48 protein-coding genes, 1 tRNA gene and 1 pseudogene (2 of these 50 only partly in view) are annotated in these 56,837 nt (G+C 71.2%); 36 read left to right on the top strand and 14 right to left on the bottom strand.

What is annotated here, in order from left to right; genetic code table 11:
• On the bottom strand, positions 1-816 hold the 5' portion of the coding sequence (locus LRS07_RS12095) for a UDP-2,3-diacylglucosamine diphosphatase (RefSeq protein WP_260498286.1). 105 nt of this gene lie to the left of the window's left edge; only the first 816 of its 921 coding nucleotides appear in the window; its start codon is at positions 814-816; the stop codon falls past the left edge of the window.
• A gap of 229 nt (positions 817-1,045) precedes the next feature.
• On the opposite strand from LRS07_RS12095, the gene LRS07_RS12090 reads away from it, so the two are divergent.
• The 4 genes from LRS07_RS12090 (at position 1,046) to LRS07_RS12075 (ending at position 5,230) form a co-directional block, all read left to right on the top strand.
• Positions 1,046-2,242, top strand: coding sequence for an acyl-CoA dehydrogenase family protein (locus tag LRS07_RS12090; RefSeq protein ID WP_260498285.1), 1,197 nt, complete (start codon positions 1,046-1,048; stop codon positions 2,240-2,242).
• A gap of 131 nt (positions 2,243-2,373) precedes the next feature.
• Positions 2,374-3,495, top strand: a complete 1,122-nt coding sequence (locus tag LRS07_RS12085; protein ID WP_260498284.1) for an acyl-CoA dehydrogenase family protein — start codon at positions 2,374-2,376, stop codon at positions 3,493-3,495.
• 39 nt (positions 3,496-3,534) lie between these two features.
• The gene (locus LRS07_RS12080; protein WP_260498283.1) at positions 3,535-4,248 is read left to right on the top strand and encodes a 16S rRNA pseudouridine(516) synthase; all 714 of its coding nucleotides are present in this window, start codon (positions 3,535-3,537) and stop codon (positions 4,246-4,248) included.
• Positions 4,249-4,258: 10 nt separating this feature from the next.
• Positions 4,259-5,230, top strand: a complete 972-nt coding sequence (locus LRS07_RS12075) for a bifunctional riboflavin kinase/FAD synthetase (RefSeq protein ID WP_260498282.1) — start codon at positions 4,259-4,261, stop codon at positions 5,228-5,230.
• On the opposite strand, the gene LRS07_RS12070 is transcribed toward LRS07_RS12075, so the two are convergent.
• Entirely contained in the window at positions 5,220-5,642 is a 423-nt protein-coding gene (locus LRS07_RS12070; RefSeq protein WP_260498281.1) for a hypothetical protein, read from the bottom strand. The genes LRS07_RS12075 and LRS07_RS12070 overlap by 11 nt on opposite strands.
• A 227-nt stretch (positions 5,643-5,869) precedes the next feature.
• Between LRS07_RS12070 and ileS the strand changes: the two genes are divergently transcribed.
• On the top strand, positions 5,870-8,689 hold the full coding sequence (gene ileS / locus LRS07_RS12065; RefSeq protein WP_260502106.1) for an isoleucine--tRNA ligase: 2,820 nt from the start codon (positions 5,870-5,872) through the stop codon (positions 8,687-8,689).
• Positions 8,689-9,180 (top strand): signal peptidase II, encoded by a 492-nt coding sequence (gene lspA / locus LRS07_RS12060; RefSeq protein WP_260498280.1) that lies wholly within the window; start codon positions 8,689-8,691, stop codon positions 9,178-9,180. Before ileS ends, lspA begins: the two co-directional genes overlap by 1 nt.
• Positions 9,181-9,243: 63 nt before the next feature.
• Here lspA and LRS07_RS12055 read toward each other — a convergent pair whose 3' ends face one another.
• The 3 genes from LRS07_RS12055 to orn all read right to left on the bottom strand — a co-directional run bounded on the left by LRS07_RS12055 (position 9,244) and on the right by orn (position 12,437).
• Positions 9,244-10,728, bottom strand: a complete 1,485-nt coding sequence (locus LRS07_RS12055) for a DEAD/DEAH box helicase (protein ID WP_260498279.1) — start codon at positions 10,726-10,728, stop codon at positions 9,244-9,246.
• A gap of 356 nt (positions 10,729-11,084) precedes the next feature.
• Complete coding sequence (locus LRS07_RS12050; protein WP_260498278.1) at positions 11,085-11,819, bottom strand: PEP-CTERM sorting domain-containing protein; 735 nt, start codon at positions 11,817-11,819, stop codon at positions 11,085-11,087.
• 60 nt (positions 11,820-11,879) lie between these two features.
• Entirely contained in the window at positions 11,880-12,437 is a 558-nt protein-coding gene (gene orn, locus LRS07_RS12045) for an oligoribonuclease (RefSeq protein WP_260498277.1), read from the bottom strand.
• Between the two features lie 50 nt (positions 12,438-12,487).
• On the opposite strand from orn, the gene LRS07_RS12040 reads away from it, so the two are divergent.
• The 4 genes from LRS07_RS12040 (at position 12,488) to LRS07_RS12025 (ending at position 16,072) form a co-directional block, all read left to right on the top strand.
• Entirely contained in the window at positions 12,488-13,771 is a 1,284-nt protein-coding gene (locus LRS07_RS12040) for a M48 family metallopeptidase (protein ID WP_260498276.1), read from the top strand.
• Between the two features lie 14 nt (positions 13,772-13,785).
• On the top strand, positions 13,786-14,124 hold the full coding sequence (locus LRS07_RS12035) for a 4a-hydroxytetrahydrobiopterin dehydratase (protein WP_260498275.1): 339 nt from the start codon (positions 13,786-13,788) through the stop codon (positions 14,122-14,124).
• Complete coding sequence (gene rsgA / locus LRS07_RS12030; RefSeq protein ID WP_260498274.1) at positions 14,121-15,026, top strand: ribosome small subunit-dependent GTPase A; 906 nt, start codon at positions 14,121-14,123, stop codon at positions 15,024-15,026. Before LRS07_RS12035 ends, rsgA begins: the two co-directional genes overlap by 4 nt.
• A 122-nt stretch (positions 15,027-15,148) precedes the next feature.
• Positions 15,149-16,072, top strand: coding sequence for an alpha/beta fold hydrolase (locus tag LRS07_RS12025; protein ID WP_260498273.1), 924 nt, complete (start codon positions 15,149-15,151; stop codon positions 16,070-16,072).
• Positions 16,073-16,087: 15 nt separating this feature from the next.
• On the opposite strand, the gene LRS07_RS12020 is transcribed toward LRS07_RS12025, so the two are convergent.
• The gene (locus LRS07_RS12020) at positions 16,088-18,166 is read right to left on the bottom strand and encodes a VC_2705 family sodium/solute symporter (protein WP_260498272.1); all 2,079 of its coding nucleotides are present in this window, start codon (positions 18,164-18,166) and stop codon (positions 16,088-16,090) included.
• A gap of 132 nt (positions 18,167-18,298) precedes the next feature.
• Between LRS07_RS12020 and prfB the strand changes: the two genes are divergently transcribed.
• Positions 18,299-19,404 (top strand): peptide chain release factor 2 gene (gene prfB, locus LRS07_RS12015; protein ID WP_260498271.1). Its coding sequence is split into 2 segments (ribosomal slippage): positions 18,299-18,370 and positions 18,373-19,404, totalling 1,104 coding nucleotides; the frame shifts between segments, so codons are not numbered across the junction.
• Between the two features lie 7 nt (positions 19,405-19,411).
• Positions 19,412-19,795, top strand: a complete 384-nt coding sequence (locus LRS07_RS12010; RefSeq protein WP_260498270.1) for a hypothetical protein — start codon at positions 19,412-19,414, stop codon at positions 19,793-19,795.
• Positions 19,796-19,851: 56 nt separating this feature from the next.
• On the opposite strand, the gene LRS07_RS12005 is transcribed toward LRS07_RS12010, so the two are convergent.
• The 4 genes from LRS07_RS12005 to LRS07_RS11990 are packed head-to-tail and all read right to left on the bottom strand — an operon-like array spanning position 19,852 to position 23,149.
• Positions 19,852-21,987, bottom strand: coding sequence for a sodium:solute symporter family protein (locus LRS07_RS12005; RefSeq protein ID WP_260498269.1), 2,136 nt, complete (start codon positions 21,985-21,987; stop codon positions 19,852-19,854).
• Between the two features lies 1 nt (position 21,988).
• On the bottom strand, positions 21,989-22,246 hold the full coding sequence (locus LRS07_RS12000; RefSeq protein ID WP_260498268.1) for a DUF4212 domain-containing protein: 258 nt from the start codon (positions 22,244-22,246) through the stop codon (positions 21,989-21,991).
• A gap of 43 nt (positions 22,247-22,289) precedes the next feature.
• Positions 22,290-22,856 carry a tetratricopeptide repeat protein gene (locus LRS07_RS11995; RefSeq protein ID WP_260498267.1) on the bottom strand — a complete coding sequence of 189 codons (567 nt, stop codon included), beginning with the start codon at positions 22,854-22,856 and terminating at the stop codon, positions 22,290-22,292.
• The gene (locus tag LRS07_RS11990; protein ID WP_260498266.1) at positions 22,853-23,149 is read right to left on the bottom strand and encodes a hypothetical protein; all 297 of its coding nucleotides are present in this window, start codon (positions 23,147-23,149) and stop codon (positions 22,853-22,855) included. Before LRS07_RS11990 ends, LRS07_RS11995 begins: the two co-directional genes overlap by 4 nt.
• Before the next feature lie 215 nt (positions 23,150-23,364).
• Between LRS07_RS11990 and pepN the strand changes: the two genes are divergently transcribed.
• The 19 genes from pepN (at position 23,365) to LRS07_RS11890 (ending at position 48,530) form a co-directional block, all read left to right on the top strand.
• Positions 23,365-26,058 (top strand): aminopeptidase N, encoded by a 2,694-nt coding sequence (gene pepN / locus LRS07_RS11985; protein ID WP_260498265.1) that lies wholly within the window; start codon positions 23,365-23,367, stop codon positions 26,056-26,058.
• 41 nt (positions 26,059-26,099) lie between these two features.
• On the top strand, positions 26,100-27,137 hold the full coding sequence (locus LRS07_RS11980; protein WP_260498264.1) for a class 1 fructose-bisphosphatase: 1,038 nt from the start codon (positions 26,100-26,102) through the stop codon (positions 27,135-27,137).
• A 268-nt stretch (positions 27,138-27,405) separates the two neighbouring features.
• A complete protein-coding gene (locus LRS07_RS11975) occupies positions 27,406-28,149 on the top strand; it encodes an FxDxF family PEP-CTERM protein (protein WP_260498263.1) in 744 nt (247 codons plus the stop codon).
• A 605-nt stretch (positions 28,150-28,754) separates the two neighbouring features.
• The gene (locus LRS07_RS11970; RefSeq protein WP_260498262.1) at positions 28,755-29,627 is read left to right on the top strand and encodes an N-acyl amino acid synthase FeeM domain-containing protein; all 873 of its coding nucleotides are present in this window, start codon (positions 28,755-28,757) and stop codon (positions 29,625-29,627) included.
• Between the two features lie 68 nt (positions 29,628-29,695).
• The gene (locus LRS07_RS11965) at positions 29,696-30,646 is read left to right on the top strand and encodes a ThiF family adenylyltransferase (protein WP_260498261.1); all 951 of its coding nucleotides are present in this window, start codon (positions 29,696-29,698) and stop codon (positions 30,644-30,646) included.
• Between the two features lie 5 nt (positions 30,647-30,651).
• Entirely contained in the window at positions 30,652-31,743 is a 1,092-nt protein-coding gene (locus tag LRS07_RS11960; protein WP_260498260.1) for a hypothetical protein, read from the top strand.
• Positions 31,744-31,792: 49 nt separating this feature from the next.
• Positions 31,793-31,868: transfer RNA gene (locus LRS07_RS11955), tRNA-Thr, on the top strand.
• A gap of 274 nt (positions 31,869-32,142) precedes the next feature.
• Positions 32,143-33,927, top strand: coding sequence for an autotransporter assembly complex protein TamA (locus LRS07_RS11950; RefSeq protein WP_260498259.1), 1,785 nt, complete (start codon positions 32,143-32,145; stop codon positions 33,925-33,927).
• 67 nt (positions 33,928-33,994) lie between these two features.
• The gene (locus tag LRS07_RS22020) at positions 33,995-37,993 is read left to right on the top strand and encodes a translocation/assembly module TamB domain-containing protein (RefSeq protein ID WP_312028294.1); all 3,999 of its coding nucleotides are present in this window, start codon (positions 33,995-33,997) and stop codon (positions 37,991-37,993) included.
• A 310-nt stretch (positions 37,994-38,303) separates the two neighbouring features.
• A complete protein-coding gene (locus LRS07_RS11935) occupies positions 38,304-39,332 on the top strand; it encodes a porin (RefSeq protein WP_260498258.1) in 1,029 nt (342 codons plus the stop codon).
• A 50-nt stretch (positions 39,333-39,382) separates the two neighbouring features.
• Positions 39,383-40,768 carry an ABC transporter substrate-binding protein gene (locus LRS07_RS11930; RefSeq protein ID WP_260498257.1) on the top strand — a complete coding sequence of 462 codons (1,386 nt, stop codon included), beginning with the start codon at positions 39,383-39,385 and terminating at the stop codon, positions 40,766-40,768.
• 13 nt (positions 40,769-40,781) lie between these two features.
• The gene (locus LRS07_RS11925; protein WP_260498256.1) at positions 40,782-41,513 is read left to right on the top strand and encodes an ABC transporter ATP-binding protein; all 732 of its coding nucleotides are present in this window, start codon (positions 40,782-40,784) and stop codon (positions 41,511-41,513) included.
• On the top strand, positions 41,500-42,213 hold the full coding sequence (locus LRS07_RS11920) for an ABC transporter ATP-binding protein (RefSeq protein ID WP_260498255.1): 714 nt from the start codon (positions 41,500-41,502) through the stop codon (positions 42,211-42,213). Before LRS07_RS11925 ends, LRS07_RS11920 begins: the two co-directional genes overlap by 14 nt.
• Positions 42,214-42,252: 39 nt before the next feature.
• Complete coding sequence (locus tag LRS07_RS11915; protein WP_260498254.1) at positions 42,253-43,071, top strand: branched-chain amino acid ABC transporter permease; 819 nt, start codon at positions 42,253-42,255, stop codon at positions 43,069-43,071.
• Between the two features lie 20 nt (positions 43,072-43,091).
• On the top strand, positions 43,092-44,072 hold the full coding sequence (locus LRS07_RS11910; protein WP_260498253.1) for a branched-chain amino acid ABC transporter permease: 981 nt from the start codon (positions 43,092-43,094) through the stop codon (positions 44,070-44,072).
• Complete coding sequence (locus LRS07_RS11905; protein WP_260498252.1) at positions 44,069-44,869, top strand: SDR family NAD(P)-dependent oxidoreductase; 801 nt, start codon at positions 44,069-44,071, stop codon at positions 44,867-44,869. Before LRS07_RS11910 ends, LRS07_RS11905 begins: the two co-directional genes overlap by 4 nt.
• A gap of 92 nt (positions 44,870-44,961) precedes the next feature.
• The gene (locus LRS07_RS11900) at positions 44,962-46,440 is read left to right on the top strand and encodes an aldehyde dehydrogenase family protein (protein WP_260498251.1); all 1,479 of its coding nucleotides are present in this window, start codon (positions 44,962-44,964) and stop codon (positions 46,438-46,440) included.
• Positions 46,437-48,077 (top strand): GMC family oxidoreductase, encoded by a 1,641-nt coding sequence (locus tag LRS07_RS11895; RefSeq protein ID WP_260502104.1) that lies wholly within the window; start codon positions 46,437-46,439, stop codon positions 48,075-48,077. Before LRS07_RS11900 ends, LRS07_RS11895 begins: the two co-directional genes overlap by 4 nt.
• Positions 48,078-48,086: 9 nt before the next feature.
• Positions 48,087-48,530 carry a hypothetical protein gene (locus LRS07_RS11890; RefSeq protein ID WP_260498250.1) on the top strand — a complete coding sequence of 148 codons (444 nt, stop codon included), beginning with the start codon at positions 48,087-48,089 and terminating at the stop codon, positions 48,528-48,530.
• Between the two features lie 15 nt (positions 48,531-48,545).
• Here LRS07_RS11890 and LRS07_RS11885 read toward each other — a convergent pair whose 3' ends face one another.
• A complete protein-coding gene (locus LRS07_RS11885; protein WP_260498249.1) occupies positions 48,546-49,514 on the bottom strand; it encodes a helix-turn-helix domain-containing protein in 969 nt (322 codons plus the stop codon).
• A 198-nt stretch (positions 49,515-49,712) separates the two neighbouring features.
• On the opposite strand from LRS07_RS11885, the gene LRS07_RS11880 reads away from it, so the two are divergent.
• Positions 49,713-50,417, top strand: a complete 705-nt coding sequence (locus LRS07_RS11880; protein ID WP_260498248.1) for a YbhB/YbcL family Raf kinase inhibitor-like protein — start codon at positions 49,713-49,715, stop codon at positions 50,415-50,417.
• A 6-nt stretch (positions 50,418-50,423) separates the two neighbouring features.
• Positions 50,424-51,263, top strand: coding sequence for a helix-turn-helix transcriptional regulator (locus LRS07_RS11875; protein WP_260498247.1), 840 nt, complete (start codon positions 50,424-50,426; stop codon positions 51,261-51,263).
• Positions 51,264-51,297: 34 nt separating this feature from the next.
• Here LRS07_RS11875 and LRS07_RS11870 read toward each other — a convergent pair whose 3' ends face one another.
• Positions 51,298-52,488, bottom strand: coding sequence for a CaiB/BaiF CoA transferase family protein (locus LRS07_RS11870; RefSeq protein ID WP_260498246.1), 1,191 nt, complete (start codon positions 52,486-52,488; stop codon positions 51,298-51,300).
• An 8-nt stretch (positions 52,489-52,496) separates the two neighbouring features.
• Entirely contained in the window at positions 52,497-53,690 is a 1,194-nt protein-coding gene (locus LRS07_RS11865; protein WP_260498245.1) for an acyl-CoA dehydrogenase, read from the bottom strand.
• Positions 53,691-53,845: 155 nt separating this feature from the next.
• Between LRS07_RS11865 and LRS07_RS11860 the strand changes: the two are divergent.
• The 3 genes and pseudogenes from LRS07_RS11860 to LRS07_RS11850 form a co-directional block, all read left to right on the top strand.
• Positions 53,846-54,655: pseudogene (locus LRS07_RS11860) on the top strand (LysR substrate-binding domain-containing protein); the annotation flags it as partial.
• A gap of 355 nt (positions 54,656-55,010) precedes the next feature.
• On the top strand, positions 55,011-55,748 hold the full coding sequence (locus tag LRS07_RS11855) for an FxDxF family PEP-CTERM protein (protein WP_260498244.1): 738 nt from the start codon (positions 55,011-55,013) through the stop codon (positions 55,746-55,748).
• A gap of 146 nt (positions 55,749-55,894) precedes the next feature.
• Positions 55,895-56,767 carry a DUF4394 domain-containing protein gene (locus tag LRS07_RS11850; RefSeq protein WP_260498243.1) on the top strand — a complete coding sequence of 291 codons (873 nt, stop codon included), beginning with the start codon at positions 55,895-55,897 and terminating at the stop codon, positions 56,765-56,767.
• Between the two features lie 51 nt (positions 56,768-56,818).
• Here LRS07_RS11850 and LRS07_RS11845 read toward each other — a convergent pair whose 3' ends face one another.
• Positions 56,819-56,837 carry the 3' portion of a hypothetical protein gene (locus tag LRS07_RS11845; RefSeq protein WP_260498242.1) on the bottom strand. It continues 233 nt past the right edge of the window, so the window shows 19 of its 252 coding nt (coding positions 234-252); the start codon falls outside the window, past its right edge; its stop codon occupies positions 56,819-56,821.

Here is a 56,837-nt window from a genome sequence, read left to right as displayed (position 1 = left end):
CTCCAGCCGGCCGTCGGCGTGCTCGACCAGCGCGGTCAGGCTCTCGACCCAGTCGCCGTCGTTGGCGTAGAGCACGCCGTCGACCTCGCGCAGCTCGGCATGGTGGATGTGGCCGCAGACGACGCCATGCGCTCCGCGTTCGCGGGCCGCCCGGGCCAGCGCGGCTTCGAAGTCGCCGACGTAGCTCACCGCCCGCTTGACCTTGAGCTTGAGGTACTTGGACAGGCTCCAGTACGGCAGCCCGAGCCGCGCACGCAGCGAGTTGAGGTGGCGGTTGAGCTTGAGCGTGAGCTCGTAAGCTTGGTCGCCGACATGCGCCAGCCAGCGCGCGCACTGGACGACGCCGTCGTACAGGTCGCCGTGGGTCACCCAGAGGACGCGGCCGTCCGCCGTGCGGTGCAGCCATTCCTCCACCACCTCGATGCCGCCGAAGTCGTGGCCCAGGTAGCGGCGAGCGAACTCGTCGTGGTTGCCCGGCACGAACAGCACGCGGGTGCCCTTGCGGGCCTTGCGCAGCAGCTTCTGCACGACGTCGTTGTGCGCCTGCGGCCAGTACCACTGGCGCTGGAGCTGCCAGCCGTCGACGATGTCGCCGACGAGGAAGAGCGTCTCGCTCTCGGTGCAGCGCAGGAAGTCGAGCAGCGCGGCGGCCTGGCAGCCCGGGGTGCCCAGGTGCAGGTCCGAGATCCAGATCGTCCGGTAACGCTGCTGGCCTTCGGCGGGCGCGGGGTCGGGGACGCCGTCGCGGTGGGCGCCGGCCGCCGCCAGGGTGGCGCTGTTCCAGGCGCTGCGGTAGGCGGTCGAGTCGCGCTGCATGGGCCGGCAGCATCGTCCGACAGCGATGACGCCGCGGTGAAGGCGCCGTGAAGCTTGCAAGACGACCGGAAGGCGACGTGCGAGCGGCCGACGTCGCCGCTGCCGTGCTGCACAGCGGAACGGCCGACCGTTTGTCGCAGCCATGACAGCCGGCCACGCCGCGAAGGTGCTACAACGTTCCACATTCGCAACGGCGCGGCCGCCCGGTGCCGTCGCCAGAGGAGACAGCATGGACCTTCAATTCACGGCGGAGCAGCAGGCGTTCCGCGAGGAGATCCGCCAGTGGGTGCGCCAGCACCTGCCGGCCGACATCAGCCACAAGGTCCACCACGCCCTGCGCCTGACCAAGGACGACATGCAGCGCTGGGCCGGGATCCTGGGCCAGAAGGGCTGGCACGGCTACGGCTGGCCCAAGGCCTTCGGCGGCCCGGGCTGGGACGCCATCCAGCGCCACCTGTTCGAAGAGGAATGCGCGCTGGCCGGGGCACCGCGCATCGCGCCCTTCGGCCCGGTCATGGTGGCGCCGGTGATCATGGCCTTCGGCAGCCCCGAGCAGCAGCGGCGCCACCTGCCCGGCATCATGAGCGGCGAGGTGTGGTGGAGCCAGGGCTACAGCGAGCCGGGTGCCGGCTCCGACCTGGCGGGCCTGAAGACCCGCGCCGAGCGCGTGGGCGACAAGTACATCGTCAACGGCCAGAAGACCTGGACCACGCTGGGCCAGTACGGCGACTGGATCTTCTGCCTCGTGCGCACCGACCCGCAGGCGCGCAAGCAGGAGGGCATCAGTTTCCTGCTCGTCGACATGAAGAGCCCGGGCATCACCGTGCGGCCGATCATCACCATCGACGGCGAGCACGAGGTCAACGAGGTGTTCTTCGACAACGTCGAGGTGCCGGCGGAGAACCTGGTCGGCGAGGAGAACAAGGGCTGGACGTACGCCAAGTACCTGCTCGCGCACGAACGGACCAACATCGCCGGCGTCAACGCCGCCAAGCGCGAACTGGAGCGGCTCAAGCGCATCGCCATGGCCGAGGGTGTCTACGACGACGCGCGCTTCCGCGACCAGATCGCGCTGCTGGAAGTGGACATCGTGGCGCTGGAGATGATGGTGCTGCGCGTGCTGTCCGAGGAGGCCAAGGCCGAGCACGGCAGCAGCGGCAAGAAGGCGCTCGACGTGGCCGGCCTGCTGAAGATCCGCGGCAGCGAGATCCAGCAGCGCTACACCGAGCTGATGATGCTGGCCGGCGGTCCCTGGACCACCGCCTACGTCGCCGAGGCGATGGAGGCCGGCTGGCAGGGCGACCAGGTGGTGCCGCCGCTGCTGGCGCCGCTGGCCGGCCAGTACTTCAACTACCGCAAGACGACGATCTACGGTGGATCGAACGAAGTGCAACGCAACATCGTCGCGCAGACGGTCCTCGGCTAAAGCCGATGCCCGTCTGCGCTTTGCGCAGTCACCACGGCTCCCCCGAGCCCCCCTCCAAGCGGGGGCTCCAGTCATGCAGACGGCTCCCCCAGCCCCCTCCGGGAGGGGGCTCCAGTGAGAAGGTGGATGAGATGGACTTCGACTTTTCGGACGATCAGGAACAGCTGCGCGACGCGGTGCGGCGCTGGGTGTCGCAGGAGTACGGCTTCGAGCAGCGCATGGCCATCGTCAAGGCCGGCGGCTTCGACCGCCGGCGCTACGCCCAACTGGCCGAGCTCGGCCTGACGGCGCTGCAGGTGCCGCAAGCGCATGGCGGCCTGGCCATGGGCCCGGTGGAGGCGATGGTGGTGATGGAGGAACTGGGGCGCGGCCTGGTGCTGGAGCCGCTGGCCGCCACCGCCCTCGTCGCGCCCACGGTGCTGACGCAGGCCGGCGACGCCGTGCAGGAGGCCTGGCTGCCGCGCATCGCCGACGGTTCGGCGCTCGTCGTGCTGGCCCACCAGGAGCGCGCCGCCCGCTACCGCCTCGACCGCGTCGAGGCCCGCGCGGAGCCGCGCAACGGCGGCTGGACGGTCAGCGGCGAGAAGGGGCTGGTGCCGGTGGGCGACCAGGCCGACGCCTTCATCGTGCCGGCAGGCACCGCGGAGGGGCTGGCGCTGTTCCTCGTCGAGCGGCAGGCGGCGGGCGTGACCGCCCGTGGCCACGCGCTGCACGACGGCGGCCGCGCGGCCGGCGTGCGCTTTGACGGCGCCGCCGCGACGCTGCTGGTGCCGGGCGCGCAGGGCCTGGCGGTGCTGGAGCAGGCGGTGGACGTCGGCATCGCCGCGCTGGCCGCCGAGGCCGTCGGCGCGATGGACGCGCTGATGGCGCTCACCGTCGAGTACCTCAACACCCGCAAGCAGTTCAACGTGCCCATCGCCAGCTTCCAGGCGCTGCGCCACCGGGTGGCCGACTGCAAGATGCAGCAGGAGCTGGCGCGCTCGATGAGCTACTACGCCACGCTGAAGCTGGGCGAGCCGGCCGACGTCCGGCGGCGTGCGCTGTCGCAGGCCAAGGTGCAGCTGGGGCAGTCGATGCGCTTCGTCGGCCAGCAGTCGATCCAGCTGCACGGCGGCATCGGCGTGACCATGGAGTACGCCGCCGGCCACTACTTCAAGCGCCTCACCTGCATGGAGATGACCTTCGGCGACACGATGCACCACCTCGGCGAGGTCTCGGCGCGCATGCAAGAGACGGCCGGCGTCTTCGCCTGACCTGACGGTAAACGACGGGCCGCGACAATGCGGCCCGCCATGCAGCTCGCCGCCCTGCTCTTCTCCCAAGGCTTCGGCACCCGCCGCGAGTGCGCGGCGCTGGTGCGGGCCGGCGAGGTGCGCGTCGGTGGCGTGGTGGTCGACGAGCCCTGGGCGGAGGTCGAACCGACCGGGCTGGTCGTCGAGGTCGGCGGCGTGGCCTGGCCCTACCACCCCCGCGCGCTGGTCCTGCTGCACAAGCCGCCGGGGTACGAGTGTTCGCAGAAGCCGGGCGCCTGGCCCAGCGTGATGACGCTGCTGCCGCCGCCGCTGCGCCGGCGCGGCGTGCAGCCGGTGGGCCGGCTCGACCAGGACACCACCGGCCTGCTGCTGCTGACGGACGATGGCGGTCTCCTCCACCGGCTGACGCACCCCAAGCGCCACGTGGCCAAGGTCTACCAGGCCACCTGCGCCGACCCGGTGACCGAGGACCAGCTCACGCGGCTGCGCGAGGGGGTGGTGCTGCACGACGACCCCGCGCCGGCGCGTGCCGCGTCGGCCGCCACCACCGGCCCGCACGCGCTGGAGCTGACGCTCACCGAAGGCCGCTACCACCAGGTCAAGCGCATGGTGGCGGCGGTGGGCAACCGGGTGGTGGCGCTGCACCGCAGCCGCTTCGGCCCGCTGGCGCTGCCGGACGACCTGCCGCCGGGACGGTGGCGCTGGCTGGACGCGGGCATGCGCTTCGATGCGGCGCAGGACGCGCCGGGATAATCACCGCACGATGCGAGTCTTCCGCGGCCTGAACCATGACGGCCTGGCCCCGGCCAGCGCGGTCACCCTGGGCAACTTCGACGGCGTGCACCGCGGGCACCAGGCGATGCTGGCCCTGCTGAAAAGCGAGGCCGTGCACCGCCACGCCCTGAGCTGCGTGCTGACCTTCGAGCCGCACCCGCGCGACTTCTTCGCCGAACGCTCGGGCCGGCCGGAGCAGGCGCCGGCGCGCATCTCCACCCTGCGCGACAAGCTCGACGAGCTGGACCGCTGCGGCGTCGACCAGGTGGTGGTGCTTCGCTTCGACGAGCGGCTGGCGCGCCAGAGCCCTCAGGCCTTCGTCGACGACGTGCTGGTGCGCGGCCTGCGCGCGCGCTACGTGCTGGTCGGCGACGACTTCCGCTTCGGCGCCAAGCGCGCCGGCGACTACGCGCTGCTGGACGCCGAGGGCACCGCCAAGGGCTTCGACGTGGCCCGCATGAACAGCTACGAGGTGCACGGCCTGCGCGTGTCCAGCTCGGCGGTGCGCGAGGCGCTGGCCACCGGCGAGATGGAACGCGCGGCGGTGCTGCTCGGCCGGCCCTACAGCATCTCGGGCCATGTGCTGCACGGCCGCAAGCTGGGCCGCGAGCTGGGCTTCCGCACCTTGAACCTGCGCTTCCCGCACGCCAAGCCGGCGGCGCACGGCATCTTCGTCGTGCAGGTGCATGGCCTGGCGGACTCGCCGCTGCCCGGCGTGGCCAGCCTGGGCGTGCGACCGACGGTGGAGGACGCCGGCCGGGTGCTGCTGGAAACGCACTGCCTGCGGTGGCCGGAGGCGCTCGGCCCCGAGGCGGCCTACGGCCGGCGCGTCCGCGTCGAGCTGCTGCACCGGTTGCACGAGGAGCGGCGCTACCCCTCGCTGCACGCGCTGCGGGCGGGGATCGCCGAGGACGTCGAACAGGCGCGGGCCTGGTTCGCCCTCCACCCGATCAACGGTTGAGCAGGGGCGGCTCCACGCTGAACATGGCGCGGGCGGTGCGGCACTGGCCGCCGTCCCAGTCGCGCTCGCAGGCCTGGCGCACGGTGCCGCACATGGCGTCGCCGCTGGCGCGCAGCTGCTCGTAGACCTGGCCGTCGACCGGCCCGACGCCGGCGATGAACACCACCGACGCGCCGGCGGCCGGGGCGCCGGTCATCACCCGGCAGTTGTTCTGCAGCATGGCCTGGCTGCAGGCCGCCTGCAGGCGCTGCAGCGCGGCGTCGCGGCCGGGTGGGGCCGAGGCCGGCGCGGCCCAGGGCCGGGCCCAGGCGGCCCAGGCGGCGGCCGCCACCAGGGCCAGCACCGGCAGGCCGATGGCGACCCGGCGGCGCCAGCCGCGGGCGGGCGCAGGGGCGAAGGCGGAGGCGGACATCGGCGACATGCCGCGATTAGACCCCGCGGCCCCTGCGGCCGATGGCCTGAAAAGCGGCCGGCCTGCGTCCAAGTGGCCGCCCCTACAATTTCGGCCCCCATGCAGCGCGCCCAGGTTTTCTCCGGCGACCCGCGGCGCGGCGCTCGCCAGGACACCACGTGAACGACAAGACCCAAGGCGCCACCGACCTCCGCGCCACGCTCAACCTGCCCGACACGCCCTTCCCCATGCGCGGCGACCTCGCCAAGCGCGAGCCGGGCTGGGTGCAGCAGTGGGAGGACCAGGGCACCTACCAGCGCCTGCGCGACGCCCGCTGCGGCGCACCGAAGTTCGTGCTGCACGACGGCCCGCCGTACGCCAACGGCCAGATCCACATGGGCCATGCGGTCAACAAGATCCTCAAGGACATGATCGTCAAGGCCCGCCAGCTGGCCGGCTACGACGCGCAGTACGTGCCGGGCTGGGACTGCCATGGCCTGCCGATCGAGAACCAGATCGAGAAGACCTTCGGCCGCAACCTGCCGCGCGAAGAGGTGCAGGCCAAGAGCCGGGCCTACGCGGCCGAGCAGATCGGCCAGCAGATGGCCGACTTCAAGCGCCTGGGCGTGCTGGGCGACTGGGACCGGCCCTACCGGACCATGGACTTCGGCAACGAGGCCGGCGAGATCCGGGTGTTGAAGCGCCTGCTGGAGCGCGGCTTCGTCTACCGCGGCCTGAAGCCGGTGTACTGGTGCTTCGACTGCGGCTCGTCGCTGGCGGAGTTCGAGATCGAGTACGCCGACAAGACCTCGCCGACGGTGGACGTGGCCTTCCTCTGCGCCGAGCCGCAGAAGCTGGCCGCCGCCTTCGGCCTGCCCGCGCTGGACGCCGAGGCCTTCGCCGTCATCTGGACCACCACGCCGTGGACGCTGCCGGCCAACCAGGCGCTGAACGTCAACCCCGAGCTGGTCTACGCGCTGGTGAAGACCGAACGCGGCGTGATGCTGGTGGCCGAGGCGCTGGTCGGGAAGTGCCTGGAGCGCTGGCAGTTGCAAGGCCAGGTGATCGCCACCACCGAGGGCCGCCGGCTGGACGGCCTGAACTTCCACCACCCGCTGGCGCAGGTCGACGCCGGCTACGCCCGCCTGGCCCCGGTGCTGCTGGCCGACTACGCGACGGCCGAGGACGGCACCGGCATCGTCCACGCGGCGCCGGCCTATGGCGTGGAGGACTTCAACTCCTGCACCAGCCACGGCTTCGGCCACGACGCCATCCTCAACCCGGTGCAGGGCAACGGCGTCTACGACCCGGCGCTGCCGCTGTTCGGCGGCCAGTTCATCTGGAAGGCGAACGCGAAGGTGATCGACGCGCTGCTGGGGGCCGGCCGGCTGCTGGCCTCGTCGACCATCCGCCACAGCTACCCGCACTGCTGGCGCCACAAGTCGCCGGTGATCTACCGCGCGGCGGCGCAGTGGTTCGTGCGCATGGACGAGGGCGAGGGCGTGTGCACCGTCGACAAGGCGCCCGAGACGCTGCGCGCCACCGCGCTCAAGGCCATCGACGCCACCGCCTTCTACCCCGAGAACGGCCGCGCCCGGCTGCGCGACATGATCGCCAACCGGCCCGACTGGTGCATCAGCCGGCAGCGCAACTGGGGCGTGCCGCTGCCTTTCTTCCTGCACAAGGACAGCGACGAACTGCACCCCGAGACGCTGCGCCTGATCGACAAGGCCGCCGACCTGGTGGCCGAGGGCGGCGTCGAGGCGTGGTCGCAGCTCGACCCGGCCGACTGGCTGGGCGCCGAGGGGCCGCACTCGGCGGCGAACTACCGCAAGAGCACCGACATCCTCGACGTCTGGTTCGACTCGGGCTCCACCTTCTCGCACGTGCTCAAGGGCAGCCACGCCGGCGCCGGGCACGACGAGGGCCCGGAGGCCGACCTCTACCTGGAAGGCCACGACCAGCACCGCGGCTGGTTCCATTCGTCGCTGCTCATCTCCTGCGCGCTGCAGGGCCGCGCCCCCTACAAGGGCCTGCTCACCCACGGCTTCACGGTGGACAGCCAGGGTCGCAAGATGAGCAAGAGCCTGGGCAACGGCATCGACCCGCAGGCGGTGAGCGGCAAGCTGGGCGCCGAGATCATCCGGCTGTGGGTGGCCGCCAGCGACTACTCCGGCGACATCGCCGGCGACGACAAGATCCTGGCGCGGGTGGTCGACGCCTACCGCCGCATCCGCAACACGCTGCGCTTCCTGCTCGCCAACACCAGCGACTTCGACGCGCAGGCCGATGCGGTGCCGCTGGCCGAACTGCTGGAGATCGACCGCCATGCGCTGGCGCGCGCGGCCGAGTTCCAGGCCGAGGTGCTGGGGGCGAAGGACGGCGACGGCCTCTTCGAGGGCGGCCACTTCGGCCGCTACGAGTTCCACCCGGTGGTGGCCAAGCTGCAGGTCTACTGCTCGGAGGAACTCGGCGCCTTCTACCTCGACGTGCTGAAGGACCGGCTGTACACCACCGCGCCGAAGTCGCTGGCACGGCGCTCGGCGCAGACCGCGCTGTGGCACATCACCCAGGCCATGCTGCGCTGGATGGCGCCCTTCCTCAGCTTCACGGCGGAGGAGGCGTGGGCGGTGTTCGGCGGCAAGCCGGGCCAGTCGATCTTCGTCGAGACCTACTGGACGCTGCCCGAGGCCGATGCCGGGTTGCTGGCCAAGTGGGCGCGCATCCGCGCGGTGCGCGAGGCGGTGAACAAGGCCATCGAGGAAGTGCGCAGCGCCGGCGCCGTCGGCTCGTCGCTGCAGGCCGAGGTGCGGGTGACCGCGCCGCCCGAGGACGCCGCGCTGCTGGCCGGACTCGGCGACGACCTCAAGTTCGTGCTCATCACCTCGGCGGCGCAGGTGGCACCCGGCGACACCTTGCAGGTGCAGGTCACGCCGTCGTCGAACCCCAAGTGCGAGCGCTGCTGGCACTGGCGCGCCGACGTGGGCGCCGACGCCCGCCATCCGGCCCTGTGCGGCCGCTGCGTGAGCAACCTCTACGGCCCGGGCGAAGGCCGGCACTTCGCCTGATGGCCGGCCGCAAGTTCTCCGGCGCCAGCCTCTGGCCCTGGCTGGCGCTGGCCGGGGTGGTGATCGTGCTCGACCAGCTCACCAAGGTGCTGGTGGTGCAGCAGATGCGGCTGGGCGACAGCCACTACGTGCTGCCCTTCTTCAACTGGGTGCGGGCCCACAACACCGGCGCGGCGTTCTCCTTCCTCGCCGGCGCGTCGGGCTGGCAGCGCTGGTTCTTCACCGGCGTGGGCGTGGTGGCCACCGTGGTCATCGTCTGGCTGCTGAGGCGGCACGCCGGCCAGCGGCTGTTCAGCCTGGCGCTGGCGCTCATCCTCGGCGGGGCGGTGGGCAACGTGGTCGACCGGCTGATCCACGGCTACGTGGTCGACTTCGTGCAATTGCACTGGGGCGGCTGGTACTTCCCGGCCTTCAACATCGCCGACAGCGCCATCACCGTCGGCGCGGCCTGCCTCATCCTCGACGAGCTGCGGCGGGTGCGGCGCGGCTGAGCAGGCGCAGCAAAAGAAAAGGGCAGCCCATCGGCTGCCCTTTTTCATGGACGGTCGAACCGATCAGTCGCCGTCGTGCCCGCGGAACGGGCGGCCACCGGCCGGACGCGCATCACGGCGCGGCGCGCCGCCCTCGCGATGCGGCGCCGGACGGGCACCGTCGAAGCGGGGGTCCGGGCGGGCGTGCCGCGGCGGACGGTCGCCGAACGGACGGGCCGGCTCGCCGCCCTCGCGGCGCGGACCGGGGCCGAACCCATGGCCCGGACGACCACCGCCGGGGCGCCCGCCGCGCGGGCCGGGGCCGAAGCCACGGCCCGGGCCGCCGGGCCGACCGCCGATGAGCCGCGGCTCGGGCAGTTGCGGCTCCAGGCCGACCACCGTCTCCACCGGCATCTGCTGCGTGGTGAAGTGCTGGATGCGCTTGATCATGGAGATGTCGCGCCGCTCGGCCAGCGTGATGGCCAGGCCCGAACGACCGGCACGGCCGGTGCGGCCGATGCGGTGCACATAGTCCTCGGCCTTCATCGGCAGCCCGTAGTTGATGACGTGGCTGATGGTCGGCACGTCGATGCCGCGGGCGGCGACGTCGGTGGCCACCAGCACCTTCAGGTGGCCGCGGCGCAGGCCGTCGAGCACCCGGGTGCGGCGGCCCTGCGGCAGGCCGCCGTGCAGCGACGCGACGGCATGGCCCATGTCGGCCAGCCGATCGGCCAGGTGGTCGGCGTCGCGCTGGGTGCTGGTGAAGACCACCGCCTGCTCCATGTCGCGCTCGGTCAGCAGGTGATCGAGCAGCGCGTCCTTGTGGCGCAGGTCGTCGGCCCAGTGCAGGCGCTGGGTGATGTTGTCGTGGCGCTCGGTGTGCGAGGCCACTTCGATGGTGCGGGCACCGTCGTTGAGCAACTGCTCGGCCAGCCGGCCGACGGGACCGGCGAAGGTGGCGCTGAACATCACGGTCTGGCGCTCGCGCGGCAGGGCCTCGGCGACGTGGCGGATGTCGTCGATGAAGCCCATGTCGAGCATGCGGTCCGCTTCGTCCAGCACCAGCAGGCCGATCTGCGACAGGTCCAGCTTGCCGCTGCCCAGGTGGTCGATCAGGCGGCCGGGGGTGGCGACGATGATGTCCAGCGGGCCACGCAGGGCCTTGAGCTGGCCGCCGTAGGGCACGCCGCCCACCAGCAGCGCGATGCGCAGGCCGGGCACCACCGAGCCGTAGTCGTCGGCGGCGCGGGCGACCTGCATGGCCAGCTCCCGGGTGGGCGTCAGCACCAGCACCCGCGGGGCGAAGCCGGTCTGGCGGTCGCGCCGGGTGTCCGGCCGAGGGCCCTGGCCGGCGGCCGCCGGCGCATGGCGTTCCTCCAGCAACCGCTGCAGGGCGGGCAGCATGAAGGCGGCCGTCTTGCCGCTGCCGGTGGGCGCGGACACGCGCAGGTCCTGGCGCTGCAGCGCGGCCGGGATGGCCTGCGACTGCACCTCGGTGGGGGTTTCATGGCCGGCTTGTTGGACGGCCGTCAGAAGGGCTGCATGCAGGCCCAGGGAATCGAAACTCATCTCGAACTCTCGGTACTCGGCACCACCGGCCCCTGCCGATTCGGCAGGGCCAGGGCACCGCGGGGCTGCCCGTGGTATGGGGCCGCCCGCAGTGAAGTCGCTGTGAAAAGACCTTGGCGCCGCACGAAGGGCTCGTGCGGGAAAACCGGGTCCGAAGCGACGGCATCGCCGCCGACCGGACCACCACCTTTGCGCAATGGCGCAGGCGACGGCTTGAGGGACCGGGTACCGGTCCTGGGAAGGTCAGAGGGGATGAACGAGCGGTCGCAAGCCTCTCGACGTGCGACCAAGCCCAAGATTCTAAGGGAAATCGCGAGGGTGTGCTGACCTCCCGCTTAGCCCGGCATCTTTGCGGCTCAAGTGCGTCCCTTGAACCGCGCTGCGGCGAGGCCCGCAATCCCGAGGGCCATCAACGCCCAGGTTCCAGGCTCTGGAATCGCTGGCAGCGGCACATCACCATCCCGCACAGCCCAGGCGCTGAAGTCGGCCGTTATGACCTCTGAGGTGTGATACGCCGACACCGCGTCGCCGGCAAACGCCCATGCATGTGGGGGCGGCCCTGAGCTAGGGTCTTCCTCATCCAGCCAAACCCAGTTGTTGTTCAAGTTTTGAAAGGGCCCTGAATTGACAAAGTTCCAAGGCGGCGGACCGGAATTGCAAGAGCCTGGCGTGCGATTGCCCAGCGTGACGCAGTGCATGTGCGACACCTCCGAGGGACCAGGACCCGATCCCAGGAAGCGGGGCAGCCGCCAGCCCGTCACGCCATACAGGTCCAAGCTCGCAGCCCAGGTCTTGGCGGCCGTCCAAGTCGATTCACCATTGCCCGGCAACGCATCATCGTAGACAGTGCCCAAGGTCCCCATGGCATTGGCTAACCAGGTGATGTTCAGGGTGGTGTCGTAGTAGGCGTCGGCCGTTCCGTCTGCATTGAGGTCGCGCGGCAACAGGGTCGTGGTCCAAGTGCCCTGCATTGGGATTGGCACCCCATGTGCGAGCGAAACGACACACGCAAACACGCCGCCCAATGCGACCTTGAGACTGCTGGCAGACATGGCGGAAAGAGAAGCTGAACGGGCCTTGACGATAGACAACCAAGGTCCGCAACTGCACTCCCTAGCCGAAGGGAATACGTGTCGAGGCGTGACTGCGCTCTACTTCAACAGGTGCGTCCGGTAGTACAGCAGCTCGTCGATGGACTCGTGCACGTCGGCCAGCGCGGTGTGCGCCTGGGCCTTGGCGAAGCCGCCGAGGATCTCCGGCCGCCAGCGCCGGGCCAGTTCCTTCAAGGTGCTGACGTCCAGGTTGCGGTAGTGGAAGAAGGCCTCGAGCTGCGGCATGGTGCGGGCCAGGAAGCGCCGGTCCTGGCAGATCGAGTTGCCGCACATCGGCGACTTGCCCTTGGGCACGTACCGGCTCAGCCAGTCGATCGTCTGCAGCTGGACCGCGGCCTCGTCGAGCGTCGACGCCTTGACCCGGTCGATCAGCCCGCTTCGGCCATGGGTGCCCTTGTTCCAGGCGTCCATGCCGTCGAGCACCGCATCGCTCTGGTGGACGGCGAACACCGGGCCTTCGACGCGGGTGGTGAGCTGGGCGTCGGTGACCACCACCGCGAGCTCGATGATGCGGTCGTTGTCGGGATCGAGCCCGGTCATTTCCAGGTCGATCCAGACCAGGTTCTGCTCGTGGGAGGCAAGGTTTGCGGCGCTCATGGGGAGATTGTGCCCGCCCTACACTGCCTGCCGTCCCACCGCCCTGCCGCATGCACGACACCCTCGCCGCCGCCCATCCGCTGACCCTGCTGTTCGCCTTCGCGCTGGTCGCGTCGTTGACCTTGAAGCTCTGGCTGGCCGGCCGGCAGGTGCGGCATGTCGCCCGCCACCGCGCCGCGGTGCCCGCCGCCTTCGCCGAGACGGTGTCGCTCGCGCAGCACCAGAAGGCCGCCGACTACACCGTCGCCAAGCTGCGCCTGGGGCTGCTGGCGACGGCCTTTTCCAGCGCGGTGCTGCTGGGCTGGACGCTGCTCGGCGGCCTCGACGCGCTGAACGGGTTGCTGCGCGAGACCGTGCAGCCGCTGCTGGGGGACCTGGGCTACCAGCTCGCGCTGCTGGCCGCCTTCGCGCTGATCGGCGGCCTGCTCGACCTGCCCTTCGACCTGTACAGCACCTTCCGCGTCGAGCAGCGCTTCGGCTTCAACCGCATGACGGTGAGGCTGTGGCTGGCCGATGCCGCCAAGGGGCTGCTGCTGGCGCTGCTGCTCGGCGGTCCGCTGGCGGCGGCCGTGCTGTGGATCATGGGCAGCACCGGCGGGCTGTGGTGGCTGTGGGCCTGGTGCGCCTGGACCGGTTTCCAGCTGCTGATGCTGGTGCTCTACCCCACCGTCATCGCGCCGCTGTTCAACAGGTTCCAGCCGCTGCCCGACGAGTCGCTGAAGGCCCGCGTGCAGGCGCTGATGCAGCGCTGCGGCTTCGCCGCCAAGGGCCTGTTCGTGATGGACGGCAGCCGCCGTTCGGGCCACGCCAACGCCTACTTCACCGGCCTGGGCGCCGCCAAGCGGGTGGTCTTCTTCGACACCCTGCTCAACCGCCTGACCCCGGACGAGGTGGAGGCGGTGCTGGCGCACGAGCTCGGCCACTTCAAGCACCGCCACGTGCAGAAGCGCATGGTCGTGATCTTCGGCTTCAGCCTGGCCGCGCTGGCCCTGCTCGGCTGGCTGTCGGCGCAGCCCTGGTTCTACGCCGCACTCGGCGTGGCCCCCAACCTCGACGCGCCGAACGATGCGCTGGCGCTGCTGATGTTCGGCCTGGTGCTGCCGGTGTTCAGCACCTTCGTCACGCCGCTGGCCTCGCGCAGCTCGCGTCGGCACGAGTTCCAGGCCGACGCCTTCGCCTGCGCCCAGGCCGACGGCCGCGACCTGGCCCGTGCGCTGCTCAAGCTGCACGAGGACAACGCCGGCACGCTCACCCCCGACCCGCTGTACGCCCGCTTCTACTACTCCCACCCGCCGGCGGCGGAGCGGCTGGCCGCACTGCCCCGACCGGCCTGAACGACGAGGCTCGCATGGCCGACGACGCACCGCTGCACCTTCAAGCCTGCCGGGCCGACGTTGCCCGGCTGACCCCGGCCGAGGCGCAGGCCCTGCTCGCACGGCTGGACGGCTGGTCGTTCGATGGCGACGACGCCATCGCGAAGCGTTTCACCTTTCCCGACTTCCACCACACCATGGCCTTCGTCAACGCGGTGGCCTGGATCGCGCACCGGCAGGACCACCATCCCGACGTCACCCTGGGCTACGGCCACTGCGCGCTGCGCTTCAACACCCATTCGGTGGGCGGGCTGTCGGTGAACGACTTCATCTGCGCCGCGCGGGTGGACGCGCTGCTGCCCCCTTCGCCGTGACGGAGCCCCGCGGCGGGCTGGTCGTCGGCGCCCACGGCCGGCACGTCGTGGTCGAGGACGACGACGGCCGTCGGCGCCTGTGCCACCTGCGCGGCAAGAAGAACGAGGCGGTGGTCGGCGACCACGTGCGCTGGGAACCGGCACCGGGCGACGGCGCCGAGGGCGTGGTGCAGCGAGTCGAGCCGCGGCGCAACCTCTTTTTCCGGCAGGACGAATGGCGCACCAAGTCCTTCGCCGCCAACCTCGACGGCCTGCTGATCCTGGTCGCCGGCGAGCCGATGTTCAGCGAGCAGCAGCTGGCGCGGGCGCTGGTCGCGGCCGAGGCCGCGGGCGTGCCGGCGCTGATCGCGCTCAACAAGACCGACCTGCCGGCGGCCGAGGTGGCGCGGGAACGGCTGCAGCCGTACCGGGCGATGGGCCAGGCGGTGGTCGAGCTGTCGCTGAAGACCGACCCGCAGGGCTCGCTGGCCACGCTGGCGCCGCACCTGCACGGCCGCACCACGCTGGTCCTGGGGCCCAGCGGCACCGGCAAGAGCAGCCTGGTCAACCGCCTGCTGCCCGACGCCCAGGCCCAGGTGGGCGAGATCTCGCAGGCGCTGAACTCCGGCCGCCACACCACCACCACCAGCACCTGGTACTGGCTGGACGAGGCCAGGCGCTCGGCCTTGATCGACTCCCCCGGCTTCCAGGAGTTCGGCCTGCGGCAGGTCAGCGCGCAGGACCTGCCGAACCTGATGCCCGACCTGCGCGAGCACGCGGGCGGCTGCCGCTTCTACAACTGCACCCACCGGCAGGAGCCCGGCTGCGCGGTGCGCCAGGCGGTGGACGACGGCCGCGTCGCGCCGAGCCGCTGGCAGATCTACCAGACCATCCGTGAGGAGCTGGAGCGCACCCGCTGGTGACTGACGGCCCCCGGCCCCGGAGTACCGCCCCCCGGCGGGGGTGCTCAGCCGGCTCGGGGCGGCCCGGCGCCGCTGAGCCTCGGGCGACAGCCGCCGCGACGGCCTGCGGCCAGAATCGTCGGATGACCGCGCCCTACCCCGTCCGCCGACCGGCCACCGACCGCTTCCTGTCGCTGCGCGGCTGGCGCCACCACCTGCTGCAGTGGGGCGAGCCGTCGATGGCCACGCCGCAGCGCCCGCCCCTGATGCTGCTGCACGGCTGGATGGACGTGGCGGCCTCGTTCCAGTTCATGGTCGACGCCCTCGCCGAGGACCGCTTCGTGCTCGCCTTCGACTGGCGCGGCTTCGGCCTCAGCGAACCCGATGGCGGACCGCTGCCCGACAGCTACAGCTTCTGCGACTACCTGGGCGACCTGGAGGCGGTGCTGACCGCGGTGCTGCCCGACGACGGACCGCTGGACCTGCTCGGCCACAGCATGGGCGGCAACGTGGCCATGCTGTACGCCGGCGTCCGGCCGCAGCGCGTCCGCCGCCTGGTCAACCTGGAAGGCTTCGGACAACCCGGACACAGCGCGGACGAGACGCCCCGCCTCTGGGCCCGCTGGCTCGATGCCCTGCGGACGCCGCAGTCGCTGCGGCCCTACCCGAGCGTGGACGACGTGGCGGCTCGCCTGCGGGCCAACAACCCGCGGCTGCCCGCCGACAAGGCGGCCTGGCTGGCGCCGCACTGGTCGCGGCAGGACGCCGACGGCTTGTGGCGGCTGCTCAGCGACCCGGCGCACAAGCGGCCCTTTCCGGAGCCCTACCGGGTCGACGAGGTCCTCGCCTGCTGGCGGGCCATCACCGCCCCGGTGCTGTGGGTCGAGGGCGCGCAGACCGACACCCGCACCTGGTGGGGCGACCGTTACCCGCGCGAGGCGTTCGAGTCGCGCATCGCGCAGGTCGCCCGGCTGGAGCGGCACACGCTGCAGGACTGCGCCCACATGCTGCACCACGACCAGCCGCGGGCGCTGGCGCAGCGGCTGGAGGCCTTCCTGGGCGCCTGACCGCGCGCGGCGTGCTCAGGCCGGCCGGCGGAGGTGGTCGACCAAGGCCAGCTCCGTGTCGCCGGGCGGCCGCGTCAGCAGGCTGGCCACCACCGTGACGGCGAAGGCCAGCGGCACGCCGAAGACGCCGGCGGCGATCGGCTGCACGCCCCACCACAGGCAATCGGCCAGCGGCGCGTCGACGCCGAAGACGCCGCGCAGCCAGGGGTGGGTGGTGGCCATGTAGTAGAAGGTCAGCGTCAGGCCGGCCAGCATGCCGAGCACGCAGCCGGCATGGTTCGCGCGCTTCCAGAACACGCCCAGCACCAGCGCCGGGAAGAAGGTGGCCGCGGCCAGCGAGAACGCCGCCGCCACCAGGAAGACGATGTCGCCCACCCTCAGCGTGGCGACGTAGGCGGCGAACAGCGCCACCACCAGCAGCACCGTCTTCGAGATCGCCACCCGCCGCGAGCTCATCGCCTTGGGGTCGATGAGCCGGAAGTACAGGTCGTGCGACAGCGCGTTGGCGATGGTCAGCAGCAGCCCGTCGGCGGTGGACAGCGCCGCGGCCAGCCCGCCGGCGGCCACCATGCCGGAGATGACGTAGGGCAGCCCGGCGATCTCCGGCGTCGCCAGCACGATGATGTCGGCGCCGATGCGCATCTCCGCCAGCTGGAAGATGCCGTCGCGGTTGTGGTCGACCACCGACAGCAGGCCCGAGTCGAGCTTCGACCAGTTGGCGATCCAGCCCGGCAGCTTGTCGAAGGGCGTGCCGACGAGCACGTTGAAGATCTCGTACTTGACCAGCACCGCCAGCGCCGGCGCGGTGAGGTAGAGCAGGCTGATGAACAGCAGGGTCCAGGCCACCGACTCGCGCGCCTGCCGCACCGACGGCGTGGTGTACGAACGCACCAGCACGTGCGGCAACGCGGCCGTGCCCACCATCAGGCAGAAGACCAGCGCCAGGAAGTTGCGCCGCGATTCCTCGGGCGCCGACGGCACCGCCGCGTCGCCGCGGGGCCGGCTGGCGAAGGGCTCGGCGTGCGACGGCATGCCGGCCAGCGGCCGCGCACGGGCCTGTGCGTTCTCCAGTTCGGCGGCGTCGCGCCGGCGGGCTTCCTCGGCCGACCGCGGCAGCGCGGCGAGCGCCTTCTCCGCGGCCAGGATCTCCTGTGCCGGCGCCTGCGCCGCCTTCAGCGCGGCGACGCGCCGCTCGGCCGCCTGCCGATCGGCCGCCAGCGTGGCCGCGGGGTCGCGCAGCCGGGCCTCGGCCTGGTCGGCCCGCGCCTGGAACAGCGCGATCACCTCCAGCTCCTTCGGGTCGCGGCGCAGCTGCTCCTCCCGCTCGCTCACCTTCTGCAGCTGCTGGCCGACGGCCAGCGGCGGCACCGGCTGGCCGGTCTGCTTGACCGACAGCCAGACCACCGGCACCAGGTAGGCGATGACCAGCACGATGTACTGCGCCACCTGCGTCCAGGTGACCGCCCGCATGCCGCCGAGGAAGCTGCACACCAGCACACCGCCCAGCCCGACGAAGATGCCGATCTCGAAGGCCAGACCGGTCAGCCGCGCGGTGATGAGGCCGACGGCGTAGATCTGCGCCACCAGGTAGACGAAGCTCACCCCGATGGCCGCCGCCAGCGCCACCAGGCGCGGCAGGCGCCCGCCGTAGCGCGCGCCGATGAAGTCGGGCACCGTGAACTGGCCGAAGCGCCGCAGGTACGGTGCCAGCAGCAGCGCGACGAGCACGAAGCCGCCGGTCCAGCCGAGCACGAAGGCCAGGCCGGCGTAGCCGCTCAGGTACAGCGTGCCCGCCATGCCGACGAAGGAGGCGGCGCTCATCCAGTCGGCCGCCGTGGCCATGCCGTTGTAGAGCGCCGGCACCCGGCGTCCGGCCACGTAGTACTCGGTGGCGTCGGACGTCCGGCTCAGGATGCCGATGCCGGCGTACACCGCCATCGTGCCGAGCAGGAAGGCACCGCCGATCCAGGCGCGCGGCAGGCCCATGCGCTCCAGCACGCCCAGCGCCAGCACGAAGGCCAGGAAGGCCAGCGTGTAGGCGCCGTAGATCAGGTGCAGACGTCGCTCGAAGGCCGGCAGGGCGTCAGGCGGCATGGGATCGCGGTGGGGAGCGGGGCGGGGGTTCCGCGGCGAGCGCGAGTGTCCGCGGCCGGCCGCGGCGGCCCGGCCCGGGCTTTCCCGGTCCGCCCGGCCGCCGGCTCGTGGGGTGCATGCGAAAATCCGGCCATGGACATCGAACGCATCAACACCATCGGCAGCACCCTCGCCGACCTGCAAGCGCGCACCGCCGCGCTAAGGGGGGTATCTTTGACTACGACCGCAAGGCGCTGCGCCTGAACGAGGTCAACGCCGCGCTGGAAAACCCCGCGGTGTGGAACGAGCCCAAGCGGGCGCAGGAACTCGGCCGCGAGCAGAAGGGCCTGGAGACGGTGGTCAAGACCATCGACCACCTGACGCGCAACCTCTCCGACAACCTCGAGCTGTGGGAGATGAGCAAGGCCGACGACGACTTCGACGGCCTGGCCGCCATCGAGGCCGAGGCCGAGGCCCTGCGCGCCGAGGTCGAGGGGCTGGAGTTCCGCCGCATGTTCAACAACCCGGCGGACCCGAGCAACTGCTTCATCGACATCCAGGCCGGCGCGGGCGGCACCGAGGCCTGCGACTGGGCCAGCATGCTGCTGCGCCAGTACCTCAAGTACTGCGAGCGCAAGGGCTTCAAGGCCGAGGTGATGGAGGAGACCGAAGGCGACGTGGCGGGCATCCGCTCGGCCACCCTCAAGGTCGAGGGCGAGTACGCCTTCGGCCACCTGCGCACCGAGACCGGCGTGCACCGGCTGGTGCGCAAGAGCCCGTTCGACTCCGCTGGCGGCCGGCACACCAGCTTCGCCTCGCTGTTCGTCTACCCGGAGGTGGACGACTCGATCGAGATCGAGATCAACCCGGCGGACGTGCGCACCGACACCTTCCGCGCCAGCGGTGCCGGCGGCCAGCACATCAACAAGACCGACTCGGCGGTGCGGCTGACGCACATTCCCACCGGCATCGTCGTGCAGTGCCAGAACGACCGCAGCCAGCACCGCAACCGCGACGAGGCCTGGCAGATGCTGCGCTCCCGGCTCTACGAGCACGAGATGCGCAAGCAGATGGAGGCGCAGCAGAAGCTGGAGGACAGCAAGACCGACGTCGGCTGGGGTCACCAGATCCGCAGCTACGTGCTGGACCAGAGCCGCATCAAGGACCTGCGCACCAACGTCGAGATCAGCAACACCCAGAAGGTGCTCGACGGCGACCTGGACGCCTTCATCCAGGCCAGCCTGAAGCAGGGCGTGTAGGACGGACATGGACGCCCGGGTCGTCATCCGCCGCCTGGGCTTTCGCAAGTGGTACGAGCGCGAGCTGCTGCGCAGCCACGCCCACCTCGTGCTGCTGCTGCTGGCGGCGCTGGGCCTGCTGGGCGCCTTCGAGGCCCTGTCGTTCGAGCACTCGCTGCTCGAACAGGTGGAGCTGGTGGCCTGCGTGGTGGTCAGCGCGGCGCTGGGCCTGTGGGCCATGCGGCGCTACCTGTACCTGCTCAACCACGCCGAGTACGTCGCCGACCAGGCGGTGTGCGAAGCCTGCGACAGCTACGCCAAGTGGGACCTGCTGCCCGATCAGGGGGCGGACGAGCGGCAGCTGCGCGTGCGCTGCCGCCGCTGCGACCGGCACTGGCGCATCGACCTCTGACCGGCCAAAAAAACCCCGCTCGGGACGAGCGGGGCTTGACCGGAACGGAGCGTCCGTCAGGCGTGGGCGGGCGCCGCGCGCTTCAGGTCGGGGTAGCGCACGTGCTCGACCAGCTCCTGCGTCTCCTTCTTCGGCGGCGCGGTGAGCAGGCTCACGATGATGATCACCGCGAAGCCCACCGGCACGCCGAACAGGCCGGCCGAGATCGGCTGGATGCCCCACCACAGCTCGATCGGCGAGGTGACGCCGAACACGCTGCGCAGCCAGGGCTGGGTGGTGACCATGTAGTAGAAGGTCACGCCGAGGCCGGCCAGCATGCCCAACGAGGCGCCCCACTTGCTGGCCCGCTTCCAGAAGATGCCGAGCACCAGCGCCGGGAAGAAGGCCGCCGCCGCGAAGGAGAACGCGGCCGACACCAGGAAAAGGATGTCGGCCGGCTTCTGCGCGGCCACGAAGGCGGCCAGCAGGGCGACCACCAGCAGCAGCGCCTTCGAGATGCCCACCCGGCGGGCGGTGGAGGCGTTGGGGTCGATCATCTTGTAGTACAGGTCGTGCGACAGCGCGTTCGCGATGGTCAGCAGCAGGCCGTCGGCGGTGGACAGCGCCGCCGCCAGGCCACCGGCCGCCACCAGGCCGCTGATGACGTACGGCAGCCCGCCGATGGCCGGTGTGGCCAGCACGATGATGTCGCCGCCGATGCGCATCTCGCCGAGCTGGAAGATGCCATCCTTGTTGACGTCGGCCACCGACAGCAGCGTCGGGTCGACCTTGTTCCAGGCGGCGATCCATTCGGGCAGCTTGTCGAACGGTGTGCCCACCAGTGCGGTGAAGACCTCGTACTTGACCAGCACCGCCAGCGCCGGCGCGGTGAAGTACAGCAGGAAGATGAAGAACAGCGACCAGGTCACCGACTCGCGCGCCTCCTTCACCGACGGGGTGGTGTAGTAGCGCATCAGGATGTGCGGCAGCGCGGCGGTTCCCACCATCAGGCAGAACACCAGCGCGAGGAAGTTGCGGCGCGATTCGTTGTAGGTCTTCTGCGCCGCGGCGTCGCCGTCGGGGTCCCCCGCGTAGATCTGGGCATGCGCCGGCATGCCGGCCAGCGGCCGGGCCCGGGTGTCGGCGGTGGCCTTGGCCGCCGTCCACGCCTTGCGCGCCTCGGCCTCGTCCTTGGGCAGCGCGGCCAGGGCCTTCTCGGCGGCGGCCACGTCGGCGGCCGGCGCGTTGGCCGCGCGCAGGTCGTCGAGCCGCTTCTGTGCGGCGGCGCGGTCGGCGGCCAGTGCGGTGGGCACGTCCTTCAGCTTGGCCGCCAGCGCGTCGGACTGCGACTTGAAGATGGCCTGGACCTCCTTCTCCTTGGGGTCGTTCTTCAGCCGGTTCTCGGCCTCGGTCACCTTCTGCAGCTGCTGGCCGTAGATGGCTTGCGGCACCGGCACGCCCGTCTGCTTCACGCTCAGCCAGACCACCGGGATCATGTAGGCGATGATGAGGATGATGTACTGCGCCACCTGGGTCCAGGTCACGGCGCGCATGCCGCCCAGGAAGCTGCACACCAGGATGCCGGCCAGGCCGACGAAGATGCCGATCTCGAAGGCCACGCCCGACAGGCGGGCGGTGATCAGGCCGACGCCGTAGATCTGCGCCACGACGTAGGTGAAGGAGCAGAGGATGGCCGCCAGGATGCCGATCAGCCGCGGCAGGTTGCCCTCGTAGCGGGCGCCGAGGAAGTCCGGGATGGTGAACTGCCCGAACTTGCGCAGGTAGGGCGCGAGGAACAGCGCCACCAGGCAGTAGCCGCCGGTCCAGCCCATGATGAAGGCCAGGCCGGAGTAGCCCGTGAGGTAGAGCGTGCCGGCCATGCCGATGAAGGAGGCCGCGCTCATCCAGTCGGCGCCGGTGGCCATGCCGTTGTAGATCGCCGGCACGCGACGGCCGGCGACGTAGTACTCCGACGCGTCGGTGGTGCGGCTCATCACCCCGATGCCCGCGTACAGCAGCACGGTGGCCAACAGGAAGATGAGCCCGATCCAGCTGCGCGGCAGGCCGGCCTGTTCGAGGACCGCCAGCACGACGAGGAAGATCAGGAAGCCGCCGGTGTACCAGGCGTACACCTTGTTGAGCTGCTTCTTGAAGGCCCGGTTCTCGGCCGCGGTCGCGGTGGCCGCGGCCGTGGTTGCGCTCAGTCCAGCCATGTCATTCCTCCTCGGCGACGCCGTGTTCCTGGTCCAGCCGGTTCATGGTCCGGGCGTAGTACCAGATGATGAGCACGTAGACGATCAGCGCGCCCTGCGCGGCCACCCAGAAGCTGAACGGCCAACCGAAGAAGTTGAAGTTCAGGTCGCGGGCGAAATAACCGATCACGAAGGTGACGAAGAACCAGATCGCGAGCAGGACGCCCGTGATGCGCAGGTTCTTCTGCCAGTAATGCTCCTGCGTCTGCGTTAGCTGCATGGCATGCCTTTCGTTGCGTTGACCATCTGCCGACAAGCGCCTGTCACGGCGCCATCCCGGTCTCGCGCTCCAGCTGGGCCGCGACCTTGGGCTCGAAACCCCGCAGGTGCCGGATGATCCGGCGCGCCTCGTCGGGTTGCTGGCGGTCCAGGTGCACGCGGGCCAACTGGTACCACCCGTAAGGGCTCATCGGCTGCAGCTCGGTGTTGCGCTTCAGCGCCTCCACCGCTTCGTCCAGCCGCTGCTGACAGATCAGGGTCAGGCCCAGCCCGTACCAGGCGCGGTCGAGCCGGTCGTCGAGCTCCAGGGCACGCCGGAACGCGGCCTCGGCGCTGGACAGGTCGCCGTCCTGCTCCAGCAGGTAGGCCAGGTTGAACCAGTCGCCCGCGCTGCGCCGGGGGTGAACGGCGACCAGGCGCCGCGCGTCGGCGATGGCCTCCGCGCGCCGGCCGAGCTGGGCCCGCACATGCGCCCGGCTGGCCAGCGCATAGGGGTCGTCGGGCCGCAGGGCCAGCAGGCGGCCGAACACCGCCTCGGCCTCGCGCCGCCGGTTGAAGAACAGAAGGGCGACGGCACGAAGCCTCAGCCCCCACCATCCGAGCGACCTCATTTGCACAGCTCCACGCCCACCCGCAGGCACAGGCTGATCTTCTCCATCGTCACCACCAGGTAGGCGAGCAGCAACAGGCAGAAGGTGGCGAAGGGCACGTGTCGGTCGGCCACCCTGGCGGGGCTGATGCGGCGCACGAGCCAGGTGAACGGCTTGGACAGCAGCTGCAGCAGCTTGTAGAAGAGGTTGGTCTCGCGCCGATGACCGGCGAAGACGTACAGCGCCGCCTGCCCGACCAGCCCGAGCAGCGGGATGTACAGCACGACCTGCAGCAGATTGAGCAGCGCCAACATGTGGTTGCATTTCGGGCCGGTGTGCTTACGGCTTTCTGACAGGCATCGCGGCTTCGCGCGTTCGCCCTCTTCGGACTTTCCCTGTCCGGGCTGCCCGGCGGCGCCGCGCGGGGGGCCTGTTGGCGGGCGATACCATGGCGAGTGCGCCGCCGTCCCGTGCCGTTGCGCCCGGACCCGGCCTGGCCGGCGGCCCTTCCACCCACAACCACAACACCATGCGCGAAGGCCAACCCGCCCCCATCCGCCGCGAGGACTACGCCCCGCCGGCCTTCCACATCACCGCGGTCGACCTGACCTTCGACCTGGACGCCGCCAAGACCCTGGTCACCAGCCGGCTGACGCTGCAGCGCAACCCGGCCTGCGCGCCGCAGCCGCTGCGGCTGCACGGCGAGGCGCTGAACCTGCTGCGGGTGTCGCTCGACGGGGAGAGCGTCAGCTTCCGCCACGAGGACGGCCTGCTGGTCATCGACGCGCTGCGCGACGCCGGCGACGCGCCGCTGACGCTGGAGATCCGCAACACCTGCTGCCCGGAGAAGAACACCCAGCTGTCGGGCCTCTACGCCAGCGACAGCGGCCTGTTCACGCAGTGCGAGGCCGAGGGCTTCCGCCGCATCACCTACTTCCTCGACCGGCCGGACGTGATGGCGACCTACACCGTCACGCTGAAGGCCGACAAGAAGAAATACCCGGTGCTGCTGTCCAACGGCAACCTCGTGGGCCGGGGCGACCTCGACAACGGCCGCCACTTCGTCAAGTGGCACGACCCGTTCCCCAAGCCCAGCTACCTGTTCGCGGTCGTCGCCGCCGACCTGGTGGCGCGCGAACAGCGCATCCGCAGCCGATCGGGCCACGACCACCTGCTGCAGGTCTACGTGCGCCGCGGCGACCTGGACAAGACCGAGCACGCAATGGCCTCGCTCATCGCCTCCATCGCCTGGGACGAGCAGCGCTTCGGCCTGCCGCTGGACCTGGAGCGCTTCATGATCGTCGCGGTGGGCGACTTCAACATGGGGGCGATGGAGAACAAGGGCCTCAACATCTTCAACACCAAGTACGTGCTGGCCAGCCCGGCCACCGCCACCGACACCGACTTCGCCGGCGTCGAGAGCGTGGTCGCCCACGAGTACTTCCACAACTGGACCGGCAACCGCGTCACCTGCCGGGACTGGTTCCAGTTGAGCCTGAAGGAGGGCCTGACCGTCTTCCGCGACCAGGAGTTCAGCCAGGACATGGCCGGCTCGGCCTCGGCCCGCGCCGTCAAGCGCATCGAGGACGTGCGCCAGCTGCGCCAGGTGCAGTTCCCCGAGGACGCCGGCCCCATGGCCCACCCGGTGCGGCCGGACGAGTACCTGGAGATCAACAACTTCTACACCCCCACCGTCTACGACAAGGGCGCGGAGGTGGTGCGCATGATGCAGACGCTGGTCGGGCGCGAGGGTTTCGCGCGCGGCATGACGCTGTACTTCCAGCGCCACGACGGCCAGGCCGTGACCTGCGACGACTTCGCGCAGGCCATCGCCGACGCCAACCCGGGCAGCCCGCTGTCCGAGCGGCTCGGCGCCTTCAAGCGCTGGTACTCGCAGGCCGGCACGCCGCGGCTCGTCGCCCGGGGCGAGCACGACGCGGCGGGCCGGCGCTACACCCTCACGCTGCGCCAGGAACCGGCGCCGCTGCCCGGCCGGCCGGCGGCCGAGCCCTTCGTCGTCCCGGTCGCCCTGGGCCTGCTCGACCGCGACGGCCGGGCGCTGCCCTTGCGACTGGAGGGCGAGGCGCAGGCCGCCGACAGCGAGCGGCTGCTGGTCCTCGATGCGCCCGAGGCCCGCTTCACCTTCCTGGACGTCGACGCGCCGCCGGTGCCGTCGCTGCTGCGCGGCTTCTCGGCGCCGGTGCACCTGGTCGACGGCCTGGACGACGCGGCCCTGCTGGTGCTGCTGCGCCACGACGCCGACGCCTTCAACCGCTGGGAGGCCGGCCAGCGCCTGGCGCTGCGGCGCCTGCTCGCCGCCGTGCAGGCCGACGCGACGCCCGAGGCCGACGACGCCTTCGTCGCCGCCATGCGCGCCGTGCTGCGCGACCCGACCCTCGACGCCGCCTTCAAGGAACTGGTGCTGACGCTGCCGGCCGAGACCTACCTGGCCGAACAGCTGGAAATCGTCGACCCGCAGAAGGTGCACGCGGCGCGCGAGTCGCTGAAGCTGCAGCTGGCCCAGGCCCTGCGCGAGGACTGGCGGTGGGCCTGGGAGGCGCACCAGCCGTCGGGCGGCTACTCGCCGGATGCGCACAGCGCCGGCCAGCGCGCACTGGCCAACCTGGCGCTGTCGATGCTGTGCCTCGATGCCCAGGCCCGCGGCGACGTGGTGTGGCCGGGCAAGGCCTACCAGCGCTTCAAGCAGGCGGGCAACATGACCGACGGCCTGGGCGCGCTGTCGGCGCTGGTGGGGTCGGGCAGCGAGCTGGCGGCGCCGGCGCTGGAGCGATTCCACGCCCGTTTCAAGGACGAGCCGCTGGTCATCGACAAGTGGTTCGCGCTGCAGGCCGCCGCGCCTGAAGGCCCCGGCCAGGCGGGCCACGCGCTGCAGCGGGTGCGCGCGCTGATGCAGCACCCCGACTTCTCGCTGAAGAACCCGAACCGCGCACGCAGCCTGCTGTTCACCTTCTGCGCCCACAACCCCGCCGGCTTCCACCGCGCCGACGGCGCCGGCTACGCCTTCTGGGCGGAGCGGGTGCTGGAAATCGACGCCTTCAACCACCAGCTGGCCGCCCGCCTGGCCCGGGTGATGGACCGCTGGACCCGGCTGGCGCCGCCCTACCGCGACGCCGCGCGCGACGCCCTCGCCCGCGTCGCCGCCGCGCCCACGCTGTCGGACGACGTGCGCGAGGTCGTCGGCCGGGCGCTGCAGGCCGCCTGAAGGACCGGCAACACCGAATCGTCATCACAGGAGAAGCGAACATGTCCCAACGCGTGAGCCTCACGCAGTACCTGGTCGAGCAGCAGCGCGAGCACGGCCGCATCAACGCCCAGCTGCGGCTGCTGATCGAGGTCGTCGCCCGCGCCTGCAAGCGCATCGCCATCCAGGTCAACAAGGGCGCGCTCGGCGACATCCTTGGCACCGCCGGCAGCGAGAACGTCCAGGGCGAGGTGCAGAAGAAGCTGGACGTCATCGCCAACGAGGTGCTGATCGAGGCCAACGAATGGGGCGGCCACCTGGCCGCCATGGCCAGCGAGGAGATGGACACCATCCACCTGGTGCCCAACCGCTACCCGCAGGGCGAGTACCTGCTGCTGTTCGACCCGCTGGACGGCTCGTCGAACATCGACGTGAACGTCAGCATCGGCACCATCTTCTCGGTGCTGCGCAAGCCCGACCAGCACCACGGCGTGGCCGAGAAGGACTTCCTGCAGCCCGGCTCGGCGCAGGCCGCGGCCGGCTACTGCGTCTACGGCCCGCAGACCACCCTGGTGCTGACCGTGGGCGACGGCGTGGCGATGTTCACCCTCGACCGCGAACAGGGCGCCTGGGTGCTCACCGCCGACCAGGTGCGCATTCCCGAGGAGACGAAGGAGTTCGCCATCAACATGTCGAACATGCGCCACTGGGCACCGCCGGTGCGTCGCTACATCGACGAATGCCTGGCCGGCAAGGAGGGCCCGCGCGGCAAGGACTTCAACATGCGCTGGGTCGCCAGCATGGTGGCCGACGTGCACCGCATCCTGAGCCGCGGCGGCGTTTTCCTCTACCCCTGGGACCGGCGCGAGCCCGACAAGCCCGGCAAGCTGCGCCTGATGTACGAGGCCAACCCGATGGCCTTCCTCGTCGAGCAGGCGGGCGGTGCCGCCACCAATGGCCGCGAGCGCATCCTGGCCCTGGCGCCGACGAAGCTGCACGAGCGCGTCAGCGTCGTCCTCGGCTCGCGCAAGGAGGTGGAGCGCGTGACCGGCTACCACCTGGAGACGGAGCCCGCCGCCGCGGTCAAGCCGGCGGCCTGAACCTTCCCCCCGCCTTCCCACCTTGCAGCAGGCTTTTCAAGGGCCGCCGGCGCCGCGCCGGCGGCCCTTGGCCTTTCGGAGGGTCGGTGGGACGAGCACCGACCGCGTTCCCCGTCGGTTGCACGGAGAAACGACTGTTCTTGATACAGCCTCCCCGGGGCGTGCCTCCCCCTGGACGAGGGACAGGTAACTACGGGGTCGAAAAGGGAACACCGTTTGCACTTGTAAGCCCGCGGCATCCGCCGTGTTGTGCAAACGGGAGTCAACCATGCAGTTCAGGCTCAAGGCCTTGGTCGCCGCGGCAACGCTGGCCACGGGCGGCTACGCATCCGCCATCACCATCAGCGGTCTCACCTTGCCCGACGGGGCGCAAATCCATGCCGGCACGGTGTACGAGAACATCGTCACGGCGCCAGGCCAGACGCTGGCCGGCTACGGCACGGTGGGGCAGATCAACGGCATGCCGCTGTCGTCGTACTGCAGCGGCTGCGAGCTGACCTTCACCTTCGGCGGCTACGTCGTCCAGACCATCACCTCACCGACCGACGTCACCTTCTCCGGCGGCTGGATCAACTTCTACCTCGACGGCTCGCCGGACTTCAACAAGGACACGGCCGCCTCCGCCAGCGACGGAACCCTGTTCCTCACGCTGGCCGGCCGCGGGCTGACGAGCAGCAACGTCAACACCGGGTCCGGCCTGCTGCAGGGCTCGGGCAACGGCGTCGCGGACGTGGACTTCACCGGCAACGCGAACGGCAACACGGTGGGCGCGGGGGCGGTGGCCAACGCCTTCTTCAACACCAACACCTTTGCCGGTGCCGACGTGTTGTTCAACACGTCCTACACCATCTACAACAATGGCTCCCCGCTCTGCCCCAGCGGTGCACCCTGCGTGGTGGGCAGCGCCGACATGCACGCCGCCCCGATCCCGGAGCCCGAGACCTACGCGCTGATGCTCGCCGGCATCGGTGTGGTCGGGCTCGTGGCCAAGCGGCGCCGCGCCAGCCGCTGATCGGACCTCGTCAGGCCTGCTCCAAAGGCCTGCTCGAAGCCCCGCGATGCGGGGTTTTTTTGTGCCGGCGGGATGCATTGATGCGCTGCAGCATTCGCAAAACCGGCAAATTCTTCCGAGTTCGCCGCTGGAGCCGTCAGAGGAGAGGGCCGGCGCGCCAGGTAAGGCTTACCTCTTTGCAACCGACCGCAACGAGTGCTGCCCCTTCAGCGATGTCGGATTTTTTCTTACAAGTCGTCGGACAGCCGCACGACCACGGCCCGCGGCTTCCTCGGCACGACCTGGTTTTCCCCTGTCAGCGAGGTGCGCTGACAGCGTCGCCTGACAAGCGGTGTTCACGTTTGATGACGGAACTGTTTGATACGGGTGAAGTGCGGGACCCGCCGATACCCCGTTGAACAATGCGTCCCGTCGGTGCACTGAACCCTTCGAAGGGCCGGGAGCACCGGCGCCGCACCGCGGCAAGACGTATCGCTCGCGGGTCCGATCGACGCTCCATGAGGGTCGGTCGCGGTCCCTGAATCCACCGTTCGTTCGCAGTACCGGACCTTCGCAATGAAGGCCAGGAGGCGGATGGCTGCCGACCACCAGGGAGGACATTCCACGTGAATTCCAGCACGCTGCATTTGCCTGCCGCCGCCGTACGCGCTGTGCAGGACCACTCGACGCGCCACGCCAACGTCGCGCCGCGAGGGCCGCAGGAAATCGCCTGCGGCACCCTGTCGGGCGAGCAGCGGTTCGCCATTTCCGTGGTGCCTGGCGGTGCGCAACGCGCCCACGCCGCCCAGCTGCTGCAGCGCATGTACGCCCACCGTGGCTACCTCGGCGTGCAGTTGCCGCCCGAGGGTGCCCGCCACGCGGTGACGCTGGTGGCGCACGAGAACGAGCAGACCGTCGGCACGCTGACGGTCGGCTTCGAGCAGCAGGGCCGCCTGCTGGCCGACGAGCTGTTCGCCGAGGAGATCGACCGGCTGCGCGACGCCGGCCACCGGGTGTGCGAGTTCACCAAGCTGGCGATGGACCCGATGCTGTCGTCCAAGCGGGTGCTGGCCGGCATCTTCCACGTCGCCTACCTGTGCGCGCACCGTGTCGAGGGCCAGGACCGCCTGGTGGTGGAGGTCAACCCGCGGCACGTCGCCTTCTACCGCCGCCTGCTCGGCTTCGCGCCGCTGGGTCCCGAGCGCTGGAACCGGCGGGTCGACGCCCCCGCCGTGCTGCTCGGCCTGGACCTGACCCACGCCCGGCGGGAGATCGCCCGCGTCGGCGGCCAGCCGGAACGGGCGGCCGTCGAGCGTTCGCTGTACCCGCACTTCTTCGCCGCCTCGCAGGAGCCGGCGATGGCCACCCGCCTGGCCAACGCCCGTGGCGAGCGCCAGGCCGTGGCGCACCAGGGCTTCTGGTCGTCGGTGCTGGAGCCGCTGGAGGACGCGTTCGAAGCGCTGGTGCCGGGCCACGGCGTCCGGTCCGCCACCGTCTGACGCGCCCGTCGCCCTTACATTTCCCCAGGCCCGCAGCCCGCGGGCCGCAGCAGTACCAGGTCCTTCCGATGAGTGCAGTACTGAAGGAACGTGCAGCCGTCCATGGCCTGCACGGCATCGAGCCCCAGGGTGAGCCCTGCTTCGACTACGACGAGGCGTTCTCGCGCAACCTCGGCTGGGTCACCGCCGACGAGCAGCAGCGGCTGAAGCACACCCGGGTGTGCATCGCCGGGCTGGGCGGCGTCGGCGGGGTCTACCTGCTGACGCTGGCGCGCATGGGCGTCGGCGCCTTCTCGATCGCCGACTTCGACCATTTCTCGCTGGCCAACTTCAACCGCCAGGCCGGCGCCAACGTCGACAGCGTCGGCCGCTCCAAGCTCGAGGTGATGGTGGAGATGGCCCGCCAGATCAACCCGGAGCTGGACATCCGCTGCTTCCCCGACGGCGTCAACGAGCGCAACCTCGACGCCTTCCTCGACGGCGGCGACGCCTACCTGGACGGGCTGGACTTCTTCGCCCTCGGCATCCGGCAGCGCGTCTTCCAGGCCTGCCGCACACGCGGCATCCCGGCGACGACGGTGGCGCCGCTGGGCATGGGCGCGGCGCTGCTGAACTTCACGCCGGACGGCATGAGCTTCGACGACTACTTCGGCCTCGACGGGCAGGACGAGGACGAGCAGGCGCTGCGCTTCCTGGTCGGCCTGTCGCCGGCGATGCTGCAGATGAAGTACCTGGTCGACCCGTCCCGGGTCAACCTGACCGAGCGCCGCGGTCCCTCGACCATCGCCGCGGTGCAGCTGTGCAGCGCCATCGCCGCCACCGAGGTGCTGAAGGCGGTGCTCGGCCGTGGCAAGCGGGTCGCCGCGCCCAGCGGGCTGCACTACGACGCCTACCACCACCGGTTGAAGAAGACCTGGCGGCCGGGCGGTCACCGCCACCCGCTGCAGCGGCTGCTGCGCCGCATCGCCGGCCGGCGACTCGCGGCGAAGGCGGCGCAGGAACGGCAGGCCGCCGGCTGACCGCCATGCCCCAGCGCGACACCCTGCTGCGGCTGGTCGAGGCCGGCCTGGCGGCGCCCTCCGCCGAGAACCGCCACGCGCTGCGCTTCGAAGCCGCCGCGCAGACGCTGGACCTCGTCGCCACCGACCACGCCGGCTGGCGCGAACAGCCGCACAAGGCCTGGCTGGCGCGGCTGGCGGCCGGCGCGGTGGTGGAGAACATCCGCCTCGCCGCGGCGACCGAGGGCCTGCGCGCGGAGACACGCTGGCTGCCCGATGCCGACCGGCCGGAGCACCTGGCCCGCCTTCATTGGCACCCCGCCGGGGTGGCCGGCGCCGACGCCTTGGCGGCGCAGATCGCCCAGCGCCACACCAACCGCCGCTTCTATCGCCGTGAACGCCTGGCGCCGGACGTGCTGCACAGCCTGTCGCAGGCGCTGGAGGGCCTGCCCGGCCTGCGCCTGGCATGGCTGGACGCGGCCGCCGCGCGGCGGCCGGCGCTCGCCGCCATCACCGGCGCCGAGGCCGAACGCTTCTGCCGCCGGCGGTTGCACGAGGAGCTGTTCGCCGGCGTGCGCTTCGAGCGCGGCTGGACCGGCTCCGTCGACGAGGGCCTGCCGCCCGCGGCGCTGGAGATCGAGCCGCCGATGCGCGCCGGCTTCGCCTTGATGCGCCACTGGCCGGTGATGCGCGGCCTGGCCGCCGTCGGCGCGCACCGGCTGCTGGCCCAGCGCGCCGCCCGCCTGCCCTGCGCGCTGGCGCCCCACCTCGGCCTGCTGGTGGCCGACAGCCGCAGCGCGGTGGCCACGCTGCAGGCCGGCCGCGGCCTGCAGCGGGTGTGGCTGGCGGCCACCGCGGCGGGTGCCGCCTTCCAGCCGATGGCCGCGGCCACGGCGCTGGCGCTGCAGCGACCTGGCGACGGCTGGGTCTCCGCCCGCGGCCAGCAGGCGTTGCAGCGTCGGCTGGACACCTTGATGGACCGGCTGGGCCTGCCCGATGCGGCACCGGTCATGTTCTTCCGCCTCGGGCGGGCGGCGGCGCCGAGCGCCGTCACCGGCCGCACGCCGGCGGCCGGGCACCTGGTGCTGCTCGACCCCGCCCTGCCCCGGGCGGCCTGAGCCCCACCGGCCGGGCCGGCACGGCAGGCTATACTCGCGGGCTGCACCCGCCGGTGTAGCTCAGTCGGTAGAGCAGCGCATTCGTAATGCGAAGGTCACCAGTTCGATTCCGGTCACCGGCACCAGATTCAGCACCACGAAACCAAGCGCGACGGAAGCCTCAACGGAAACCGAGCACGAGGAAACGGCAAGGGGCCTGACACACGTCAGGCCCCTTTGCTTTTGGCCCTGGCCTCGGCAGACCCGGGCTTCGGCGAAGCCAGGGTCGCGGTTTGCATGGCGGCGGCGTCCGACGATGGGGCGACCTGCCCATGACCTGCCGATGGCGCTGTTGTTCGAGGAGTCCCGACCCCCCGCGGCCGCACCCGGCCACCGAGCGCGCTGTGCGGCGCCGCCCTGTTGCTGGCCGCCCTGTGCTCCGGCTGCGCGGCACTGCGACCCGGCGGCGATGACGAGGCGAAGGCCGCCGCGGCGCCGGCCGAGGTGCTGCGCCTTGAGGTCGTCGCGCCCTCCCCCCTCGACGACCTGCTGCGCCAGCACCTCGACCTGGCGCGGGTGAACCGGCTGGCCGCCGGCCGTCCGGTGGGCGCGCAGGAGGTGCAGCGGCTGGTCGACGCCGCCCCGCAGCAGGCCAAGGCGCTGCTCGACACCGAGGGCCACTACAACGCCCAGGTCCGGGCCGAATCGCTGGGCGGCGATCCGCCTCGCGTGCGGGTCACCGTGACACCCGGACCGCGCACGGTCGTCGGCAGCGTCGACCTGTCGGTCACCGGCGCGCTGGCCGCGGACGCCGCGGCCGGTCAGCCGCACGCCCGGCGATCGCGGCAGGCCTTCCTCGACGCCTGGACCCTGGCGCCGGGCGATCCCTTCCGCGACGCCGACTGGGGCCGCGCCAAGGACCAGTCGATGGCCCGGCTGCGCGCGCAGGGCTACGTCGCGGCCGACTGGCGCAGCACCCGCGCCGCCGTCGACGCGGCGACCCAGCGCGCCGCGCTGCAGGCCGAGGCCGACAGCGGCCCGCTGCACCGCACCGGTCCGCTTCGCATCGTCGGCCTGAACCACCACGACGAGCGGACGGTGCAGAACATCGCCGACTTCCCGCCCGGCACGCCGGCCACCGAGACGCTGCTGCTCGACTACCAGGAGCGGCTGCAGCGCAGCGGCCTGTTCGACCGTGCCACCGTCACGCTGGCCACCGAGGGCGCCGATCCCGCGGCGGTGCCGGTGGAGGTGCGCCTGGCCGAGCGCCGACTGCAGGAGGCGACGTTCGGCGCCGGCTACAGCGCCAACATCGGCCCGCGGGTGTCGGTGGACTACATCCACCGCCGCCCCTTCGGCCAGGCCTGGCTGGCGCGCAGCCGCGTCGAGCTGGCCCAGCGCGAGCAGGGCTGGACCGGCGAGCTGAGCACCCACACGCTGCCGGGCCTGTGGCGCAACCTGGTCTCCGGCAACGTGCTGCGCCAGCGCTCGGACGACGACCGCGTCGACTCGGCCCGCCTGCGCGCCGGCCGGGCGCAGGAGACCCGGCGCATCAGCCGCCTGGTGTTCGTCGAGACCGAACGGTCGTTGACGACGAACCGCCTCGGCGAGCAGCGCTCCGACGCGCTGTCCGCGCACTACCACGTCATCTTCCGCGACCTCGACGACCTGCTGCTGCCCACGCGCGGTCAGGTGCTGTCGCTGCAGGGCGGCGGCGGGCAGGCGCGCTCGCAGCCGGGCGGCAGCGGGCCCTTCGCGCGGGCCTATGCGCGCTGGACCGGTTACCGCCCGCTCGGCAGCTGGTACGGGCAGGCCCGGGTGGAGGCCGGCCAGATCTTTTCCGCCGACGACGTGGTGCCCCCGGAGTCGATGCGCTGGCGCGCCGGTGGCGACGACTCGGTGCGCGGTTACGGTTACCGCGAGCTGGCGCCGGTGGTCAACGGCTCGCTGACCAGCGGCAAGGTCATCGTCACCGCCAGCGCCGAGATCGCGCGGCCGCTGCTGGCCCGGCTGCCCGACCTGTGGTGGGCCGCCTTCGTCGACGCCGGCCGTGCCGCGCAGCGCTGGGGCGACCTGAAGCCGGCCGTCGGCGCCGGCGTCGGCCTGCGCTACCGCAGCCCGATCGGACCGGCCAAGCTCGACATCGCCTACGGCGAGGAGGACCAGCGCTTCCGCCTGCACCTCACCGTGGGGGTGACCTTCTGATGGCCGCGTCCGAACAAGCCCCCCGCCGACCCCGACCCGGCACCGCCGCTGGCCGTGGCTGCTCGGCGTGCCGCTGGCGCTGCTGCTGGTGCTGGCGGGCGCGGTCGTGGGGCTGTGGCACAGCGACGCCGGCCTGCGCTGGGCGCTGGCCCGTGTGCCGGGCCTGCAGGCCGACGGCGTCGAAGGCCGGCCCACCGGCGGCGCCTACCGCATCGCCCGGCTGCAGTGGCAGGGCGGCGGCACCACCGTGACCCTGCGCGACCTGGCTTGGCAGGACGCCCGCTGGCGCTGGCGGCCGCACCCGGGCGCCTGGGTCGGCTTGACGCTGGTGCGACCGGCCGCCGCCGAGGTCGAGGTGCGCACCACGCCGCAGCCCGAGCCCGACCCGCCGATGCAGCCGCCGGAGCACCTGCGCCTGCCGCTGGCGCTCGCGGTGGAGGACCTGCGGCTCGGCCGGGTGCAGGTCAACGACCTGCCCACGATCAGCGGCGTGGCGGCCGATCTGGCGCTCGGTGCGGACGCGGGCGCCCTGCACCGCCTGCAGCGGCTGGCGCTGCAGGTGCAGGGGCTGCAGTTGCAGGCCTCCGCGCAGGTGGGCGCCGGTGGCGAGCTGCCGCTGCAGGCCGCTCTCGCCGTGGCGACCGCGGACGGTGCCCGGCTGCCCTGGCGGTTGACCGCCGACGCCAGCGGCCCGCTGCGCCAGCCGCGGCTGGCCGGCCGGCTCGACGCCGGCCCGGCCGGTCAGGCCGGCCTGGAGGCGGTGCTGGCGCCCTTCGCGCCCTGGTCGCTGGTCTTCGCCGACCTGCGGCCGCAGGCGCTGGACCTGTCGGTGCTGGCGCGCGGCCTGCCGGCGACCCGCCTCGACGGACAGGCCCGCGTGGACGGCGGGGCCGACGGGCAGGCCCTGCGCGTCACGGCCGACGTCACCAACGCTCGGCCGGGCGCCTGGGACGCCGCCCGGCTGCCGGTGCGCCGGCTGCAGGCCACCCTCGCCGGACGGCCGACCGACCCGCTGGCCCTGACCCTCGAACGCCTGATCGCCGACCTGGGCGGGGACGCGGCGGCCGGGCGGCTCACCGGCGACGGCCGGCTCGACGCGGGGACACTCGACCTGCGGCTGGCGCTCGACGCCGTGCAGCCGGCACGGCTGCACGGCGCCGCCCCGCCGATGACGCTGAGCGGTCCGGTGACGCTGCGCCTCGCCGGCCTGCCCACCGGGCCGACGCCGTCGCCACCCGCGCCGCTCGACGCGGCGGTCGGCGTCGACCTGCAGGGCCGGCTGGCGCGCCGCGGTGCGCCGCCGCTGCGGCTGACCACCCAGGCCACGCTGCAGCGCGCGGCCGACGGCCGGCTGGCCTTCGACCTGCCCTCGCTGCAGGCGCAGGCGGGCGACGCCTCGGCCCAGGCGCAGGCCGCGGGCCGGCAGGACGGCAACGGCCGCTGGGCCGTCACCACCGAGGGCCGGCTGCGCCGGCTCGACCCGGCCGACTGGCTGCCGCTGCCGGCCAGCCGCCAGCCCTCGTCGCTGACCGGCGACTGGTCGGCCGACGTGGTGGTCGCGCCGGACGCCGGTGGCCTGGCCGGCGTGCAGGGCCGCGCCCGGCTGCGGCTGGACGAGGGCAGCCGCCTGGCAGGCGTGCCGCTGAGCGCCGACGCCCGCCTGACCAGCGCCGCCGACCGTGCGGTGGGCGTCGACGGCTGGCTGCAGGCCGCCGGCAACCGGCTCAGCGCCGACGGCCGCACCACCGCCGGCGAGGCCGGCCTCGGCCAGTGGCGCATCGCCCTGCAGGCGCCGCGACTGGACGCGCTGGCGCCGCTGCTGGCGCTGGCGCCGGGCAGCGCAGACTGGCGGCCCACCGGCGGCTCGGCCACCGGGCAGGCCACGCTGGCCGGCCAGTGGCCCCGCCTGCGCACCGAGGGCCGGATCGAGCTCGACGCGCTGCGCCTGCCGGGCCTGGCCGCCGACCGGCTGCAGGCGCAGTGGCGCTTCGGCGGGCTGGTGGCCGACGCGCCGCTCGGCCTGCAGCTCGACGCCGCCGGCCTGGCCCAGGGCGAGCGCCGGCTGCAGCGGCTGCAGGCACGGCTGGACGGCACGCTGTCCGCGCACCGCCTGTCGCTGCAGGCCGACAGCCCCCTGCAGCCGCCGGCCTGGGCCGGCGCGGCGCCGGGCGGCAGCCGGCTGGTGCTGGAGGCCAACGGCCGCTGGCAGCCCGAGTCGAGCGGCAGCCGCTGGCAGGGCACGCTGCAGCAGCTGCGCGCGGCGCCGCGCCAGGGCGGCGGCACACCCTGGCTGCAGGCGCAGGACCTCGGCCTCGACACCCGGCTCGACGCCGCCGGCCGGCCGCTGCAGGCGTCGTTGGCGCCGGGCCGGCTCACCGTGCTCAACGCCGCGCTGCGCTGGACGACCGCGCGCTGGCAGGCCGCCCAGGGCGGGCGCGCCCAGCAGGCTCGCCTGCAGGCCGAGCTGGAGCCGCTGACGGTGGCGCCGCTGCTGGCCGCGCTGCAGCCGCAGTTCGGCTGGCGCGGCGACCTGGCCATCGGCGGCCGGGCCGACATCACGCTGGCCGAGACCCTGAACGCCGACGTGCAGCTGTCGCGGCGGTCGGGTGACCTCGGCCTGCGGGTGGATGGCCGGCCGCTGGACTTCGGCCTGCAGGCGCTGCGGGTCACCGCCCGGGCCGACGGCGGGCGCTGGCAGCTGGCGCAGACGCTGGCCAGCGACCGCCTCGGCCGCATCGACGGCCGGCAGACCCTGACCGGCGCGCCGGGCGACCTCGCGCCCACCGGCGACGCCCGGCTCGACGGCCGGCTGCAGCTCGACCTGCCGGCGCTGGCCGCCTTCTCCCCCTGGGTGCCCGCCGGCTGGCGCGTCGACGGCCGGCTGGCCGCCGACGTGGGGCTGGGCGGCACGCTGGCCTCGCCCGACCTGCGCGGCGAGGTGTCGGGCCGCGAGCTGGCCGTGCGCAACCTGTTCCAGGGCGTGAACCTGCGCGACGGCCGGCTCCTGGTGCGGCTCGACGGGCAGCGGGTCCAGGTGGCCGAGGGCGTCTTCCGCAGCGAGGGCGACGGCCTGCTGCGGCTGGACGGCGAGGCGGCGCTGTCGACGCAACCGCAGGGCCGGCTGCGGGTGGTGGCCGAGCGCTTCCGCGCGCTCGACCGGGTCGACCGGCGGGTCACCGTCAGCGGCAGCGCCACGGTGGCGCTGGCGCAGCAGCTGTCGGTCGACGGCCGCTTCCGGCTCGACGAGGGCCGCATCGACATCTCGCAGTCGGACGCGCCGGCGCTGGACGACGACATCGTGGTGCTCAACCGCGAGGGCACCGTGGCGCCGAAGGCGCCGGGCGGGTCGGCGCCGCCCGGCCTCGCGCTGCGGGTGGCCGTCGACCTGGGCCAGCAGCTGCTGCTGACCGGCCGTGGGCTGGACGCGCGGCTGGGCGGCGAGCTCGACGTGACCACGCCCAACGGCACGCTGGCGGTCAACGGCGTGGTGCGCATCCTGGAGGGCACGTACACCGCCTACGGACAGAACCTCTCGGTGGCGCGCGGCAACGTCGTCTTCACCGGCGACGCGGCGAACCCCCGGCTCGACATCTTCGCCATTCGGCCGGACATCGACCAGCGCGTCGGCATCACGGTCAGCGGCAATGCGGTCAACCCGCGGGTGCGCCTGACCAGCGAGCCCGAGCTGCCCGAGATCGACAAGCTGACCTGGCTGGTGCTGGGCCGTGCGCCGGAGGGCCTGGGCCGCGCCGACACCGCGCTGCTCCAGCGCGCCGCGCTGGCGCTGGTGGCCGGCGACAAGGGCGGCAAGGGTGGTGGCGTGGCCGAGAAGGTGGGCCTGGACAAGCTGACGCTGCGCGGCGGCAACGCGGCCGAGGGCGGCGGTGCCGTCATCGGGCTCGGCAAGCAGCTGTCGAAGCGGCTCTTCTTCGGCTACGAGCACGCGCTGGCCTCGGCCGGCGGCTACTGGCAGATCGTCTACCGCGCGGCCGGACGCCTCACCCTGCGCGCCCGCGCCGGGCTGGACAACGCCATCGACGCGGTGTGGACCTGGCGCTGGGAGTAGCGGACCCACCGTGAAGCCTCGGGACATCGCGTCCTGAGGCAGGCCATCTGGACATCGCACCGCCACCGATGCCGACATGCGGGTGGCACCGGTTGTGGCGGTGCCGCCCGGCGGGCGCGCGATGCCTCGTCGACGCCCCCTGCAGCCGACCTCCAGGCCGCGACGGCGAACGTTGTCGCGGCGTCGCGGCGCCCGTGCGCGCATCGGCATGGTGGGCTGCGCCCCGGGGCAAGACGCCGAGGTGCCACCGACCTAGATTGCCGACACCGAACGCCGAAGCCCGGCGCGGCAACAACCACGGAGGCGCCTCATGAACGCAGCAGGACAAGAGCCGGCACACCCGGACATCATCGACGTCCGTCGACGATCGACGGCCACGCGCTCACAGGCGAGCCTTCAGGTGGCCGGGGCGCTGGCGCTTCTGTGCGCGACGGGTACCTCCTCGGCGCAATCGCAGGTGACCATCTGGGGCATCGTCGACCTCAACGTCGGTGTGTTGATCGGCAGCAAGGTCAAGAGCGAACAGACCGGCACCGCGAACCGCATCGGCTTCAAGGGCGAGGAAGACCTGGGCGCCGGCTGGAAGGCCTCCTTCGACCTCGAGCACCGCATCAACACCGACACCGGCAGCAACGAGGGCGCGTTCGGTTCGAAGTCGCCGGCGCCGTTCTGGTCCGGGCAGTCCGCCGTGGGTGTCGGGGGGCCGTTCGGCAAGGTGACCTTGGGTCGCCAGTACAGCGCCGCTGTTTGGTCGCAGATCGGCGTGGACCCCTGGTTCTGGGACACCGTGGCCGGCTCCTTCGGCACCACGGCGGGTGGCTTTGCCAACATTTGGTACAACGCCGCCGCGACCTACAGCTACGACCAGAGCGGCTTCAGCTTCAAGGCCCAGGTGGCGCAGAAGGAGAAGAACGCCTGGTTCGGTGGACCCACCGTCAAGACGCCGGCCAGCCTGGGATTGGGCTACCACGGTGGCGCGCGGAACCTGCAGTTCGGCCACGAACGGATGGCCGACGGCGTGGCGAAATGGACCACGCTGTCGGGCGGGTACGACTTCGGCATCCTCACCCTGCGCGGCTTGTTGGGCGACGGCACCAACCCGGGCAACCAGCCGGTGGCGGGCCGCTACCTCTCGGCGTCGGTTCCATTCGGGTCGAACACCTTGCACGTGTCGTGGGCCAACACCAAGACTGCGCATGTGAGCACCCTTGAAAAGGTCTCGCTGGGGCTGTATCACGCCTTGTCCAAGCGCACCCAGGTGTATGTCAACGTGGCCAACGACAGCAAGGTCGCTGCAAACAAGACCGGCTATCAAGCCGGCATCCGCCACAGCTTCTGAACCGCCCCGGTGGCCTGGATGCTCCACGCGTCGCGAGGGCACCCATCGTCATGCCGGACCACCGCCTGCGTCACGAGAGTGAGGAGACCATGAACATCCCCAAGACAAGCAAAACAACATCACGGCATTCCACCCCTGACGCGAAGCGGCGCACGCTGCTGAAGAGCGCCCTCCTGCCGGCCGGCGCGGCGGTGGCCAGCCTGCCGTTGGCGAACATCGCCAGCGCGCAAAGCCGTACGCTGAAGATCGGCATCGTCAGTCCGATCTCCGGCCCCGCCGCCGCGTTCGGCGAAACCGCCGAGTTCACGCACAAGGCGATGCAGAAGCTGTTTGCCAAGGGCTTGACGGTCGGAGGCAAGACCTACACGGTGGAGTTGCTGTTGCGGGACGGGCAGTCGACCGTGAACCGCTCCACCGCCGTCGCGTCGGAGTTGATGACGCGAGAACGGGTCGACATGCTGCTGTCGGACGCCGGCGAAACGCCGATCGGCGCGGGTCAGATGGCCAACGTCAACGGCACGCCGTTCGTCTCGACGATGATGCCGTCGGACGCCTTGCTCGGTGTGCGCGGCGGGCCCGACGCCTTCAGCAACAAGGGCAAGCCGTGGAACTTCCACTTCATGTTCAACGCCGGTGACATCGGCGCGGTCCAGCAGGCGCTGTGGGACAACCTGCTGGACAAGACCAACCGCAAGGTCGGCACTTGGTACGTGGACGCGCCGGCGTCGCGCGGCTTCGCCGACCCGCAACACGGCTTCTCGAGCACGTTCAAGTCGCGCAAGCTCACCGAAGTGCCGGGGGGCTTCTTCAAGCTCGAGACCGACGACTTCTCGAACCAGGTGTCGCTCTTCAAACGTGAGAACGCCGAGATCCTCAACGGGTTCGTCTTCGCGCCCCACTTCGCCACCTTCTGGCGTCAGGCCGCCCAGGCGGGCTACAAGCCCAATATCGTGACGATGGCGGGCGCCTTCCTGTTCCCGAGCGGCCTCGACGCGCTGGGTGACCGCGGCGACGGCATGTCCACCGAGATGTTCTGGTCGCCTCGACTGCCCTACACGTCCAGCCTCACCGGGCAGACGCCGCAGCAGATCGCCAACGAGTGGGAGCAGGCCACCGGCAGGCAGTGGACCTCGGTGCTCGGGTACGCACACGCCATCTACGAAGCGGGCTTCGCCGCGCTGAAGGCGTCGGGGGACCCGAAGGACAAGTCGGCCGTGCAGGCGGCCCTCATGAAGCTCAAGGTCGACACCGTCGTCGGAACGCTCGACTGGACGGGGGGCGACGTCAAGGGCCTGGCGAAGATCCCGTTGGCCGGTGGGCAGTGGCGCAAGGCGAAGACCGGCAAGTTCAAGTACGACTTGCTGGTGACGCACAACAAGACGGCGCCGAACTACCCCATCGAAGCCGAGACGAAACTCCTGACCGAACTGACCTGATCGCATCCCGCCGATGACCATCACATTGCGCGTCAGGGGTCTGTGCAAACGCTTCGGTGCCGTGGTGGTGGCCGACCAGATCGACTTCGATGTCGAGGCCGGCACCTGCTTGGGCGTCGTCGGCCCCAACGGCGCAGGCAAGACGACATTGTTCAACCTGCTCGACGGCAACGTCGCCGCCGACGCCGGGAGCATCGAACTGGAAGGGTGCGAGATCGGTGGCCTGCCACGGCATCGGCGCGCGCGCCTCGGTGTCGGCCGGGCGTTCCAGATCCCGCGCCCGTTCGCAGAACTGACGGTGTTCGAGAACGTGCTCGCAGCGGCTTGCTTCGGCGCCGGGCTGAGCCAGGCCGAGGGTGCGCAGGCGGCGTTGGACGTGATCGAACGGACCGGCCTGGCGGCACGCTGCGAACGGAAGGCCGGCTCGCTGACGCTGCTCGACCGAAAGCGGCTCGAACTGGCCAAGGCGATGGCGGTGAACGCCAAGGTGCTGCTGCTGGACGAGATCGCCGGTGGCCTGACCGACCGCGAGGTGCATGAGCTGGTGGACATCGTCCGCGGCCTCAAGGCCCGACACGCCATCGTCTGGATCGAGCACGTGGCGCACGCCCTCACCGCCACGGCCGACCGCATCATGGTGCTGCACTTCGGCCGCAAGCTGATCGAGGGCGACCCGCATGCGGTGATGCAGAGCCCGCAGGTGAGAGAGGTCTACATGGGGATCGCCGTCGATGCCGCTGCTTGAGGTCGATGCGCTGGAGGTGTTCTACCGCGACCTGCGGGCGGTTGCCGGTGTCTCGGTGCATGTGGATGAGGGCGAGCTCGTCGCCATCATCGGCGCCAACGGGGCCGGCAAGTCCACCCTGTTGCGCGCCCTGGCCGGTCTGCACCCGGCGCGCGCCGGCCGCGTCGTGCTGGCCGGCACCGACATCACGCGGCGGCGCGCCGACCTGATCGCGCGCAGCGGCGTGGCGCTGGTGCCGGAAGGCCGGCGCCTCTTCGCGTCGCTCAGCGTCGAGGAGAACCTGCTGATGGGCGGCATGGTCGGCCGCGCCGGCCCCTGGTCGCTCGAGGCCGTGTACCAGTTGTTCCCCGCGATGCGGGAGTTCCGCGCGCGCAGCCCGGCGCAGATCTCCGGCGGCCAGCAGCAGATGGTGGCGATCGGCCGCGCGCTGATGAGCAACCCGCGGCTGCTGCTGTGCGACGAGCTCTCGCTCGGCCTGGCGCCGAAGGTCATCGACGCCATCTACGCCTGCTTCAGCCACATCCGCGCCAGCGGCATCAGCATCTTGCTGGTGGAACAGGACGTGGTGCGGGCCCGGGCCGCCGCCGACCGCGTCTATTGCCTGCTCGAGGGCCGGGTCAGCCTGGAAGGGCCGGCCGCCGCGCTGACGGTCGAGCAGATCGCGCAAGCCTATTTCGGAGCGACGCATGCAGTGGGTTGAGACCGTCATCAACGGCCTGATGCTGGGGGGCTTTACGGCTTGTTTGGCATCGGCCTGGCGTTCGCGTTCGGCATCATGCGCATCGTCAACGTCGCGCATGGCGAGATCGTCGTGATGTCGGCCTACATCGGCATGACGCTGCTGGCCACGCTGCCGATCCCGCCGCTGCTGCTGGTGCTGCCGGTGGGCTTGATCTCCTTCGCGCTCGGCTGGGCCCTGCAGGGCGTGCTGCTCAACCGCGTGCTGTCCTCGGACCCGCTGCCGCCGATGCTGCTGACCTTCGGCCTGGCGATCGTGATCCGCAACGCCCTGGTGCAGATCTACGGCGCCGACGTGCGCGCGATCCAGGTCGGCGAACTGCAACTGGCCGGCGTGCCGGTCTTCGGCTTGACGATCGGCGTGTTCCCGCTGCTCGTGTTCGGGCTGGCACTGGCGCTGTACGCCGCGCTGCATTGGCTGATGGCGCGCACGGCGCTCGGGCGCATCCTGCGTGCCACCGCCGACGACCGCGAAGTGGTGCAGCTGTGCGGCGTGAACTGCCACCGCACGTACTGCGCGGCCATGGGGCTGGCGGTGGCGCTGTCGTCGATCGCCGGGCTGCTGATGGCGATGCGCAGTTCGATGTCGCCGTTCTCGGGCGCCGACCGGCTGCTGATCGCGTTCGAGACGGTGATCATCGGCGGGCTGGGCTCGATCTGGGGCACGCTGGCCGGCGGCCTGGTGCTCGGGGTGGCGCAGCTGGTCGGGCTCAAGCTGAACCCGAACTCCGGCATGTTGCTGGCGCACGGCGTGTTCTTCGTCCTGCTGCTGCTGATGCCGCGCGGCATCGCCGGCTGGCGCAAACGGGGTGCGCGATGAAGGCGTGGCCGCAGTGGCTGGTGGCCGCCGCGCTGTTGACCGCGCCGTGGTGGCTGGGCGGCGGCGAACAGCGCCTGCTGCTCGAGGTGATGGTGGTGCTCACCGTGGCCCAGATGTGGAACCTGCTGGCGGGCTACGCCGGGCTGGTGTCGTTCGGCCAACACGCCTTCATCGGCATTGGTGCGTACGCGGTCTACAAGGCCACCGAAGTGACCGGCTTGTCGCCGTATGCGCTGGTGCCGCTGGCGGGCGTGCTGTGCGGCGCGGTCGCACTGGCCGTCGCGCCGTTGCTGTTCCGGTTGCGCGACGCCTACTTCTCGATCGGCATGTGGGTGTTCGCCGAATGCGTGCGGCTGTACTTCTCGCAGTGGGAGTGGGTCGGGCGCTTCCAAGGGCTGACGCTGGCGCTGCCCGACGGGCTCGACCAGTCGCTGTTCATCCCGGTCGTCTGCACCCTGGCCGTGCTGCTCATGCTGGTCGGGCTGGGTGGCATGGTCGTCCTGCTGCGCTTGCGATACGGCCTCGGTCTGATGGCGGTCCGCGACAACGAGGACGCCGCGGCAAGCATCGGCCTCAGCGTCTGGCGATGCCGGCTGGTGGCGTTCGTGGTCTCGTCGACGATCACCGGCGCCTGCGGCGCGACGTACTACCTGTCGGTGCTGTACATCGAGCCTGGTGCCGCCTTCGACATGGACTGGCTGGTGAAGATGCTGTTCATCGTCATCGTCGGCGGGATCGGCACGATCGAGGGGCCGATCCTCGGCACGGTCGTGTACTTCGTGCTGCGCGAGTTGTTCAGCGACGCCGGCAGCTGGTACCTGATCCTGATGGGCGCGATCGCGATGGCGGTGATGCTGTTCGCGCCCAAGGGCCTGTGGGGCTGGCTGCACGACCGCTACGGCTGGTCGCTCTTTCCGGTGCGTCGCCAGCCGCCGCGAAGCAAACCAAGGCCTGCGCAGCCCGATCCCCCTGTTGAACTGTCCGCAAGGAAGACACCATGACCATTCACCTCCCCGGCCGCGTGGCCATCGTCACAGGGTCCAGTTCCGGCAACGGACGCGGCATCGCGCTGCGCCTGGCGCAAGACGGTGCGACGGTCGTCTGCGCGGACCTGCAGCCCCATCCGGTGGACAACGGGTACGAGGGCGACGCGACGGTCGACACCTGCGACTTGATCCGGCGCGCGGGCGGTCGTGCCGACTTCATCGCCACGGATGTCGCAGACACCGAGGCGGTGCGCGCGTTGATCTCGTCCACGGTGGAACGACATGGCCGGCTCGACGTCCTGGTCAACAACGCCGGCGTGTTCACAGGTCTGCACACCCTCGTCGACGAGACCGAGGAACAGTTCGATCGCACGATGCGGGTCAACGTCAAGGGCGTGTGGGCCGGGTGCAAATACGCGATCCGGCAGATGCTGACGCAGGAGCCTCTTGGGGGATCGCGCGGCCGGATCGTGAACATCGCCTCCATCGGAGGGCTGAAGGGGCTGCCCGCAGAGCCCGCCTACTGCGCCTCCAAGGGGGCCATCGTCAATTTCACTCGCCAGATCGCGCTCGATTTCGCGCCCCACCGCATCAATGCGAACGTGCTGTGTCCCGGCGCGGTGATGACCGCCATGCTGCGCCCCCTGGTGGAACACCCCGATCTCGAACCGCTGGTGCGCGCCAGTACGCCATGGCCGCGCTACGGCACGCCACAGGACATCGCCGCAGCCGTTGCCTGGTTGGCTTCGGACGACGCCGAGTGGATGACGGGCTCGGTGGTGTCGCTTGACGGGGGCGTGTCCTCGCACTGAGACGCCCTGAGGCGAACCGACCACCGTGTCGGCCGCCATTTCGACCCTGCGGGGTCGCTGCAGCCTGCGGTGGCTTACACCTGGACAAACCGATGACCACCCCCCTTGAACGTGCTCTCGAACTCGCCCGCAGCCCCTTCGGCCTGCTGATCGGCGGCCAGATCGTCCCCAGCCTGGACGGCCTCACCCTGCCGGTGATCGACCCCAGCACCGGTGCCGAAGTGACCCAGGTGCCCGGCGCCAGTGCACGCGACATCGACGCCGCCGTGCGCTCCGCCAAGGCCGCGCTCAAGGGCGACTGGCGCCGCGCCGCGCCGCGCGAGCGCGAGCGCCTGCTGCGCCGCCTGGCGGTGCTGGTGGACCGCCATCGCGAGGAACTGGCGCTGCTGGAAGCGCTGGACACCGGCAAGCCGCTGGGCCTGGCGCGCATGGTGGACGTCACCATCGCCGTCGAGTCCCTGGACTACTACGCCGGCTGGCCCACCAAGCTGACCGGGCGGACGCTGCCGGTCGGGGTGCCCGACATGCTGACCTACACGCGGCCGGAGCCCGCTGGCGTCAATGCGCAGATCATTCCCTGGAACTTCCCGATCTTCGACGCGGCCATGCGCATTGGCATGTCGTTGGCTGCCGGCTGCCCGCTGGTCCTGAAGGTTGCCGAGACCACGCCCTTGTCGGCGCTCTACCTGGCGCGCCTGGTGCAGGAGGCGGACCTCCCGCCGGGGGTGATCAACATCGTGCCGGGCCACGGCCATGATGCCGGTCGCGCCCTGGTGGAGCATCCCGATGTGGCGGTGATCGGCTTCACGGGCTCCACCGCCACCGGGCGCGAGATCGGCGCCCTGGCGTCGCGCCAGCTCAAGCGCGTGAGCCTGGAGCTGGGTGGCAAGACACCCAATGTGCTGTTCGACGATGCCGATCTGGAACAGGCCCTGCCCAATGCCGTGGGAGCGATCTTCTTCAACGCCGGACAGGTCTGCGGCGCGGGCAGCCGCCTGCTCGTGCACGAGAAGATCCATGACGCGGTGCTGGAGAAGATGTCGGCCATCGCCAACGGCTTCAAGGTCGGCTCGGCCTTCGCTGAAGGCATGGACATGGGTCCGCTGGTGTCGCAGGCGCAATACGACAAGGTGCGCGGCTACATCCGGAGCGGCGCCAACCAGGGCCGTCTCGCGGCCGGTGGGCTGGAGCGCCCCGCTGCGGCCGGCGAGGGCGGCTTCTTCGTCGCGCCGACCGTGCTGGCCGACCTGCCGGCCGACTCTCGCGTGATAGGCGAAGAGATCTTCGGCCCCGTGCTCGCGGTCGAGCGCTTTCGCGACCTCGACGACGCGCTCGCCAAGGCGAACGCCGGCCCCTACGGCCTGGCCGCCTCGGTGTGGACGGCCGACGGCCGCACCGCAACGCGTTTCGCCGACGGGATCAGGAGCGGCACCGTGTGGATCAACTGCTTCCATCAGTACGACATCGGGGTCCCCTGGGGCGGGGTCAAGGCCTCGGGCACCGGCCGCGAGCGCGGCGCCGCGTCGTTCGAGCACCTGCTCGACACGAAGGTGGTGTGGAGGCATGGATGAACCCGGAGGCCACCCATTCCGATGCCCTGGTCGACGTCGTGATCGTCGGCGCCGGCCCGAGCGGCGCGGTCTCGGCCAAGCGCTTCGCGCAGGCCGGCTTCTCGGTGGTCTGCCTTGAGCAGGGCGACTACCCCGACTACACCCTCACCCAGCACGAGGGCGAGGCATACGAACTGGCCCGCTGGCGGCACTTCGGCTGGAACCCGAACCAACGCCGCGCCGGCGCCGACTACCCGGTCAACGACGCCGAGTCCGACGTCTCCGCATTGATGTGGAACGGCGTCGGCGGCAGTTCGGTGCTCTATGCCGCCGCCTGGCATCGGCTGAAGCCGAGCGACTTTCGCGTGAGGAGCGTCGACGGGGTGGCCGACGACTGGCCGCTGTCGTACGCCGACCTGGCGCCCTTCTACGACCGCGTCGATGTGGACTTCTCGGTCTCCGGCGTGGGGGGCGACCCGGCCTCGCCGCACTTCGAGGTGCCGTTGCCGCCGTTCGCGTTCACCGAGGTCGAACGCAGGATGTTCGCCGCCTTCGACCGCCTGGGCTGGCACCTGTGGCCGGGATCGAACGCGATCGCCAGCGTCAAGCATGGCAACCTGCAACCCTGCGTGCGCCGCGGCGCCTGCATGTGGGCTTGTTTCGACGGTGCCAAGGCGTCGGTGGACCGCACCCATTGGCCGGCCTGCATCAAGCTCGGGGTCAAGCTGCGCACGAACTCTCGCGCGCTGCGGATCGAGCACGATGCGCAAGGCCTGGCCAGCGGCGTCACCTACAAGGACCGCAAGACGGGGCAGGTCCGCTTCCAGCCCGGCCGTCGGGTGGTGCTGGCGTGCAACGGCATCGGCACGCCGCGCCTGCTGCTCCATTCGAGGTCGACCCGTTTCCCCCATGGGCTGGCCAACACCTCGGGGCTGGTCGGCAAGCGGCTGATGATGCACCCGGTGAGCCTGGTCGGCGGCCTGTTCGAAGACTTCATCGGCGGCTGGGAGGGTCCGTTCGGCCAGCGCGCCTATTCACTGCAGTTCGCCGAGACGCAGGCCGGCCAGGACTTCGTGCGCGGCGCCAAGCTTCAGCTGATGGGTGGTGGCCCGCCGCTGGGCCACGTCGGCCCGTTTCCTTGGGGAACCGACGACGATTGGGGCCAGGGCTTCCATCGCCAGATCCGCCAGCGTTTCGGCCATTCGATGTTCTTCAGCATCCTGGCCGAAGACCTGCCCGACGAGGCGAATCGTGTGGAGCTCGACCCGACGCTGACCGATGACGACGGCATGCCGGCGCCCCGGCTGATCTATCGCGCGAGCGACAACACCCGCAGGCTGCTGGCTTTCAGCGAAGGCATGGCGCAACGGGCGCTGGTCGAAGCGGGCGCCTACCAAACCGTGGTGGCCCCGATCGTGCGCGACACCGGTTGGCACGTGCTCGGTTCCACCTGCATGGGCGAGGACCCGCGCCGCTCGGTGGTCGACGCCTGGGGCCGCTGTCACGACGTGCCGAATCTCTTCGTGTTCGACGGCAGCGTGATGCCCACCACCGGCTGCGTCAACCCCACCGGAACGATCGCCGCACTGGCGCTGCGCAACACCGAACAGGCGATCGCGCAGGCACAGACGCAACGCGGCAACGCCGCGCAGGCTTGAGGAGATGCGATGGAGCGACTGAAGCAAGACGTCCTGGAACGCCTGCACAGCCTCGACGCCCAGGTGCGCTGGGTGTGTGACGCGATGATCCCGGCCGACCCCGAGGGCCTGATGCCATCGGCGCGGGACGCCGGTGTGCCCGAGATCTTTCTGCCGCGCGCGCTGGCGTTGCGCGACGACTGGGCGGCGGCGTTCATCGCCGCGCTGGCCAGCCTGCCGCCGGAGGCGCCACGAGAACCGCTCGCGGCCATCCGCGCGCTCGACCCGCAGAGCTACTACATCGTCGGTCAGCTCGTCGCAGGTGCCTACTTCATGAACGCGCAGGTGCGCCAGGCGCTGCGCTACCCGGGCCAGCAGTCGCTGCACGACGAACCCGACTATGACGAGATCATGGCCGCGGCGGAGCGTGTGCAGGCGCGGGGCAGCGCCTATGTCGAACCCGGCCCCGGCTGACGCGCGGTCCGGCGATCAGCTGCTGCTCTGGCGCACGCCGGTCCGGCGGTAATGGGCGGGCGGCGCGCCGTAGCGCTCCTTGAAGAGCCGCGAAAAATGCGAGACGTCCTTGAAGCCCCACGTCAGGGCCACCTCGGTGACCGTGACCTGCCGGTTCGAGCCGGCCAACGCGGCCTCGCAGCGCACCAGCCGGCGCTCGCGAATCCAGCTGCTGACGGTGTGCCCCGAGTTCTCGAACAGCATGTGCAGCGTGCGCGGCGAGATTCGATGCGCCCGCGCGATGCTGCAGGGGCTCAGCGTCTCGTCCTCGAGGCAGCGCTCGATGTACTGCAGCACCTCCTTGAACAGGATGCCCTGCGGCTTCAACGTGTGCTGGGCACGCACCGACGCCACGGCCTTCGCCAGCACCTCCAGGGTGATGTCCATGGCCATCGACCGGTCACCGCGCGGAACGTTGTCGATGTTCTCGATGAAGTTGCGCAGGTAGCCGCGCACCAGCGGCCCGAGCCCGCTGCCGTGCTTGAAGTGGATGCCGGCGGCCGCCGTTCCCTGCGGGAACAGGCCACGCAGACGGACTTCGGGCACCAGCAGCGTGACCTTGTGCAAGGGATCGATCACCTCGAAACCCAGCGGCTGGCTGCTGTGCCAGGTGACGAAGTCGCCCGCCTCCAGGACGATCGATGAACGCCCGATCGCGCCGCTGCGGTCGAAGCCGACCTCTCGACCGGCGAGGATGCACACGATGGCCAGGTAGTCGCCGATGTCGTCCCTGGCCTGCGCGAAGCGCTGCCCCGCGCATGGGGGCATGCGGTGTTCCAGCACGTGGACGTCGCCCCAGTCACGGGCAACGCAGGCGAAGCCCGGATGCGCGTCGGGCGAGGCGCGCACCGTCCAGCCGAGATCCGACAGCCCGGCCCGCGCCGCCGCGTCGGGGGAGTGGCGACATACCTGGTCGCGATGGCCGACATGCGCGTCCTCCCTCACCGAGCGGGTGAATCGAGGCCGGGCGCCTTTGCGTCGACCGGGATCGCGCCCCCTGGGGCTGAAAGGCATCGCGGCGATCGATCACGGGCGCGCTCACGAGGGTCGGCGACGTTGGCGAGGGGCGGCATGGCTTGGGGGGATGGCGTGTTTGAGGCCGGCGCATGCTAGAGGCGGCCGCTGGGAGGTGCTTGCAGATTCTTGCGCGAGGAGGCGCCGATCCTGCGCCGGGGCGTTGGGGATTTCCCGATTCGGCCCGTGATCGGATCGGCACCAAAGTTGATCGGCCGTGCATCGATGAGCCTGCCGGGCGATCCGACACTGAAGCCTCGACCAATTCACCGAGGACGCCGAATGCACCGATCCATCCACCCTGCCCTCTTCCTGCTGTGCGGACTCGCCGTCGCGGCCACCGGCCAGGCGGCCGACTTCAGCGTGTCGGTCCCCGACGCGCCGGGTGGTCGCTTCGCAGCACCGCAGTTCCTGGACAAGATGGGCTGCACCGGCGGCAACGTCTCGCCGCGCATCACCTGGTCGAACCCACCCGCCGGCACGAGGAGCTTCGTCGTCAGCGTGTACGACAAGGACGCGATGACCGGCTCCGGCTGGTGGCATTGGGTGGTGGTCAACGTGCCGGCTCGCGCGACCGAACTGCCGGCAGGTGCCGGAACCGACCCCAAGGCACTGCCCGCCGGCGCGTTGCAGACCAACACCGACGGCGGCTATCCCGGCTACGGCGGGCCATGTCCGCCGGTCGGCCAGACGCACGATTACGTGGTGACGGTGAAGGCGCTGAAGGTCGACCAGCTCCAGCTGCCGCCCAATGCGACCGGCGCGATGGTCGGCATGATGTCCAACCTCCAGAGCCTGGGACAAGCCACGACCATCGTCAGGGCCGGCCGCTGATCGGCCATGGCCCTGAGCAGCCAGGCACGCAACATCGAGCGCCGCGAGGGCGTCGGCATGGTGGCGCGCATCCTGCTCGCGGCCGAGGTCGGCCGTGTCCACCTGACCATCGACCAGCCGGTGTTCATTCTGGTCGAACACGGCACCAAGACGCTGCGCTGCGGCCACCGCGAATGGCATGTGCGCGCCGGCGAAGCGATCGCGGTGGCCGCTGGCCTGAAGGTCGAGATCGTCAACCGCATGGGTTCGGACGGGCGCTACGAGGCCTGGTGGCTGTGCTGCGACGCTTCGCTGCTGGAGGGATCGGCGCCTGTGCTGCGCACCGGCGAGCCGGTCGTCGATGCCTGGCCGATGCGCCCCCTGTCCTCCGAAGCCCTAGAGGCCTTCGCCCGTGCACGCAGCGCGGTGAGTGCGCCGGAACGGGTGCCGCTGTCCGTGGCGCGCCAGCGTGTGGCCGAAATGCTGGTGTGGCTGGGTGAACATGGCGCGCACTTCGTCGACGCCGAGCCTGCCACGCTGAGCCGGCAATTGCGGCGCTTGCTGACCACGTCCCCCGGCACGACGTGGAGCGCCGACGTGGTGGGTCGGCACCTGGCCATGAGCGAAGCCACGCTGCGACGGCGCCTCGCCGCCGAAGGCACCAGCCTGACCGAGTTGCTGGTCGATGTGCGCATGTCCTATGCGCTGACCCTGCTGCAGGCCACGGACCGCTCCGTCGCGACCATCGCGAACGACGCCGGCTACGAGTCGGCGTCGCGATTCGCGCTGCGCTTCCGGCAGCGCTTCGGTTTTGCGCCGACCGAGGTGCGTGGGCATCGCCGCGCGGTGCCGAGAACCGCCAATTGACCCCTTCAAGGAGAATCCGCCACGGCCGCGCCGGCTAGCCGTTCCGGCCCAACCAGTCGCGCAGCACCTCGTCCCCGTGGACGCCGAGGTCCGGCGGCGCGTGCCGGTATTGCACCGGCGAAGCGGACAGCTTGAGCGGGCTGCCCGCCACCTGCAGCGGGCCCAGCCGCGGGTGCTGCAGCGTCACCGCCATGCCGCGGGCCAGCACCTGCGGTTCGGCGAACACCTGGTCGATGCGGTTGATCGGCCCGCACGGCACGGCATGCGCCTCCAGCGCCTGCACCCATTCGGCGGTGGTGCGCAGCACGGTGGTCTGGCGCAGCAACGGGATCAGCGTCTGGCGATGGCGCACCCGTTCGGTGTTGGTCGCGAAGCGGGGGTCGTGCGCCCACTCGGCCCGGCCGGCCACGTCGCAGAAGCGGGCGAACTGGCCGTCGTTGCCGATGGCCAGGATCATGTCGCCGTCGGCCGTCGGGAAGTCCTGGTAGGGCACGATGCTCAGGTGCGCATTGCCCATGCGCTGCGGCACCACGCCGGCCAGCAGCGCGTTGGCCGCCTGGTTGGCCAGGCAGGCCACCTGCACGTCGAGCAGGCCCAGGTCGATGTGCTGGCCGAGCCCGGTGCGCGCGCGGTGCTGCAGCGCCGCCAGCACGCCGATGGCGGCGTACAGCCCGGTCAGGATGTCGGCCACCGCCACGCCGACCTTCTGCGGGCCGCCGCCCGGCTGGTCGTCTCGCTCGCCGGTCACGCTCATCAGCCCGCCCATGGCCTGGATGAGGAAGTCGTAGCCGGCGCGCTGGGCGTAGGGGCCGGTCTGGCCGAAACCGGTGACCGAGCAGTAGATCAGGCGCGGGTTCAGCGCCGACAGGCTGGCATGGTCCAGCCCGTACTGCGCCAGACCGCCGACCTTGTAGTTCTCGATCAGCACGTCGGCCTCGGCGGCCAGCCGACGCACCAGCGCCTGGCCCTCGGCGCTGGCGATGTCGATGGCGATCGACCGCTTGTTGCGGTTCGCGCTGAAGAAATAGGCCGCGTCGTCGGTGGCCTCGCCCGAGCGGTCCAGCACCCAGGGCGGGCCCCAGCCGCGGGTGTCGTCGCCGCTGCCGGGACGTTCGACCTTCACCACGTCGGCGCCCAGGTCGCCCAGCAGCTGGCCGCACCACGGGCCGGCCAGCACCCGCGACAGGTCCAGCACCTTGACGCCCGACAGGGCACCTGCGTTCATCTGCACGCTCAGTTCGAGAACGCCGCGATGCCGGTGATGGCGCGGCCGAGGATGAGCGCGTGCACGTCGTGCGTGCCCTCGTAGGTGTTGACCACCTCGAGGTTGACCAGGTGGCGGGCGACACCGAACTCGTCGCTGATGCCGTTGCCGCCCATCATGTCGCGCGCCAGGCGGGCGATGTCCAGCGCCTTGCCGCAGTTGTTGCGCTTGAGGATGGAGGTCACCTCCACCGCGGCGGTGCCGGCGTCCTTCATGCGGCCCAGCTGCAGGGCGCCCTGCAGGCCGAGCGCGATGTCGGTGCACATGTCGGCCAGCTTCTTCTGCACCAGCTGGTTGGCCGCCAGCGGCCGGCCGAACTGCTTGCGGTCCAGCACGTACTGGCGGGCGCGGGCATAACAGTCCTCGGCCGCGCCCATGGCGCCCCAGGCGATGCCGTAGCGGGCGCTGTTCAGGCAGGTGAAGGGCCCCTTCAGGCCGCGCACCTCGGGGAAGGCGTTCTCCTCGGGGCAGAAGACGTTGTCCATCACCACCTCGCCGGTGATGGAGGCGCGCAGGCCCACCTTGCCGTGGATGGCCGGGGCGGTCAGGCCCTTCCAGCCCTTTTCCAGCACGAAGCCGCGGATGTGGCCGTCCTCGTCCTTGGCCCAGACGACGAACACGTCGGCGATCGGGCTGTTGGAGATCCACATCTTCTGGCCGGTCAGGCTGTAGCCGCCCGGCACCTTCTTCGCGCGCGTGACCATGCTGCCCGGGTCGGAGCCGTGGTCGGGCTCGGTGAGGCCGAAGCAGCCGATCCACTCGCCGCGTGCCAGCTTGGGCAGGTACTTCTGCTTGGTCGCCTCGTGACCGAAGGCCTCGATCGGCACCATGACCAGCGACGACTGCACGCTCATCATCGAGCGGTAGCCCGAATCCACCCGCTCCACCTCGCGGGCGATCAGGCCGTAGGCCACGTAGTTGAGGCCGGCGCCGCCATAGGCCTCGGCGATGGTCGGGCCCAGCAGGCCCAGCTCGCCCATCTCGCGGAAGATGGCCGGGTCGGTGGTCTCCTCGCGGAACGCCTGCAGCACCCGCGGCGCCAGCCGGCCCTGGGCATAGGCGTGCGCGGCCTCCTGGATGGCGCGTTCGTCCTCGCTGAGCTGCTGGGACAGCGCGAGCGGGTCGTCCCATTGGAAGCGGGTCTGGTTGTGCTTGGAAGTCATTTGTACGTCCTTTCCTCAGGCGCTGTCCCACAATGGCAGATGGCCCCAGGACACAGCGGCGGCCACTGTAGGAGGCGGCCCGGTCGCCGGCAAACGCTTTCTTCGCACGGCTGCGTGCGTTTTCAGAACTCGACAAGCCCTGGACGGTCAGCCGCATGCGCCGCAAGATCCCCTCCACCACCGCCCTCACCGCCTTCGAGGCCGCCGCCCGGCACGAGAGCTTCACCAAGGCGGCGCTGGAGTTGTCCGTCACGCAGAGCGCGGTGTGCCGCCAGGTCGGCGCGCTGGAGGACTTCCTCGGCGTCAAGCTGTTCCGCCGCGGCCGGCACGGCGTGGCCCTCACGGAGGCGGGCCACCACTACGGCCGCCGGGTCGCCGCCCGCCTGGACGAGGTGGAGCGCGACACGCTGGACCTCATGGGGCACGCCGGACAAGGCGGCGCGCTGGAACTCGGCGTCGTGCCCACCTTCGCCGCGCGCTGGCTGCTGCCGCGGCTCGGCCGCTTCCACCGCGCGCACCCGGGCATCACGGTGCACCTGTCCTCCCGCACGCGGCCCTTCCTCTTCGAGCAAAGCGGCCTGGACGCCGCCATCCACGCCAGCGACGGCGGCTGGCCCGGCACCCAGGCCTTCGCGCTGATGACGGAGGCGCTGGTCGCGGTCGGTTCGCCGGCCCTCCTCGGCGAGGGCGCCACCACGCCGGACGACCTGACCCGGCTGCCGCTGCTGCAGATGAGCACCCGCCCTTATGCCTGGCGCCAGTGGTTCACCCGCCAGGGCCTGGTCGCGCCGCACGACCTGGCCGGACCTCGCATGGAGCTGTTCACCATGACGGTGGAGGCGGCGCGCCAGGGCCTGGGCCTGGCCTTGGTGCCGACGCTGTTCGTCGAGGAGGAACTGGCCAACGGCAGCCTGCGGGCCGTCGGCGCCCCGCAACCGAGCGACCGCGGCTATTTTCTGATCGTGCCGGAGGCCCGGGCCGACGAGCCGCTGATCGTCGCGTTCCGCGACTGGCTGTTGGGCGAGGCGACGCCGGGCGCACCGGCGCGTCCTGATGCTGAAAAAATACAGCCGGAATTACAAAACGCCGCCGAGCGCGCGCGCCGTGACTCACCGGCTGTCACATCGCTGACTTGGGAAAGTCAGCCCACGCCTCTTTTGGGGCTTCGAAAAAGCCCGCCCCCTGGGGAAGACCCCCACCCCCCTATGAAGGGGGGTCCAAATCCCACTTCGCCGGAACGCCCATTGCCCCTTGGCGCGGGCGGCCGATGTTGGCCGTCTCGAGTGATCGAAACCCCTTTGGTCCTCCCCGGGAGCAGTCATGAAGTACCCACGAAGTTTTCTAGCAGCCGCCGCCTTGCTGGCGGTATCCGGCGCATCGTCCGCCGTCACGATCAGCGGCTTCACCTTGCCGGACGGCTCGTCGGTGATCACCGGCACGGTGTACGAGAACATCGTCACCGGCGTCGGCCAGACACTGTCGGGCTACGGCACGGTCGGCCAGATCAACGGCCTGCCGCTGTCCACCTACTACAGCGGCGAGCTGACCTTCACGTTCGGCGGCTACACGGTCACGTCCTTCAGCAGCCCGACCAACGTCACCTTCTCCGGCGGCTGGATCAACTTCTACGCCGACGCTTCGGCCGACTTCAACAAGGACGTGGCCGCCTCGGCCGGTGACGGCACGCTGTTCCTGACCCTCGCAGGTCGGGGACTGACGAGCACCAACGTGAACAACGGCGGCGGTCTGCTGCAGGGCTCCGGCAACGGCCTGGCCGATGTCGACTTCACCGGCACCGCCAACGGCAACACCGCCGGTGCTGGCGCGGTGGCGAACGGCTTCTTCAACAACAACGCGTACGGCGGCGCGGACGTGCTGTTCAACACGTCCTACACCATCTACAGCAGCGGCTCGTCGCTGACCCCCGGTGGTGGCCCCGGCGTCGTCGGCAGTGCCGACCTGCACGTCACGCCGATTCCCGAGCCCGAGACCTATGCGCTCATGCTCGCCGGCCTTGGCGTGATGGGTTGGATGTCGTCCCGCCGGCGTTCGCGCTGACGGGACTGCCCCGGTGGGCCTGCCCACCGGCTGAAGGTCCCTCGACAAAGGCCCGGCCTCCGCCGGGCCTTTTTTCGTGCATCCGGTCGCAACCGATGCGGCGCAGACCGCGTACAAGGGTGGGTCAACCACTTCCCGTACCGACCATGAAGCTTCGCCTTGCCTCCGTCGTCGCCGCCGCCTCGCTGCTGGGCGCCTGCGCCTCGCCCATGGTTTCCGGCCCGCCGGCCAAGGAGACGCTCTTCGCCGTCACCGCAGACCAGCGGTTGCTGAAGTTCAACGGCGGTCAGCCGGAGAAGCCGATGGCGACGATGCGGCTCACCGGCCTCGCTGCCGGGGAACGGGTGCTGGGCATCGATTTCCGCGTGGCCCGCGGCCAGTTGTTCGCGCTCGGCAGCAGCGGCCGCCTGTACCGCGTCGACACCACCAGCGGTGCGGCCACGGCCGTCGGCGAGCCCTTCGCCGTGGCGCTGCAGGGCACCGAGTTCGGCTTCGACTTCAACCCCACGGTGAACCGCATCCGGGTCGTCGGCAACCAGGGGCAGAACCTGCGATTGCACCCGGACACCGGTGCGGTGGTGGACGGCAACGCCGACCAGCCGGGCGTGCAGACCGACGGCATGCTGGCCTACGACGCGGCAGACCCCGCCGCCGGCCGCCGACCCGCCGTGGTGGCGGCCGCCTACACCTACAACAAGGACAACGACAAGATCACCACGAACTTCGCCATCGACGCGGCGGCCGGTACGCTGGTGACGCAAGGCAGCCGCGAGGGCGTGCAGCCGGTCGTCTCGCCCAACTCGGGCCGGTTGTTCACGGTGGGATCGCTCGGCGTGGGGCCGATCGAGCGCGCCAACTTCGACATCAGCGACATCGGCAACGTGGCCTACGCCACCATCACCGCGCCGGGTGCCACCCAGGCCACGCTGTACCGCCTGAACCTGACCACGGGCGCGGCCACCCGCGTCGGCGTGGTGGCCGCGGGCGAGGCCATCACCGGCATCGCCATCGAGCCCTGACCGCGAAGGACACCACGCGGCCGGCCCGAAAGCCGGCCGCCGGGCCAGTCCTCAACAGGTCAGGCGGCCG

Source organism: Aquabacterium sp. J223 (assembly GCF_024666615.1).
Taxonomy (GTDB): Bacteria; Pseudomonadota; Gammaproteobacteria; order Burkholderiales; family Burkholderiaceae_C; genus J223.
The sequence above is the reverse complement of the archived record's forward strand: the minus strand, read 5'-3'. Positions and strand labels throughout refer to the sequence as shown.

What these genes read in the sequence shown, in the direction of transcription:
- LRS07_RS12055 (WP_260498279.1), bottom strand. Translation starts at nt 10,728, where the DNA reads ATGAGTTTCGATTCCCTGGGCCTGCATGCAGCCCTTCTGACGGCCGTC.
- LRS07_RS11905 (WP_260498252.1), top strand. Translation starts at nt 44,069, where the DNA reads ATGACCATTCACCTCCCCGGCCGCGTGGCCATCGTCACAGGGTCCAGT.
- LRS07_RS11975 (WP_260498263.1), top strand. Translation starts at nt 27,406, where the DNA reads ATGCAGTTCAGGCTCAAGGCCTTGGTCGCCGCGGCAACGCTGGCCACG.
- LRS07_RS11980 (WP_260498264.1), top strand. Translation starts at nt 26,100, where the DNA reads ATGTCCCAACGCGTGAGCCTCACGCAGTACCTGGTCGAGCAGCAGCGC.
- LRS07_RS11870 (WP_260498246.1), bottom strand. Translation starts at nt 52,488, where the DNA reads ATGAACGCAGGTGCCCTGTCGGGCGTCAAGGTGCTGGACCTGTCGCGG.
- LRS07_RS12090 (WP_260498285.1), top strand. Translation starts at nt 1,046, where the DNA reads ATGGACCTTCAATTCACGGCGGAGCAGCAGGCGTTCCGCGAGGAGATC.
- LRS07_RS12020 (WP_260498272.1), bottom strand. Translation starts at nt 18,166, where the DNA reads ATGCCGCCTGACGCCCTGCCGGCCTTCGAGCGACGTCTGCACCTGATC.
- LRS07_RS12070 (WP_260498281.1), bottom strand. Translation starts at nt 5,642, where the DNA reads ATGTCCGCCTCCGCCTTCGCCCCTGCGCCCGCCCGCGGCTGGCGCCGC.
- ileS (WP_260502106.1), top strand. Translation starts at nt 5,870, where the DNA reads ATGCGCGGCGACCTCGCCAAGCGCGAGCCGGGCTGGGTGCAGCAGTGG.
- LRS07_RS11890 (WP_260498250.1), top strand. Translation starts at nt 48,087, where the DNA reads ATGGAGCGACTGAAGCAAGACGTCCTGGAACGCCTGCACAGCCTCGAC.
- LRS07_RS11920 (WP_260498255.1), top strand. Translation starts at nt 41,500, where the DNA reads ATGCCGCTGCTTGAGGTCGATGCGCTGGAGGTGTTCTACCGCGACCTG.
- LRS07_RS12035 (WP_260498275.1), top strand. Translation starts at nt 13,786, where the DNA reads ATGGCCGACGACGCACCGCTGCACCTTCAAGCCTGCCGGGCCGACGTT.
- LRS07_RS12000 (WP_260498268.1), bottom strand. Translation starts at nt 22,246, where the DNA reads ATGCAGCTAACGCAGACGCAGGAGCATTACTGGCAGAAGAACCTGCGC.
- LRS07_RS12010 (WP_260498270.1), top strand. Translation starts at nt 19,412, where the DNA reads ATGGACGCCCGGGTCGTCATCCGCCGCCTGGGCTTTCGCAAGTGGTAC.
- LRS07_RS11995 (WP_260498267.1), bottom strand. Translation starts at nt 22,856, where the DNA reads ATGAGGTCGCTCGGATGGTGGGGGCTGAGGCTTCGTGCCGTCGCCCTT.
- LRS07_RS12005 (WP_260498269.1), bottom strand. Translation starts at nt 21,987, where the DNA reads ATGGCTGGACTGAGCGCAACCACGGCCGCGGCCACCGCGACCGCGGCC.
- LRS07_RS11960 (WP_260498260.1), top strand. Translation starts at nt 30,652, where the DNA reads ATGCCCCAGCGCGACACCCTGCTGCGGCTGGTCGAGGCCGGCCTGGCG.
- LRS07_RS11990 (WP_260498266.1), bottom strand. Translation starts at nt 23,149, where the DNA reads ATGTTGGCGCTGCTCAATCTGCTGCAGGTCGTGCTGTACATCCCGCTG.
- orn (WP_260498277.1), bottom strand. Translation starts at nt 12,437, where the DNA reads ATGAGCGCCGCAAACCTTGCCTCCCACGAGCAGAACCTGGTCTGGATC.
- LRS07_RS11930 (WP_260498257.1), top strand. Translation starts at nt 39,383, where the DNA reads ATGCCGGACCACCGCCTGCGTCACGAGAGTGAGGAGACCATGAACATC.
- lspA (WP_260498280.1), top strand. Translation starts at nt 8,689, where the DNA reads ATGGCCGGCCGCAAGTTCTCCGGCGCCAGCCTCTGGCCCTGGCTGGCG.
- LRS07_RS12085 (WP_260498284.1), top strand. Translation starts at nt 2,374, where the DNA reads ATGGACTTCGACTTTTCGGACGATCAGGAACAGCTGCGCGACGCGGTG.
- LRS07_RS11965 (WP_260498261.1), top strand. Translation starts at nt 29,696, where the DNA reads ATGAGTGCAGTACTGAAGGAACGTGCAGCCGTCCATGGCCTGCACGGC.
- LRS07_RS11855 (WP_260498244.1), top strand. Translation starts at nt 55,011, where the DNA reads ATGAAGTACCCACGAAGTTTTCTAGCAGCCGCCGCCTTGCTGGCGGTA.
- LRS07_RS11925 (WP_260498256.1), top strand. Translation starts at nt 40,782, where the DNA reads ATGACCATCACATTGCGCGTCAGGGGTCTGTGCAAACGCTTCGGTGCC.
- pepN (WP_260498265.1), top strand. Translation starts at nt 23,365, where the DNA reads ATGCGCGAAGGCCAACCCGCCCCCATCCGCCGCGAGGACTACGCCCCG.
- LRS07_RS11900 (WP_260498251.1), top strand. Translation starts at nt 44,962, where the DNA reads ATGACCACCCCCCTTGAACGTGCTCTCGAACTCGCCCGCAGCCCCTTC.
- LRS07_RS12040 (WP_260498276.1), top strand. Translation starts at nt 12,488, where the DNA reads ATGCACGACACCCTCGCCGCCGCCCATCCGCTGACCCTGCTGTTCGCC.
- LRS07_RS12080 (WP_260498283.1), top strand. Translation starts at nt 3,535, where the DNA reads ATGCAGCTCGCCGCCCTGCTCTTCTCCCAAGGCTTCGGCACCCGCCGC.
- LRS07_RS12025 (WP_260498273.1), top strand. Translation starts at nt 15,149, where the DNA reads ATGACCGCGCCCTACCCCGTCCGCCGACCGGCCACCGACCGCTTCCTG.
- LRS07_RS11875 (WP_260498247.1), top strand. Translation starts at nt 50,424, where the DNA reads ATGGCCCTGAGCAGCCAGGCACGCAACATCGAGCGCCGCGAGGGCGTC.
- LRS07_RS11895 (WP_260502104.1), top strand. Translation starts at nt 46,437, where the DNA reads ATGAACCCGGAGGCCACCCATTCCGATGCCCTGGTCGACGTCGTGATC.
- LRS07_RS11865 (WP_260498245.1), bottom strand. Translation starts at nt 53,690, where the DNA reads ATGACTTCCAAGCACAACCAGACCCGCTTCCAATGGGACGACCCGCTC.
- LRS07_RS12075 (WP_260498282.1), top strand. Translation starts at nt 4,259, where the DNA reads ATGCGAGTCTTCCGCGGCCTGAACCATGACGGCCTGGCCCCGGCCAGC.
- LRS07_RS11850 (WP_260498243.1), top strand. Translation starts at nt 55,895, where the DNA reads ATGAAGCTTCGCCTTGCCTCCGTCGTCGCCGCCGCCTCGCTGCTGGGC.
- LRS07_RS11935 (WP_260498258.1), top strand. Translation starts at nt 38,304, where the DNA reads ATGAACGCAGCAGGACAAGAGCCGGCACACCCGGACATCATCGACGTC.